Raw genomic sequence first — 56,063 nt, forward strand, 5'->3', positions numbered from 1 at the left:
GACGCCGTGGAGACTCGCGCACAGCAGGTCGCAGCAGAACTCGCCGCCGGCCCGGCCGCCGCATTGGCCGCGACCACCGAGTTACTCCACAGCGGCTCAACCCGATCTCTGCCCGAACAGTTGATCGCCGAAGGCGCGAGCATCTCGGCACTCTCGTCACGCCCGGAGGGGATCGAGGGCGTCGACGCATTCGTGGAGAAGAGGCCGGCACGTTTCTAGCGGTGCTCGACGACTGAAAGCTGTCCCGGGGCGCCGAGCGAGGGATGTTCCCCCTCGCTAACCGCGAGTAAGCAGGCTCTAGTTACTCCCTCAGGTCAGCTAGGCAACTTCCAGTCAACCGGCTCAGCTCCCAGATCCTCCAGCGCCTCATTCGCGCGACTGAATGGTTTGGAGCCGAAGAATCCCCGCGATGCCGACAACGGCGACGGGTGTGCGGATTCGATGACTGGCACGTCGGGCAGCCAGGCTTTGAGATTCCGCGCGTCGTTACCCCAGAGGATCGCGACGAGCGGTGCAGCCTCACGCGCGACCAATGCCTTGATGGCACATTCGGTAACCGCTTCCCAACCCTTGCCACGATGCGATGCCGGGGCACCTGGCCCCACGGTGAGCACCCGGTTGAGTAGTAGGACACCGGCGTCGGCCCACGGTGTCAGGTCGCCATTGGCCGGCGTGGGATAACCGAGGTCGTCGCAGTACTCGGCGTAGATATTCACCAGCGAACGCGGAATCGGCGATACCTCGGCGGCCACTGAAAAGCTCAGTCCCACAGCATGTCCCGGCGTGGGATAAGGATCCTGCCCGACGATCAACACGCGCACGTCGTCGAATGGCTGACTGAAGGCACGCAATACATTCGCACCGGCGGGCAGATAACCGCGGCCGTCGGCGATCTCGGCTCGCAGAAACTGACCCATCTCCGCGATGACCGGCGCGACCGGTTCGAGCGCGTGCGCCCAGCCCGGATCCAGTAGTTCGGAGAGTGACTTGCCGGTCACGCGTCGGCTCCCGGTCCGTCGAGCCGACGAAGCTCGGTGCGGTAGTACTGCGCGTTCTGGTAGTACATCTCGACGTTCAGTTCAACGTGTCCGTCGGGGACTTCAAATCCGGCGCGAATCTTCGCCGGGACGCCCAAAGCCATTGCACGCGAGGGCACTTCAAATTTGAACGGAACCACCGCCCCAGCCCCGACAACCGCACCGGACCCGATCACCGAGCCGTTGAGAACCACCGATCCCGACGCGATCAGGCAATTGTCACCAATCGTCGAACCCTCGATATGCGCATTGTGACCGACCACGCAGCCAGCACCGATCGTCGTAGGATCGATTGGCGTGCAATGGATTACCGTCCCATCTTGAATATTGGTACGGGGGCCGACGGAGATCGTCCCGTAGTCGCCACGCAAGACCGCACCCGGCCACACCGAGGCGCCGTCGCCGAGCGTGACGTTGCCGATGACGGTGGCGTCGGGATGTACATATACGTCCTTACCCAAGGTCGGCTCGCGATCGCCGAGTGCATATATCGCCATGTGGGCAAGATAGCGCGCCGTCGCAACGACCGACTCGGCAACCCCGCCGATCAGCGACTCAGTTCCATTCCATCCAGAAGTCGAGTTCCAGATCGGTTTCCGTCGCAGACACCTGATATCGAGTGAAGTCGGTAATGCCGTCAGCCGCGAGCACTTCGTCGTCGATATAGCACTGGCCGGTCGCCGTCGACGCTGGCCTGGTGAGGATGGTCATAGCGGCGTCGGCGACGATGTCGACGGTGCGGCTGCGTGATACGAGGTCGGCGGATAGAACATTTCGCACCGCTGCGGTGTCGATCGTCGTGCGCGGCCACAAGGAGTTCGCGGCGATGCCGTCCTTCGCCAGTTCCGCTGCCAGGCCGATCGTCACCAGCGTCATCGAGAATTTGGAAATTGTGTATGCGGTACCGATCCCGGCGAACCACTTCGGGTCCAGAGTCAGCGGTGGCGAGAGAGTGAGGATATGCGCATTCGACGACTCCCGCAGATGCGGAATAGCCGCCTTCGACAGCATGAACGCTCCCCGCGCATTGATATCCTGCATGAGGTCGTACTTCTTCATCGAGATGTACTCGGTCGACGCCAAATCCAGGGCGCTTGCATTGTTGACGACCATGTCAATCCCACCGAAACACTCAACCGTCTGCGCGACAGCGGAATTCACCGATTCTTCGTCGCGAACGTCACCGACGATCGGCAGCGCCCGACCACCGGCCCCTTCGATTGCCTTCGCAGCGGTATAGATCGTGCCCGACAGTTTGGGATGCGGCTCGGCGGTTTTAGCGAGCAGCGCGATATTGGCACCGGCGCGTGCGGCGCGAACCGCGATGGCTTCGCCGATACCGCGACTACCGCCCGACATGATCAAGGTGCGGCCTTCCAATGAGCGATCTGGTGACGTCATCGTCACTTCCTTTCTGTCGAGGCCCGGATGGATTCCCGCGGACAAGCGAACGATCGGTCGTTGACGACTGTGCATCTAATCGCGAATACTTGTCAATACCTGCAGAAAGAATGCCAACACACGGCGCGCAGATGTTCCGTTATTCTAAACAGATGACCATTTCGGACGGCTCTGAGTCGCCGCCGGGCACTCGGGTTCGCGAGGCCCGACTCGTGCAGGGATATTCGCTGCGCGCCTTCGCGGCGATGATCGGCGTCAGCCCAGCAACACTCAGCCAGATCGAAAATGGGTACACGAAATTGAGTGTTCCGCGCCTTCAGATCATCGCGAGTCAGTTAGGGATGACCGCGGGCGAGGTCATCGACGGACGTGGCGGAAACGAAGTGCGGGCTCAACTCGGATCGAACAATGGACCCGCCACAGACTGGCGGGTCTACGATCCGCTCGAGTTTGACCCGATCCTGCTCGGCGCTCTCGACGAATTTCTCGACGTCGGCTACCACGGCACCAGCATGCGTAGGATCTCGGCGCGCTGCGGGATCTCCGTTCCCGGAATTTACGGTCACTACGCCAGCAAGCAAGACATCCTGATGACAATCCTCTCGGAGACTATGAGCGAATTGGAATGGCGTGCGGTCGCCGCAGTGGCCAACGAAGTCGATGCAAGAGGAAAGTTCTGCCGCATCGTCGAGAACCTGACGCTCTTTCACACCCACCGCCGGCAACTCGGATTCATCGGCACCAGCGAAGTGCGTTCACTGGAGCCCAATAACCGCGATTCCATTGCGGCACGCCGCAATCAGCAGCAGCTAGCCCTCGACGCCGTCGTCCTCGACGCGGTGCGGGCCGGCGTATTCCACGTCGACAATCCGGGCGACGCAGCGCGAGTGGTAGTCACGATGTGTACCTCGCTCCCGAGCTGGTGGCTCCCCGGCGGCCGACTGAATCCAGAAGATGTCGCGACCGAGTACGTTGGCTTCGCGCTGCGCCTCATGGGAGCCGCGGAGATATGCCCCGTCGAGAACTGAGATGTCATATCGCCATCTGATGTCGCCTCGGGTCATACCTGCGCGGTTCGGGTCAGAAAGACTGCCATCCCCGAAGATTCGGCTCGACGCCGTCGACGTATACCGAACCATCCCCCGGGGCCGCACGCCCGATTACCGTCCAACCCGATGGGGCGGCACCGCCGAACGCCGCCAAGAGCTGATGATCTTCACCGCCGACCAGTGCCCAGCGTCGGGCGAGATCCGGGTCCCCCAGCATCGCCGCCACCGTCGGGAGATAGTCAGGCGTCGGTACCGAATTTGACGAGACATCTAGTCGCACAGCCGAAGCCGCGGCCATCGTGATGAGTTCTTCAACCAACCCGTCGGATACGTCGGTCATCGCATGCGCACCCGCGATTGCTGCAACGGTCCCCTGACTGAGGTCCGGACTCGGCAATACGAACGCACGGACCGCGGCATCGAGTGAACGACGCTCGGTTTCTGTTGCGCGAGTGCGCAATCCATCCACACCGTGTGTTATCGCGGCGAAACCCGACGCCGCCCCGCCGAGAGGTCCGCTGAGCGCCAGTACATCACCCGGCCGCACGTTCGCCAACGTGACCGGCGCGATGTCGAGCACACCCACGCTGGTCACCGACAGCGATATCTCCGATGCCGAGACCAGGTCGCCGCCCAGTACCCGGCCACCTAGTCGGTGCGTCTGCTCGATGATCCCGTCGTTGATGCCCAACAGCAGCTCGACTGGGGTTGTCAACGGCATCGCAATGGACACCAAGACCCCGGACAATCGTGCGCCCATAGCCGCGACGTCGGCTGCGCTGGCAATCACCGACCGCGCCCCGATTTGATTCGGCGTCGACCAATCGAGCCGAAAGTGTCTGTCCTGCACCGCGGTATCGACGGTCAGTACCGTCGAACGGTTGCCCGCGAGGACGGCGGCATCGTCGCCGGTGCCGATTACGATGTCGTCGGCTACCGCGCCGGGAACAGCCGCTCCCGCGCCACGCATCGCCGCGAGCAACGCCCGTTCCCCAACGTCGGCGATCGTAGGTCTGGACTTTGGCCCGCTCGCTCCGCTCACCACGCGGCTCAGTCTAGAGGCGTCGGTCCAGCCAGCGACGACGGTCATTAAACTGGTATGCCGTGAGTGCTGATCCCGATAAACCGTCCTCCGGCGGTGCCGAACCGAGCGAACCCGCGGCGACCGGCGGATCGACGGCGCCGAGTCGGCTGCATCCGGCGTTGATTGCCACCCTGGTCGCGATCCCGATCATGGTCCTGGTGGGTTTCATCACCTTTGCCGCACTCAAGCCCGATGCCGGCTCGCCAATCGATTCCTATGCCGCGGCATCCAATACCGGCACTGATTGCGCAAAACTGATCACAGCATTGCCCTCGAGGTTCAACGGCTACGGGGATAAGTCCATCGAAGGCTCAGTGGTGCGCTGGGCGTCGTCGTCCGACGGTGAAGCTATCAGCCTGCGTTGTGGCGTCGGGCGACCCGACGGACTTGCTCCATCGTCCAAATTGCAGGTCGTACATCCGGTGCAGTGGTACATCACCGACACTATCGATGGTCGTGGTCAGGCCTACGTCGCTGTCGATCATCGCCCCTATGTCGCACTGTGGATTCCGCTCAACGCCGGCAACGCACCGATCACCGAGGTATCCGGGGTCATCGACCGTATATTGCCGCGGGCGCCGCTAGAACTCGGCTGACGCACAGCCACACTGGCAGCCGTCGCACCCGGCCGCGCACGAATGTGATGCGCGCCATACACTAGGTTGACACGGCGCATTTGGTACGTTTCGGCCGCGGGGAACCGGACGCGTGAGAACTGCGTATTGCTCTACCCGACCAAAGGCACCCGTTGACTCGTGAAATGACCGACCTACAGATCCTGACCGAGCTGGAACCAGTGGTCGAAGACAATTTGAACCGTCACCTGTCCATCGCCAAAGACTGGTACCCACACGACTACATTCCGTGGAGCGAGGGGCGCGACTACGCGGCCATGGGCGGTGAGGACTGGGATATCGAACAATCGCAGCTTTCCGAAGTCGCGCGCGTCGCGATGATCACCAACCTGCTGACCGAGGACAATCTGCCGTCCTACCACCGAACGATCGCGGAGAACTTCACCCTCGACGGTGCCTGGGGAACCTGGATCGGCCGGTGGACTGCCGAAGAGAATCGCCACGGTGTCGCTATGCGCGATTACCTGGTGGTGACCCGCGGCGTCGACCCGGTGCAGTTGGAGAACGACCGGATGGTTCACATGACCCGCGGCGTCCAGGCGCCCGACGAATTCAACGGGCCACTGGACCAGGTCGTCTACGTAACATTCCAGGAACTCGCGACTCGGGTGAGCCATCGACAAACTGGTCTCGTGTGCAACGACGATGTCGCCAATTCGATGCTCAAGCGCATCGCACAGGACGAAAACCTGCACATGATCTTCTACCGAAATCTGGCAGCCGCGTCCTTCGATCTCACGCCTGATCAGTCAATCGTGGCAGTCACCAAGATCCTCAAGAATTTCGGGATGCCGGGAACCGGTATGCCGAACTGGCGACGCAACGGCGTACTGATGGTCAAACACGGAATCTACGATCTGCGTCAACACCTCGACGAGGTCGTCCGGCCGATTTTGAAGACCTGGAAGGTTTTCGACCGTGACGACTATGGCCCTCAGGGCCGCCAGTCACTCGACGAACTCGGTGAGTACATCGAGAAACTCGAACGCGACGTCGTCAAATTCGAGGAGAGTCGGGCCCGGATCGCCGCCCGCACGCGAGCCCGTGCCGAGCGAGAAGAGGATGTCGCGACGCTCGTCGGCGGATAGTTGCGCAGTCCCCCTTAAAGCGCCGGAGAATCTGGGCCAGCGGCGCAGACTAACCCCGACCCTCGTATGTCTCGGGCTTCGTGCTGCGCCCGAGTAGCGAGCTGATCGCGTCCGACACCGAGAGTCCGTCATGGCACACGCTGTTCACCGCGGCCGTCAATGGCATATCGACGCCGTGCTTCTCTGCTAGTGCCTGTACCGACGAGCAGGATTTGACGCCCTCGGCCACTTGACCGTTGGTTGCCTCTTGCGCTTCGGCGAGAGTCGCCCCCTCACCCAGGCGGGCACCGAATGTCCTGTTGCGTGACAACGGTGACGAACACGTAGCGACCAGATCGCCGATGCCGGCCAGCCCGGCGAGCGTTTCGATCCTCGCTCCGACGGCGCCACCCAGCCGGATGGTCTCAGCCAGCCCCCGCGTGATGATGGTTGCCAGGGTGTTCTGTCCCAAACCGATACCCGACGCCATTCCGCAAGCCAGGGCAATCACGTTCTTAACCGCACCGCCAATCTCGCAGCCGATCACATCGGTATTCGTGTAGGGGCGAAAGTAGTTGGTGGAGAATGCATTCTGCAGTGTTTGCGCGCGAGCCTCGTCGATGCAGGCGATCACTGTCGCGGCCGGCTGTTGTTCGGCGACCTCACGGGCCAGGTTGGGACCGGACAGCACCGCGATCTGATCCTCGGGAAAGGCAGTCACCTCACCGATCACCTGGGTCATCCGCAATAGCGTCGACGTCTCAATACCTTTGGCGAGCGAAATCAGCGAGGCGTCGGGGTCGATGAGCGGTTTCCATTCGGCGAGATTCGGTCGCAACGACTGCGACGGGACACCGCACACCACGATGTCAGCGCCTTCGAGGGCCTCTGCCACCGACGACACCGCACGCAACCCGTCAGGTAAAGCGATTCCGGGGAGATAGCCGCTGCGATGTTCGCTGTTGATGCGCTCGGCGACCTCGGGGCGGCGGGCCCAGATACGGGTGTCGGTGCCCGCGTCGACTAGAACTTTCGCTGTCGCAGTCCCCCACGAACCCGCACCCATCACAACCGCTCGCACCTGCGACTCCTTCACACCCAGATCTCGGTTGGGCCGAGAACCGCTCCATTTGACTGGTTCAACACTATCGGTTCAGTAGTCGTCGTGGTGCCGACTCCGAGCGCATCGTGGCACCCGCGCGTAGCGTGCCCGGCGCGTAGCCGTCATGATGGACTACATGGAGACCGGGTCGCCCCATGGGCTGATGCCTGCGATCGCCGTCGTGCTGGCGGTCAAAGAGCTGACCAACGCCAAGACACGGCTCACCGAAGCCGTACCCGACCGCGAGGATCTGGTCCTCGCGATGTTCGCCGACACCGTCGACGCCGTCCGCGCCGCCGGTGTCGAACATGTCGTCGTCGTCAGTCTGGACGCCGACGTCGCCGCATGGGCTCGACGTCATCAGGTGACCCACGTCGGCGATGCTGAGCGGGACTCCTCACTCAATGCCGCATTCGCCCTCGGCGCCGAAGTCGCACGGGCGGGTGATCACGAACTATCCGCGATCGCTCTGCTGCAAGCCGACATCCCGGCACTGCGCCCCGCCGAGTTCGCTTCGGCCATCATCGCGGCGGGTCCTCATCCGCGCGCCGTGGTCGCCGATCGCGATGGCACGGGTACCACGATGCTGGTGCGGCACCCCCATGTCACCGAGATGAGTTCATTTGGTCCGGGTTCGGCAGCGGCGCACCGTACCGCTGGCGCGGTCGACCTTGACCCGCTCGGCCACAACTGGCCCGGACTACGCACCGACGTCGACACTCTCGCGGATCTGGCCGCGGCGGCCGAGCTCGGTGTCGGCGAGCACACCGCCTCGTGGATCCAAGGCCGACGCTCTGCTGTCGCACGGGCACGCGATGCGTCATGATTAACCGGTGAGTCCCGACGATGCCGCTATCCGCCCGACCGATTCGATCCCGGGGGCTCCGCCCGCGGCCACCCCGCTGCCCGATGCGTCCGCCGATCTTCCCGACGATCGCTACCTCAACCGTGAGTTGAGTTGGCTTGACTTCAATTCTCGCGTACTTGCTCTCGCCGAAGACACCTCGATGCCGCTGCTCGAACGCGCGAAGTTCCTCGCCATCTTCTCGTCCAACCTTGACGAGTTCTTCATGGTTCGCGTTGCCGGTCTCAAACGTCGCGACGAAACTGGACTCTCGGTGCGATCAGCCGACGGTTTGTCCCCGCGTGAGCAATTGCTCCGGATAGCTGGTCGCGCGCAGACCGTGGCCAACCGGCACGCCCGCGTTTTCCTGGATGCCGTCAAACCGGCGTTGGCCGACAACAATATTCACGTTGTGACGTGGGGAGATCTCAACTCGACCCAGCAGAACCGGCTCGTCCAGCACTTCACCGAACAGGTCTTTCCGGTCCTGACGCCGCTGGCCGTCGACCCGGCCCACCCCTTTCCGTATATCAGTGGTCTGTCGCTGAATATGGCTGTGACAGTTCGTGATTCGGGCGAACCTGGTGAGCATTTCGCCAGGATCAAGGTGCCCGACAATATGCCTCGCTTCGTCCGGGTGGACAAGTTGGTGCCTGGCGAGACCCACAGTCCGCTCGGGGAGGACATGCCGCCGTCGATGCGTCCGGCACTGTTCCTGCCACTCGAAGAGCTGATCGCGGCAAATCTGTCCCACCTGTTCCCAGGCATGGAAGTCGTTGAGCATCATGCGTTCCGGATCACCCGCAATGCGGACTTCGAGGTCGAAGAAGATCGGGACGAAGACCTGCTGCAGGCCCTCGAACGCGAACTGGCACGTCGCCGTTTCGGGTCTCCGGTGCGTCTGGAAGTCGCCGACGACATGAGCGAGCATATGCTCGAACTCCTGTTGCGCGAACTCGACGTCGACCCGGGCGATGTGATCGAAGTACCGGGGCTGCTTGATCTTTCATCGTTGTTCGAGATTTATGGCGTCGACCGTCCCCAGCTCAAAGAGCGTCCATTCGTTCCGGTGACTCATCCCGCGTTTGGCGAGCGGGAGACCCCCAAGAGCGTGTTTTCCACCCTGCGCGAGGGCGATGTCCTGGTGCATCACCCCTATGACTCCTTCTCTACCAGCGTTCAGCGATTCATCGAACAGGCCGCGGCAGATCCTCAGGTCCTCGCGATCAAGCAGACGCTGTACCGCACGTCCGGCGATTCACCGATCGTCGACGCTCTCGTCGACGCCGCGGGAGCGGGCAAGCAGGTTGTCGCGTTGGTGGAGATCAAGGCGAGGTTCGACGAACAGGCCAATATCAAGTGGGCCCGTCAACTCGAACAGGCAGGGGTGCACGTGGTCTACGGCCTCGTCGGACTCAAAACACACTGCAAGACATGCCTTGTCGTCCGCCGCGAAGGTTCGACGATCCGCCGCTACTGCCACATCGGTACCGGCAACTACAACCCCAAGACCGCACGTCTCTACGAAGACGTCGGCCTGTTCACCGCGGCGCCCGAAATCGGTGCCGACCTCACCGACCTGTTCAATACGTTGACCGGCTATTCGCGGAAGCAGGAGTATCGAAACCTCCTAGTAGCACCGGCTGGTATCCGGGCTGGCATCGTCGAGCGGATCAACAACGAGATCGAGCGACTCCGGGCCGGCGATACTCGCGCCCGAATTCAGTTGAAGGCAAACGCACTTGTCGATGAGGGCGTCATTGACGCGCTGTATCGAGCCTCTCAGAACGGAGTGCCGGTCGAGGTCGTGGTCCGCGGCATCTGCGCGCTGCGGCCCGGGATGCCGGGAGTCAGCGAGAACATCACCGTGCGTTCGATTCTGGGACAATTCCTGGAACATTCGCGGGTGATGCACTTTGGCGCGCAGAACGAGTACTGGATCGGTTCGGCCGACATGATGCATCGCAACCTCGATCGGCGCGTCGAAGTCATGGTGCAGGTACGCGACGAACGCCTCACCGCCGAACTGGCGGATGTCTTTGCCTCAGCGCTGGATCCGCGTACCAGATGCTGGGTTCTCAACGCAGACGGCAACTGGGCCGCATCACCGGCGGTCGGCGAGGAGGTGCGCGACCATCAGCGGGAACTAATGGCACGCCATCGCCGCCACGCCGTTGGAAACTCGTAACCTTGCGGCACTAGACTCGCGCAGCGATGACGACGAAAACATCCTCCGACGGACGGCGAATCGTATGGGCCGCCGGTGGTGTGCTGTGGCGCATCACCGGCGCTAGCCTCCAAATCGGTTTGGTGCACCGCCCACGCTACGACGACTGGACGTTACCCAAGGGGAAAGCCGAGTCAGGCGAGTCGATCTTCGCGACCGCCACTCGCGAGATCTCCGAAGAGACCGGCTTTTCCAGTGTTTTGGGCCGTCATCTGTCGACGGTGTCCTACGCGCTCAACGATCACACGACCAAGCGGGTGCACTATTGGTCGGCGCGCGCGACCGGTGGCGATTTCGTCGCCAACCGCGAGGTCGACGAATTCGATTGGTTCGACGTTGCCAAGGCGCAACGTCGCCTTACCTATCGACTGGACCGAAAGATCTTGGCACAGTTCACCAGCCTTCCTCCCGATCTGCATACATTCCTGTTGATTCGGCACGCGAAGGCCGGGCGACGCTCGCAGTATCGCGGCGATGATCGGTTGCGTCCGTTGGACAAGAACGGACGCGAGCAGGCGCAGGCACTCGTTGGCGTTCTGGAAGCCTTTGGCGCGCAGCGAGTTCATGCCGCTGACCGGGTGCGTTGCATCCAGACCGTAGCGCCATTCGCGGAGCGGGCCGGCACTGAGATCGCCGTCGAAAGGCTACTCACCGAAGAGGCGTACCGGTCCGATTCCGCTGCGGCACATGATCGATTCACCGAACTAGCCTGTGACACTTCACATGTGCGCGCTGTCTGCAGTCAGGGCAAGGTAATTCCGCCCACGATGAACTGGTGGGCTAAGCGTGACGGAGTGCGGCTGGCTGCCAATCGCAACCGTAAGGGCAGCGTCTGGGTTGTCTCCCTGGCTGAGGGTGCGATGGTAGCCGCAGATCACATCGCCTCTCCCCTGCCGTCCGCCACCGACTGACTTCAGGATCCAGCGAGGGTTCTCTGACAACACAATTCAGCCCCGACGGGGGAAGACCGTCGGGGCTGAGTTGGGCTGGTGAAACTACCGTGAGCGCTTTGCCGGCGCCTTCTTGGCAGCAGTCTTCTTGGCCGGTGCCTTCTTAGCCGGTGCGGCTTTCTTGGCAGCCGTCTTCTTAGCCGGAGCGACCTTCTTGGCTGCGGTCACCTTCTTGGCCGGTGTGGCCTTCTTGACAGCTGCCTTCTTAGCGGGCGCCGCCTTCTTAGCCGGTGCCGCCTTCTTAGCCGCGGTCACCTTCTTGGCCGGTGCCGCCTTCTTAGCCGGTGCCGCCTTCTTAGCGGGCGCCGCCTTCTTAGCCGGTGCCGCCTTCTTGGCAGCAGTCTTCTTGGCCGCAGCCTTCTTAGCCGGTGCGGCAGCAGCGGTTCCACCGCGACGTACCGCAGGCCCCGAGGCGGTCAGCTTCTGCTTCCCGGCCACGACTGCCTTGAACTGAGCACCCGGTCGGAACGCGGGTACTGACGTGGCACGCACCTTGACGGTTTCGCCGGTCCGCGGGTTGCGGGCGACACGCGGTGCGCGCTTACGTTTTTCAAATACACCAAAGCCGGTCAACGTCACCGTGTCGCCGCGGTTCACAGCCCGGACGATGGTGTCGATGACATGCTCGACGGCGTCGGTCGCAGTTTTGCGATCCGCGTCGAGCTTTTTGGTCAGCTCATCAATGAGCTCTGCCTTGTTCATGAGACCTCCGCAAGCTTCCAGCAACCCAGCGGTTGGGTTAGCTACCACAACACGGTAAACGTCAAATTTGAAAACGTCCATCTTCCACGCCAATTAGAGCGCGGCGCGTCGAAATCCCCGACGCGCCACGCGGTTACGGCATAGCGTGCCGGAAGCCTTTGAGGGAGCCTAAATTCGGGGCCCGGCTACGGTCGTCGGCTTGTATTCTGGGCGTGCGGATTCGAACTCTGAGATCGCTTCCACTTCACGCAAAGTGAGTCCGATATCGTCAAGTCCCTCAAGCAGGCGCCACCGCGTGTAATCATCAATCATGAAGGGCACCAACAAATCTCCGGCTGAGACCGTCTTATCGATGAGGCTGACTGATACCTCCAGGCCGGGCTCGGCATCCAACCGCTTCCACAGCAATTCGACGTCGGATTGCTCCACCTGGGCGGCCAGCAATCCGGCCTTGCCCGCGTTGCCCCGAAAGATGTCCGCGAACCGAGAAGAGATCACCACACGAAATCCGAAGTCCATCAACGCCCATACGGCGTGTTCGCGCGACGATCCAGTGCCAAAGTCGGGCCCGGCGACCAAAACCGAACCGGAATTCCACGGCTGGTTGTTGAGAATGAAGTCCGGATCTGAACGCCAACCGGCGAATAGTCCGTCCTCAAATCCAGTCCGTGCAACACGTTTGAGGTACACGGCGGGAATGATCTGATCGGTATCGACATTGCTGCGACGCAGCGGAACGCCGATGCCCTGATGAGTCTGGAAGGGTTCCATTGTTGAGTCCTTGAAGTGAGTGGAAAACCGTGTCAATAAGTCGTTAGGCGAGATCAGCAGGGGCGGAAAGCTTTCCGCGTACCGCAGTCGCAGCGGCCACTGCCGGCGACACCAGGTGTGTTCGACCGCCCTTGCCCTGCCTGCCCTCGAAATTGCGATTGGAGGTCGATGCGCACCGGTCGCCGGGGGCCAGCTGATCAGGGTTCATCCCAAGACACATTGAGCATCCGGCCTGTCGCCACTGTGCGCCCGCCGCGGTGAAAATCTCGCCGAGTCCCTCGGCTTCCGCCTGTGCGCGTACCCGCATCGACCCGGGCACGATAAGCATCCGCACCTCATCAGACACCTTGCGGCCCTTGAGTACATCGGCCACGACGCGAAGATCTTCGATACGACCATTGGTGCAGGAGCCGACGAATACCGTGTTCACCTCGACGTCGCGGAGCGGGGTCCCCGGCGTCAAATCCATATATTCCAACGCTTTCCGGGCCGCTAACGCATCACTGGCGTCGACTATCTGCTCGGGGTCGGGGACCGACGTGCCCAGCGGCGCGCCCTGTCCAGGGTTGGTTCCCCACGTGACAAAGGGCGTCAGCGATGACCCATCGATATGCACTTCCGCGTCGAACGCGGCACCGTCGTCGGTCCGCAGACTGTCCCAATAGGCCACCGCGGCATCCCAATCGGCCCCCTGCGGCGCGTGCGGGCGCTCACGCAGGAACTCATAGGTTACCTGGTCGGGGGCAATCATCCCGGCCCGCGCACCGGCCTCGATCGACATATTGCACATGGTCATTCGAGCTTCCATTGACAGATTCTCAATCGCGCTGCCCCGGTATTCGAGCACGTACCCCTGCCCACCACCGGTACCGATCTTCGCGATCACGGCAAGGATCAAGTCCTTACTCGACACGTCGGGCGGCAGTTCGCCGTCGACGTTGATCGCCATTGTCTTGAAGGGACGCAACGAAAGTGTCTGCGTGGCGAGCACATGCTCGACCTCCGACGTACCGATTCCCATCGCGAGGGCGCCGAACGCGCCATGGGTTGAGGTGTGACTATCACCGCATACCACGGTCATCCCTGGCTGGGTAAGGCCGAGTTGCGGACCGACAACGTGCACGATGCCCTGCTCAGCGTCACCCATCGGATGCAGTCGCACCCCGAACTCTGCACAGTTACGACGCAGGGTCTCGACCTGAGTACGCGAGGTGAGATCGGCAATCGGCTTGTCGATATCGACCGTCGGGACGTTGTGATCTTCGGTCGCGATCGTCAGGTCGGTGCGGCGTACCGGCCGACCGGCCAGTCGCAGTCCTTCGAATGCCTGCGGGCTAGTGACCTCATGAACGAGATGGAGGTCGATGTAGATCAGGTCAGGATTATGTGAACCGTTTGTGTCGGCCTCGCCGCGCACGACGACATGGTCGTCCCACACTTTCTCGGCGAGGGTGCGCGGGTGGCTGGAGCTGTTACTCATATAGATCGCACCTTGGTTATTCGTCAACGGGGCACCGGCACCAGCGGGCTGTATCCAACGAAACGCCGCGACTATCGTTTGGCATCTCACTATATGGACAGCTAGTATCGGTCTATGGGACAGACTACCGCATCGGCACCTGTGAGCGGAATCGGGGTTTTGGATAAATCCATGGCCGTCGTGCGTGCGGTCGCCGACGCCCCGCGCAATCTGACCGAATTGTGCGAGGCGACGAAATTGCCTCGAGCCACCGCACATCGGCTCGCCATCGGCCTCGAGATGCACCGCATGCTCGCCCGCGATTCTGCCGGTCGATGGATTCCCGGCCCGGCACTTGCCGAGCTCTCGGCAACCGCCACCGACCCCATCAACGAGGCCGCCCTGATGGTGCTGCCGCGGCTACGGGATATCACCGGCGAATCGGTGCAGGTCTACCGACGAGAGGGCTCCGAGCGAGTGTGCGTCGCCGCGATGGAGCCCGCGACCGGACTGCGCGATACCGTCCCGGTCGGCAGCCGCCTGCCGATGAATGCGGGCTCGGCCGCCAAGGTCTTACTGGCCTGGGCGGAGACCGCAACCCAACGAGCATTGCTGCCCGACAGCACATTTGGTGAGCGCGCCCTGGTGGAGATCCGACGTCGAGGCTGGGCGCAGAGCGCCGGCGAACGCGCGTCGGGCGTGGCCAGCGTGTCAGCCCCCGTGCGCGATGCGGACGGCGAAGTGGTGGCCGCTATTTCCGTCTCAGGTCCCATCGATCGCATCGGTCGCCGACCCGGTGCACGATGGGCGGCCGATCTCGTCGCCGCTGCTGACGCGATCCACAAGCGATTGGCAGCGCCGCACTAGGGCAGTTGAACCAAGCATTTGCTTGCCCGCCGTGTTGCCGTGGTCCACCGCTAGGTAATGTGCGGATATGGGTGCCAACCAACGCAATCAGATCGTCATGACCGACGATGAGATCATCGAATTCCTCGACCGCAGCCGAACCGCGACGCTCGCGACCACCGGTCGCGAAGGGCGGATCCACCTCGTCGCCATGTGGTACGGCGTCATCGACGGCGAACTCTGGTTCGAGACCAAAGCCAAATCTCAGAAGGCGGTGAATCTGCGCCGCAATCCGCACGTATCGGTGAGCATCGAAGACGGGCTCACCTACGACAAACTGCGTGGCGTCGCGATCGAAGGCACCGCCGAGATATTCGACGATCCCGAGCACTGCTTACTAGCCGGCATCAGCGTGTGGGAACGCTACAACGGGCCGTACTCGGAAGAATTGCGGCCGGCAGTCGAGCAGATGATGCACAAGCGAGTCGCGGTTCGCGTTGTGCCACAACGTATTCGATCGTGGGATCATCGCAAGCTCGGCCTCCCCGAACTGCCATTGGCCGGGTCGACCGCGCCCTACGTGTGAATCGTCGCGCAACCAGACAATGAAAAGGTCCCTCCCGACAAATCGGGAGGGACCTTTGCTTGTAGCCCCGACGGGATTCGAACCCGCGCTACCGCCTTGAGAGGACGAACCGAAGTAGCCGATCATAGCCTTTTCCCCTGTCTCGCAACGCACTTGACTGAGCCGCTATGAGTCAACTTGAGGGTGTTTCCGCGTACGACCACCCAAAAATCGCCCAACACTCACACGGCCTCCGAGCGCATCCGATCCGTGCTGACCGCCACTGCGTCAAGATCATCGTCGAACAGATCCGCGTACACATCGAGGGTCATCGACGCCTTGGCGTGGCCCAACATCTTCTGCACGCCAAGGACACTCACACCCGCTGAAATCGCCAGTGCCGCCGCAGTGTGCCGCAACTCGTGCGGGGTGAAGACCATGGGGAGGTTCGCCTCCTTCACCGCCTCATCGAACCATGACTCTCGCGCGTCTTCCCGCGCAGCGGATTCCCGCGACGCTCGGGCTGTTGTCGTACGCGCGGGTGCCAACTAACCTTCCGGCGTCGGGCGCTGGAACTCTGGCACCCGCTACCGCCTTCCCGACAACGGCCGAAGCAACAACGACCTACAGCACAGTCGGATCAGTTAGGCACACCGTCCGTAGTGTCACCCACCAGGTCTTCTTCTACTCGCCTGTCGACCCGCTCCCGACCGCGGGAAGTATCCCGCTGCCACACCCGCCCCGATTCCCAGAGTCGGCGTGGTCGACGTCACCCCACCACCATTTAGTCACTGACCTTGGTAGCCAACTGCTGGTCTGAACTCGGCGTAGGGTGGGGGTAGCTGGAGTGATATCTGACGGGCTTCTGTTGGCGTCTTCGGTGGTTTTCGTTCACCGTGTCAGGTGCGCGAGTCAGGCGGTCGGTGATGCTCACCACTTCTCATATTTCGTGGACTCAGTCTCAAAGTCGTCTCTATGTCGGTATGCACGAGTATCGAAAGGCGCGTCCGGGGCACTCGCCCCTACCGACGGTAATCGTGTCAGGCATTCAGGAAGAGGACTCCCGTTCGGTGCCGGGAGATCTGCTTGCCGAGTGGGATGTGTTGTTCCACAGTCGAATTGGTGGCGAACATCCTGCGGTTGGCGACTTGCTCGCGCGCCGCCGACTGCGGCGGGCGCGGCATTCACGCACGTCGATACTCGCCGAGGATTCGCATCCGGTAGTCCTGCTCGATACCGATATCGCCGAAGCAGACGCAATCATGGTGTGGCGGCAGGTTACACATGCCGCCGAAGGAGGCGGCACACTGTCTGATGTGTTGCTAGCCAGTAACCAACGACCATGACTGCCGCCAGCGATACGACACCAGTCATATTCGATCCCCCGCGCCAACTTCGTTTACGTCTAAAACCTGCTGGTTCGAGCCAAGGGGTTGTCGATGGGGCGTGGTGGCCGCACAGCCGCAACCTCGTCGATGAACTGCCGCAGTTGCTGCAGACCCTCAGTGTGCGCCTGCCTCATCTCGAACGTGTCGGCTACCGCATCCTGGAGTGGGAACGACCCACCCAACCCAAAGGAGTCTTCGGCGACTGTGTCGTGCGATTGGAAGGTTTTAATGTGTGGCCACCGGACACGCTACGTTTCGTCGCCGCTAGTGGGGTGCTGGTCCTCGCCGTCATCGCACCTCATACCAACCCTGCTGATGCGCATACCGCGATGATGGGTGCCGCTGGCCGAACCAACGTACAGTCCGCTCACGTCTTGGCCCATCGTCGGATCGATGGCGAGGGTTTGCTGCATGCCGCAGAACACGACTGGGACTCTGAAGGTGGACACGTGCCCGCCCTCCTGGCTCAAAGTGACCGGGTGGCGCGCTCCGGCCAACTGTTTTCGAACGGAACGGCCTGATGACCGAGTTGATCCCCCAACGTAGCTACCGCAACGATGATGGAACCACCGAAACATGGTGGGAACAAAGCAGTTCAGAAGTTCGCGGGGTGCAGATCGAGACGACAATCAAAACGCTTCAACGTCACGACGGAGAAGTGATCGCCGAAGATGTCACCCTACTGTTGACCGATCACAGCACACCACGCCGAATCGGCATACCTGTGGCGATCCTCGACGAGGTGATAAACGCACTACGCGAAGCACACAACGCAGTCGGCAACCTCAATACGCAACTGTAGGTGGCTGTAAGGCTACAACCTCCAGAGTGCTATCAAGAGCTCGATTTTCGAGCAGACAGGAGCGTCTTGATGACGCTGACTCCCCCGAGCAACATAACCTACGAGCCCCGCGTGGCCCTCAAGGCGCACGCAACGACTAACGACCACATCGACGGCGCGTGGTGGCCGCACAGTTCACAATTGGAATCGGAAATCCGAGACCTGATCGAGACGGTGTCAGAACGAATCAATCCTGTTGTGCGCGTTGTATTTCACGAGAACGACTGGGTTCATTCGTTGTCACGCATTCAGGTCGATAATCATCTAATTCGGCTCGATGGCTATCGCTACTGGCCATCGGGTGTCGTCAAACTCCGCGGCACCAACGACAAGCAAGCATTGACCATCATGGTCATTCCGCCCAATACGAGCACGCCCGCCGCGGCGACGATTCTCGCGGCAGCATCGAACAGGCGCGACAACTCGACCGTCGGCGAGCTCATGGAACTGACAAGCGTTCGATAAACCTTCTCGCGATGACGACGACGAAGTCTGATACGGCTTCCGCTGTTACGATGGTCGGCCCTGCTCGCGCAGGGCGGAAGGGCACGATGAGGCGCAGCGAACACCACCCGACCGTCGACGGCGCCTGGTGGCCATACAGCACAAATATGGAATCCGAGCTCCTCGCACTCCTAGAGACCGTGGCAGAGCGGATCAACCCCATTGTGCGCGTCTTGTTTACCGACAAGGACTGGCCAAATCGTTTATCGCGCATTCAGATCGACAACCGCCTGGCCCGGTTAGACAGTTGCTACTACTGGCCATCAAGTGTGATCAAACTACGCGGCATCCACGACAAAGACGCGCTCGCCATCATGCTCATTCCGCCACAGACGAGCGCGAGCGACGCTACGACAATCCTCGCCACAGCATCACATGCCCGCGACACCTCCACGGTTAACGAGCTCAGGGCACTCGCGGATGCCCGCAATTGATCCGACGTCGCGGCGGCAAGCACAGCAGTTAGTTGACGAACTTGAACGCCACGCGGAGGTGCTGGTTGTAAGGATTGAGAATCAGCGGCGCGGGCCTCGGATAGCGAAGGCGGAACGTTCCAACCTGTACGAAGTTCGATCGCATATCAAGAATCTTCAGGCGACGTACGGACTGTAGCCCGACATTCGCGATTGTCGTGACCGGCCAAGAACCGCCCACGACGACAAATGTCACCTGAACAAGCAAAGACCCCCTCCCCTGCTATATGCAGGGGAGGGGGTCTTTTTTTGCTTGTAGCCCCGACGGGATTCGAACCCGCGCTACCGCCTTGAGAGGGCGGCGTCCTAGGCCGCTAGACGACGGGGCCATAGAACTTCCACATGCTCGCGATACCTTACGGCATTGTGAACATTGAGTGTTCGCTGGGGTACCAGGACTCGAACCTAGAATGGCGGTACCAGAAACCGCTGTGTTGCCAATTACACCATACCCCAAGGGATAACCCCTTCTCGGCCGTCAGCATGTCGGCCGACGCCCTCGATTGGGCCGAGAAAGAGGTTATCACCACCGTCGGGAAAACGCACAAACGTCGAGGTCATCGACTATTTCGTGGGCATGCGCTACGCCCGACCGGCAACGTCCGCCGCAGCACTCAAGCGGGCCACACTGCGGTCGCGGCCCAACAGTTCCATCGACTCGAATAGCGGCGGGGACACCTGCGATCCGGTGACCGCCACGCGTACCGGACCGAATGCCTTGCGCGGCTTGAGTTCCAGTCCGTCGATCAAGGCCGCCTTGAGCGCCTCTTCAATCGATGCCGTCGTCCAGTTGGTGAGGCCGCCGAGTGCGGCGATCGTGGCATCGAGCACCGGTTTGGCGTCAGCGCCCAGGTTCTTCGCTGCCGCCTTCTCGTCGATGGCGAAGTCGACGTCGTCGACATAGATGAACGAGACCAGGCCCCAAGCGTCGTCGAGCACCTGAATCCTCGTCTGGACCAGTTCAGCCAATGTCGCCAACGTGGCGTCGTCGACGGGCTCGCTCAGATAGCCGCGGTCGACAAAGAATTTCTTGAGTCGAGCGGTAAAGTCAGCGAGATCGAGTCGTCGGATGTGCTCGGCGTTGATCGCGTCAGCCTTCTTCTGATCGAACCGTGCCGGATTCGACTTCACTTGTCGCACATCGAAAGCCGCGATCATTTCATCGAGCGAGAAAATGTCGTTGTCACCGTCGAGTCCCCAGCCGAGCAAGGCCAGATAGTTGAGTAGGCCCTCGGGGAGGAAACCGCGCTCGCGATGGTGGAACAGGCTCGACTGCGGGTCCCGTTTGGAGAGCTTCTTGTTCCCCTCCCCCATCACGAACGGCAGGTGTGCGAACTCGGGTACGGCGTCGGCGACGCCGATCCGGATCAGCGCCTGGTACAGCGCGATCTGGCGCGGGGTGGATGACAGCAGGTCCTCACCGCGTAGAACGTGAGTGATTTTCATCATCGCGTCGTCGACCGGATTGACGAGGGTGTAGAGCGGATCACCGGACGCCCGAGTCAGTGCGAAGTCCGGCACGGTGCCGGCTTTCGCGGTGATGGTATCCCGGACTAGATCCGTCCAGACGATATCCTCGTCCGGCATACGAAGTCGCACAACGGGTTTGCGCCCCTCGGCAAGAAATGCCGCGCGCTGCTCATCGGACAGTTCGCGGTCGAAATTGTCATAGCCCAGTTTGGGATCACGTCCGGCGGCGCGATGGCGCGCCTCGACTTCCTCGGGTGTGGAGTACGCCTCGTAGGCCTCCCCAGCCGCCAGAAGCTTGGCCACCACGTCGAGATGGATATCTCGACGCTGCGACTGCCGGTACGGCGCGTATGGACCGCCGACCTCAGGGCCTTCGTCCCAATCCAGGCCGAGCCAGCGCAAGGCGTCGAGAATGGCCGCATAGGATTCTTCGCTGTCTCGCGCGGCGTCGGTGTCCTCAATCCGGAACACAAACGTGCCTTCGGTGTGCCGCGCCTGCGCGAAGTTGAACAATGCGGTGCGCACCAAACCCACATGCGGGGTCCCCGTTGGCGATGGACAAAAACGAACACGAACTGCGGAAGTCATGCCCTAACGGTAGTCGCACCGGCGATGGCTGCTGAAAGTGTCCCCGTGGCCACAGCAGGCACTATATTGCCGACTGCTCCCGCCACGCGGACATTCAGCGATCTAGGCCGTCGACGAACTCGAGCAGGATTCGGTTGACCTCGGCTGGCTGTTCCAGATATCCGAAATGGCCCGCCTTGGCCACCTCGTGGAACTTCGCACCGGGGATGGCGTCGGCGACTTCACGCGCAAGATGTATTGGGAGGGTTCGGTCGTCGGCGAACCCGACAACGAGCGCGGGCCGGGTAATGCCACGGTACGCGTCGAGCCGATTGGCCTCGGCATTGTGCAGCTCATACTGGGCGCGCACTCCCGGACTCACGACCTGCGGCGAGTAGCCGATGATGTCGAGCCAGTCGCGAGCCGAACGGTCGTCGTTGAGAGTGTGCGGCGACAAGTTGAGATGCGCGGTGATCGCTGCCTCGTACTCCTTGGGGAGGGTGATCTTGTTGTCGTACAACGCCCGTTCACCCGCCGAGATCGCACTCTGCAACGGCGTACTGCGGCCGTAGGTGGCGATCATCACCGCCGCCTTCACGACGTCGGGCCGCGCGAGTGCCAATTCCTGCGTGACTCGCGCACCGAGCGATGTGCCAACGACGACAGCCGGTCCGGCGTCGATATGTTCGACGAGTGCGGCAGTATCGGCGACCATGTCGGCGATGGTGAAACCGTCCGCACACTCCGACGTCGGGGCGATTCCACGATTGTCGAAGGTGACTACCCGATGACCGGCCTTCACCAGAGCCGGCTGCTGGTGGGCCTTCCACACCCGCCCCGGACTGCCGGTACCCATCACCATGACGATGAGCTGTCCGGCCCCTCCCGAGTCTTCGTAGGAAATGTCGATGCCGTTGAGTCGGGCGGTCCGCGGCGCGGTTCTCATTATTTGTCCACCACCGGATTACTCAGTGTCCCAATACCTTCCACAGTGACCGAGACGCGCTGGCCGGCAATCATCGGACCGATGCCGTCCGGAGTCCCGGTCAGGATCACATCACCGGGCAGCAGAGTCATGACACGGGAAATCCATTCGACGATGGCGCCGACATCGTGCAGCATCAGCGAGGTTCGTGAGCGTTGCGTGACCACGCCGTCGAGCTCGGTGCGCAACTCGACATCAGCCACGTCAACGTCGGTGGAGATCCACGGGCCTAACGGACAGAAGGTGTCGTAACCTTTCGCACGAGTCCACTGCCCGTCGATGGACTGTTGATCGCGCGCGGTGACATCGTTGGCGACGGTATAGCCGAGGATCACATCTTTCGCCTGCGATGCCTTGACGTCTTTACACGGGCGGCCGATGACGACGGCGAGCTCACCTTCATAGTCGACGCGCTCCGACGACGGCGGTCGCACAATGGGAACTTCGGGTCCGATGATCGAGGTGTTGGGTTTGATGAAAATCACCGGTTGCTCAGGCGGCGTCGATCCCATCTCCGCGGCATGCGCCGCGTAGTTCTTGCCGATACAGATCACTTTGCTAGCAAGGATGGGTGCAAGCACTCGCACGTCGGCCAACAGCCAGCTGCGACCGGTGAACGTCGGGGTTCCAAAGGGATGCTCTGCGATCTCCCGAACTGTCTCGGCACCGCGTTCGCCCTCCACAGAGACGAAGGCGACGCCGTCGGGACTCGCTACTCGACCTAAACGCATGTAATTCAGCCTATCCCAGATGCCGGGACACCTTTCGACAAGGTGTGTGTCAGTGTTCTAACATATGGAACATGCATCTCATTATTTGAGATGCGCGAATATTTGGGAGGCGAATGTGACGACCGCAACAGTTCCGAGCGCGATTGGGACCACCCGGCGTTGGAGCATCCTGGCGGTATCGATGCTCGCCGCCCTATCCACAGCTTGCGTCGTCAACGGTGGCGCATTCCTAATCCCGGAACTTCAGCGTTCGGCCGGAATCAGCCTGCCCGCCGCCTCACTGCTGGCAATGATGGCATCCATCGGACTGATGATCACGACGGTGCCGTGGGGTGCCGCACTCGATCGTTATGGTGAGCGCATCATCCTGCTGGTGTCACTGGCTGGCACTGTGATCGCGACGACCGGAACCGTTGTGGCAGCGGCTATGTCGGCGCCCACCTGGGCCGTCGGGACTACCCTGCTACTTGCCGGCGCCAGCGCGGCGTCGACCAACGGCGCTGGCGGCCGGATTGTGGTCGGCTGGTTCCCCGCCGATCAGCGAGGCACCGCCATGGGAATCCGGCAGATGGCTCAGCCGCTGGGCGTCGGGGTTAGTGCGATGACGATTCCCGTGCTCGCGCACCACTTCGGCCTGGCCGCCGGCGTCGCGGTCTTTCCGGTCGTCGCGGCGATCGCGTTGGCCCTGAGCGCGGCGGTGATCGTCGATCCGCCGCAGTCCGCCGGAACGTCGGGAGGCCAGACACCAAACCCGTACCGGCGCAACGATTTTCTCTGGCGCGTGCATAGCGTCAGCGTGCTACTGGTTATTCCGCAGATCGCACTGTGGACCTTTGTACCGGTATGGCTGATGGTAGATCGCGGATGGGCACCAGTGACCGCTGGCGTGCTGGTCACCGGCACCCAAGTCGTTGGGGCACTTGGGCGTATCGCCGCGGGCCGATGGTCGGATCAGTGGGGTTCGCGGATGCGGCCGATCCGTATCATCGCTGCTGCGGCAGCGATCTCGACTCTAACGCTTGCCGTGACTGACCTCTGGAATAGTCCGGCGGCAATCGCGATCATGGTCGTCGCATCGGTAATCACCGTCGCCGACAATGGTTTAGCGTTTACCTCGATCGCCGAATTTGCGGGGCCATCGTGGAGTGGACGGGCACTGGCGATTCAGAACACGATGCAATATCTGGTCGGTGCGGCGGCGGTCCCATTGATAGCAACAACAATCGACGACTTCGGATATCCGCTCGCCTTCGCCATCATCGCCATCACGCCGCTGATCGCGCTGCCACTGGTGCCACGAGACCCGAAGTAGGTTGGGTGATCGTTCGAGTGCCGGGTAAGGCGGGTGTATCGAGATCCACCTAACTCGAGAAACACCAGCCAACTTGGCAACTCACCTCACCAAGTCTCGATATACCGCCGAGTTCGCAAGCTCGCACGACGACACTCGACCACCCACAACTCAGGCCGAACACAAACCGCTGGTCGAGTGCCCGACGAGGCGGGTGTATCGAGACCCCGCGACTCCAACGACCGACGCTGACCTACAGCCGTCCGCGGATACTCGCTCCGACCTCGGTCGTCGAACGCGCGGCCTCGCCTCGCTCGGCAAGATCCGCGGTCACCGCGGCTTCGACCTTCGCGGCCTCGGCCTCATTACCCAAGTGCCGCAACAGCATTGCGACCGACAGGATGGCCGCGGTCGGATCGGCTTTGTTCTGACCCGCGATGTCGGGGGCTGAGCCGTGAACCGGCTCGAACATCGACGGATTGGTACCGGTCGCGTCGATATTGCCCGACGCTGCCAGTCCGATGCCGCCGCCGACAGCAGCCGCGATGTCGGTGATGATGTCGCCGAAGAGGTTGTCGGTGACGATCACATCGAACCGGCCCGGGTCGGTGACCAGATATATGGTCGCCGCATCCACATGGCAGTAATCGGTTGTGACATCGGGGAATTCGACGCCGATCTCGTCAACAGCACGCTGCCACAAGGATCCGGCGAAGGCCAGCACATTGGTCTTGTGCACCAGAGTCAGCTTCTTACCGCGAGCCTGGGCCCGCTCAAAAGCGTTGCGCACCACGCGTTCCACCCCGAATCGGGTATTGACGCTCACCTCGGTGGCCACTTCGTGCGGTGTGCCGACGCGCAGCGCACCACCATTGCCGGTGTACGGCCCTTCGGTCCCCTCACGAACCACAACGAAATCGATGTCCGGGTTCCCCGCGAGTGGCGACACGACTCCGTCGTACCGCTTGGACGGCCGCAGGTTCACGTGGTGGTCGAGCGCGAAACGCATCTTCAGCAGTAGCCCGCGTTCGAGGACTCCCGACGGCACCGACCGCGGATCACCGATGGCGCCCAACAGGATTGCGTCGTGCTCGCGAAGCGAATCGAGATCGGCGTCGGTCAGCAGTTCACCGTTGCGCAAGTAACGTCGAGCGCCGAGATCGTATTCGGTGGTCTCTACATTCGGCACCACCGCACGCAGCACAGCCAATGCCTCGTCGACGACCTCGGGACCGATACCGTCACCGGCGATGACCGCCAGCTTCAGCGGGGACCCGGTCACGACAGATCCACCTGAGCGATCAGGGTGGCCGACACAGCGTCACTGACCGAAGCGATGAGGGCGTCGTCGATCACCTTGTTGACGCGAAGCAGCACAGTCGCACCGTCTCCCTCAGCGTCCTGGGACAGTCCGGCCGCGAGGATGTCGACGCCGGCGTCACCGAGCAGGGTGCCGATCTTGCCGAGCGAACCGGGCTGATCGTTGTAGCTGACGATGAGGTTCTGCCCCTCGGCGCGCAGGTCGAAGTTGCGGCCGTTGATGTTGACGACCTTCTCCACCTGACGGGGCCCGCTGACCGTGCCGGATACGTTGTGCACGGTGCCGTCGGCCAGCACGGCCTTGACGTCGACAACGCTGCGGTGATTGGGGCTCTCGGTTGCCGTGGTGACCTCGCTGGTCACACCGCGCTCGGCGGCAACTGCCGGTGCGTTGACGAACGTGATCGGGTCATCGAGCACAGCCGAGAACAGACCGCGCAGCGCCGAAAGGCCAAGTACCTCAACACTGCTGGAGGCGAGTTCACCGCGGACGTCGACGACGATCGATGCGGGTACCTCAGGGCTGATCACTCCGATCAGCACACCGAGCTTGCGGGCGACTTCCAGCCACGGCGCGACCTCGTCGTCGACCGCACCGCCGGTGATATTCACGGCATCGGGGACGAAATGGCCGGCCAGGGCAAGGCGCACGCTCTTGGCGACGTCGGTGCCTGCGCGGTCCTGTGCCTCACTCGTCGATGCACCGAGATGCGGCGTCACGACAACCTCGGGTAGTTCGAACAATGGCGAATCGGTGCACGGCTCAGTGGAGAATACGTCGAGGCCAGCGCCGCGTACCTGACCGGACTTGATGGCGTCGGCGAGCGCTTGCTCATCGATCAGGCCACCACGTGCGGCGTTGACGAGGACAACACCCTTCTTGGTGCGCGCCAACTGCTCCGCGCCGATGAGGCCAAGGGTCTCCGGCGTTTTAGGGAGGTGAACGGTGATGAAGTCAGCTCGCTCCAGCAGTTCGTCGAGCGTGACCAGTTCAATGCCCAACTGAGCGGCGCGGGCCGCCGACACGTAGGGATCGTAAGCGATGATCTTGGTCTCGAAGGCTGCCAACCGCGCGGCCACGAGCTGGCCGATGCGGCCCAGTCCGACGACGCCGACGGTCTTATCGAAGATCTCAACGCCGTTGAACGACGATCGCTTCCAGGTGTGCTCGCGGAGGGTGGCGTCGGCGGCCGGGATCTGGCGCGACGCCGACAGCAGCAGGGCGACGGCATGCTCGGCTGCGGTGTGGATATTCGACGTCGGAGCGTTGACCACCATGACGCCGCGCTCGGTGGCTGCGGGGACGTCGACATTGTCCAGGCCAACGCCCGCGCGAGCGATGATCTTCAACTTGGAGCCCGCTGCGAGCACCTCGGCGTCGACGGTGGTGGCCGAGCGCACCAAGATGGCGTCGGCGTCGACTACGGCTTCCAGAAGTTTGGGGCGGTCGGGACCGTCCACCCACCGCACCTCGACGTCGCTGCCCAGGGCATCGACGGTCGAAGGTGCCAATTTGTCGGCGATCAGGACAACTGGACGGCCAGCTGAGGTCACGATTTAACTCCCGCATTCGGTGTCGGCAAGGTACACAGCAGTGCTGGTCGCGACATAGGCGAGCGGCGCGAAATCTGCTGCCGCGAACAGTCTAGATGGCATGGTTCGGGCTGCCTGCAGGCGGCTACCTGCTGATATTCCGATGGCAATACACCCCAATTGGGCGCAGGCCACTACTCCGGGTAGATTGTGACGCGCATTACTCAGATCACAGAATGGTTGCGGCTGGGGGCCGACTGGATTCCGCAGCCCAAAACCTTCAGACTTGGCCGGTACCGTGACGGTGTTTGTGTTGGCCGCTACTTGATGATGACTTGGAGATTGAATGAATAGGAAGCTGTCTGCGCTGTTGGCCATTCTGGCTGCAACCCTGTTGGCCGGTTGGGGCGCTGGCGCTGCAACGGCCGCACCCGCGAAGGCGTTTGTCGGCGGTGGTTCGGGAATCTTGGTCCTCAAGGGCGGCAATACTGCCAGTGCGTGCACGATGACTACCGTTGGCCGCTCCAAGACCGGCAAGTTGATCGGCATCACCGCGGGCCACTGCGGTAAGCCTGGCCAGCGCGTGTTCTCCGAGACGTTCCAGAACCGCGGGCAGATCGGCACCATCACCTATTCGGCCAGCGATCTCGACATGGCCATCATCGAGCTGAATCCGGCGAAGGTCGTGCCGCTGCGTAAAGTGCGCGGCGTGACGATCCGCAAGATCGACCCCCGCGCAGCGCAGTTCCCCACCATCGCCTGCAAGGAAGGCCGCACCACCGGCAACACCTGTGGGGTCGTCTGGTTCTCCGAGGGCACCGCCCACTACAGCCAGATCTGCGTCATCGAAGGTGACTCCGGTAGTCCCGTAGTCGTCGGCGATCGCCTGATCGGCATGGTCAACGCCTACTACTTCACGTCCTGCATCGGACCCGAGACCGGCACCAACATCGCGCCAGTGTTGGCTCGCGTCCGCGGGATCCCGGCATACGGCGGTTTCACTCCGGTGTAAATCGGCAGTCGCACAGCAGTTTTCGACGCGCCCCGGACGAATTGTCCGGGGCGCGTTGCTGTTTGAGGTTGAGGCGGGGTCAGCTAGAAATTCTGGACTATAGCGGCAGACCTGGGCAGCTTGCCTCGGCCACATACTGATATCCGGATTTGGAGGACGAACGGATTACGACGCGAAGTGGATTCCCGCCGCAACACCGAGTAGAACAATTGCCACGACGTCGATATATGCGACGCGCCGCAACTGCTGATTGGCGCCCCCGACAAGTACCAATAGATAACTCAGCATCGACACTGCTCCCCCGACCATCGCGGGCACGCGCAATGACTCGACAAAGGCCCCGACAATCAACGCCACGCCCACTATGAGCAGCAGCACCGCCCGATGTCGGAGCAGCATCTCGACGTTGTGGTCAGCCACGTCGACGCCGTACGCGCGACTAACGGCGCCCGGTACTACGGCGACAAGCCCGGGGACAGCATTAATCAGGCCGACGATCACCAACAGCACCGCCATCGTGACATCCATTTGCACTCCTCACGTATACCTCGGGGCTACACCCCGCATCTGGTCCGTGTAATCATCGCCGACGACACGGCATGACGGTGGCTGAAACCTGCAGTCTCGGCGTCGGCGAGGGCGCATTCACCTCACGACGAACCACAACGCAGACTCCAGCCCCGAGCCGCTATCCCGCCGACAACAACACAAAGGCGCCGCCGGAGAACCCGGCGGCGCCTCGTGAAAACTGTTGAAACTTAAGCGGTTTCGGTGATCGGCCGATCGACCCAGCTCATCAGGTCGCGCAGCTTCTTGCCGGTGACCTCAATCGGGTGCTCGGCGTTGGCCTTACGAAGACCCTCGAGCTCCTTGTTACCGCCCTCGACGTTGGCAACCAAACGCTTGACGAAAGTGCCGTCCTGAATGTCGGTCAGGATCGCCTTCATGCGCTCCTTGGTGTCGGCATCGATGACCCGCGGGCCCGAAACGTAGCCACCGTACTCGGCGGTGTCAGAGACCGAGTAGTTCATCCGGGCAATGCCGCCTTCGTACATCAGGTCGACGATGAGCTTGAGCTCGTGCAGCACCTCGAAGTAGGCCATCTCCGGTGCGTAACCGGCCTCGACCATAACCTCAAAACCAGTCTTGACCAGTTCTTCGGTGCCGCCACACAGCACGGCCTGCTCGCCGAAGAGGTCAGTCTCGGTCTCTTCCTTGAAGGTGGTCTTGATGATGCCCGCACGACCGCCGCCGATGGCGCTGGCGTAGCTCAGTGCGAGAGCCTGCCCCTCACCCTTCGGATCCTGATCGATGGCGATCAGACAGGGCACACCCTTGCCGTCGACGAACTGGCGACGAACCAAGTGGCCCGGGCCCTTCGGCGCGACCATCGCGACGGTGACATTCGCCGGCGGCTTGATCAGGTCGAAATGGATGTTGAGTCCGTGGCCGAAGAACAGCGCGTCGCCGTCCTTCAGATTCGGCTCGATGTCGTTGGTGAAGATCGACGCCTGGCTGGTGTCGGGGGCCAGGACCATGATGACGTCGGCCCAGGCGGCTGCCTCGGCGCTGGTCAGCACCTTGAGGCCCTGCTCTTCTGCCTTCTCCCGCGAGGCGCTGCCCTCACGTAGGCCGAGCACAACATCGACGCCCGAGTCGCGCAGCGAAAGCGAATGCGCGTGTCCCTGGCTGCCGTAGCCGATCACAGCGACCTTGCGGCCCTGGATGATCGACAGATCGGCGTCGTCGTCGTAGAACAGTTCGACTGCCACGTTGAAATCCCTTCAGATGTGAATATCTCGATTAAGTTGTCCGCGGACCGGCTAGTTCGCTTGGCGCACTTACCGGTTCGAAGAATTGCTACCGATTCGATGAAATGCTTCGCGGGCCGCGACCCAGCGTCACCGCGCCCGATTGCGCGATCTCCCGAATGCCGTAGGGGTCGAGCATCTTGAGCAGTGCCTCAAGCTTCTCGGTGGTTCCGGTGGCTTCGACGGTCACCGATTCCGTGCTTACGTCGATGACCTTCGCCCGGAATAGATTAACGACCTCGATAACTTCGCTGCGCACCGACGCGTCGGCACGCACTTTGATCATCATCAGTTCGCGGGAAACCGAGTTGGTCGGATCCTGCTCGACGATCTTGATGACATTGATCAGCTTGTTGAGCTGTTTGGTCACCTGTTCCAGCGGGAAGTCGTCGACCGTGACCATGATGGTCATCCGTGACAGCCCCTTGAGCTCGGTGGGTCCCACCGCGAGCGAAGAAATATTGAAGCCGCGTCGGGAGAAGAGGCTCGACACACGGGCGAGAACACCCGGCCGGTCCTCCACCAGCACGGACAGGGTGTGAGTGGTCACTGGTCTTTCTCCTCTGCAGCGGTGGCCGGGTTGACCTGGCCCATGGCCTCGTGGATGACAGCTGGCTCGTCGGCGCTCTCGTCCTCGTCGAAAAGGGGCCGGATGTCACGTGCCGCCATGATTTCGTCATTGCCGGTGCCCGCAGCGACCATTGGCCACACCTGGGCGTCGGCGCCGACGATGAAGTCGATGACGACGGGACGATCGTTGATCTCGCGGGCGGCAGCGATCGTCGATGCGACGTCCTCGGGACGCTCGACGCGGAAGGACGCACAGCCCAACGCCTCGGATAATTTCACGAAGTCCGGGATCATCCGAGAATGTGTTGCCAGATCCGTGCTGGAGTACCGCTGGTCGTAGAACAGCGTCTGCCACTGCCGGACCATGCCGAGGTTGCCGTTGTTGATCAATGCGACCTTGATCGGAATACCTTCGATCGCGCAGGTGGCCAGTTCCTGATTGGTCATCTGGAAACAGCCGTCGCCGTCGATTGCCCACACCTCGGTGTCGGGGGAAGCCATCTTGGCGCCCATCGCGGCCGGCACCGAATAGCCCATGGTGCCCAGGCCGCCCGAGTTCAGCCAAGTACGCGGCTTCTCGTATTTGACGAATTGCGCGGCCCACATCTGATGCTGGCCGACGCCTGCGCAGTACACGGCGTCGGGACCGGCTGCTTTACCCAGCTCTTCGATGACGTATTCGGGCGACAGTGAGCCGTCCGACTGGGCGTCGTAGCTCAGCGGATAAGTCTTGCGGATACCGTCGAGGTACGACCACCACTCGGTGAGATCCTGACCGGTGCTGCCGGTCGCCCGGTCGCTGCGCAGCGACTCGAGGAGGTCGGCGATCACTGCCTTGCAGTCGCCGACGATGGGCACGTCGACCACGCGGTTCTTGCCGATCTCGGCGGGGTCGATGTCGGCGTGGATGACCTTGGCGTTCGGCGCGAATGACGACAGCTGACCGGTGACGCGATCGTCGAAGCGGGCGCCGAGGGTGATGAGCAGATCCGAACGCTGAAGTGCCGCAACGGCTCCCACCGCTCCATGCATGCCCGGCATGCCCATGTGCAAGTTGTGACTGTCGGGAAACGCGCCACGTGCCATCAGCGTGGTGACCACGGGGATGCCAGTCAGTTCGGCCAGTTGCAGCAACTCGGCCGATGCCTCGGCTTTGATCACGCCGCCGCCGACGTAGAGCACCGGCGCCTTTGCCGCGTTGATCAGTCGCACCGCTTCGCGCACCTGCTTACCGTGCGGCTTGGTGACCGGCCGGTAGCCGGGCAGATCGAGCTGCGGCGGCCAAGAGAAGGTGGTCTGTGCCTGTAGGACGTCCTTGGGGATGTCGACCAGCACCGCGCCGGGCCGACCACTTTCGGCGATGTAGAAGGCCTCGGCGATCACCCGAGGGATATCGATTGGATTGGCGACCAAGAAGTTGTGCTTGGTCACCGGCATCGTGATGCCGGAGATGTCAGCCTCCTGAAACGCGTCGGTGCCGATCAGGCTGCGCCCGACCTGTCCGGTGATCGCGACCACCGGCACCGAGTCCATCTGCGCGTCGGCCAGTGGGGTCACCAGATTGGTTGCACCGGGACCCGACGTCGCCATGCACACACCCGCACGTCCTGCGACCTGTGCGTATCCGGTTGCGGCGTGGCCCGCGCCCTGCTCGTGCCGGACCAGCACATGGCGAACGCGCTGCGAATCGAGAAGCGGGTCGTAGACCGGGAGCACCGCACCGCCGGGAATACCGAACACGACGTCGACACCAAGTTCCTCGAGTGACCGCACGACCGACTTCGCGCCGCTTACACGCTCAGGCGCTACGGTCTGCTGGCCGATCGTGCCAACCGGACGAACGGTGGTGGCGGGCTGACCCGCTGCCGTGCTCGTTCCGGCAGCCGATGCTGCGGTTGTCTGTGTCGCATTGTCGTTTCCGACGGTTGGTGCGCTCACTGCGGTGTCCCATCTAGTTGCTGGACAAGAAAAAACCCCCGACAGCGAAGCTGTGCGAGGGTGGCGCGTCGATGCTGGAGGTCTACGAAGTGACCGGTCAGACGGCGACGCGCCGGCCGATTACTACGAGGAGTCCTTCATGCATCACGGGGTTTACGTTAGGTCGATCCAGGTTGCTGAGTCAAACTGCTGGCACTCGAATCCCAAATAGTGGGAAATTGCGGGCGTGACGACGATCTCCCTCACCGTTTCGGTGACAGTCGCCGCATCGACGACGCAGGTAAGAGCCGTTTCGATGTCGACGCGAGTTCCTACCACTACCGGGACAGTGCGACAATGGGAACGTGTCGAAGACAGAAACCACCGCAACCGTCGAACTGCCCGTGACGATCCGCATCTCCGGCATCGCCTACCTCGCGGTACTGATGGCTGCGTTGGTCGCGGTGATCTTCGCCGGAGTCAACCTCGCCATCTTCGGCTGGGTCCTGGTAATCCCGGTGGTGCTCGCGTTCTGGATTCATCGGCTGCGCACAGTCGTGACCGAGGACGGCCTACGCGCGGTGTCGACCTTTCGTACCACCGATGTGACCTGGGCAGAGCTCGATGGCCTGCAGTTCCCCAAATGGGGACCGGTCCGGGCGGTACGAACCGACAAGTCTTTCGTAAAACTGCCGGCAGTCGGCTTCGTCGACCTTCCAGTGCTATCGCTGGCCAGCGGCGGTCGAGTACCAGATCCATACGATGGCGTCGACGATCTGGCCTGAGTATCTAGGTGACCAGCACGAAACCCGCGGAGTAGCCTGGCACTATCCCGCTCGGGTCATCGATGCCAGCGGACAGCCCCGGTGGAATTTTCCATCCCGCCGCCGCGTTGACCCCGATCACCCGTGCGGGAACCCGGTAGACCCGCACAGCTCGCGGGTAACGAATATCTATGACGAGGAATCCAATGCCTACCTTGAGGTCACGGACCACCACCGTTGGACGTGAAGCAGCCGGTGCACGCGCGTTGTGGCGCGCCACCGGCATGACCGACGACGATTTCGGCAAGCCGATCGTCGCCATCGCGAACTCCTACACCCAGTTCGTCCCTGGTCACGTACACCTCAAGGATGTTGGCGAGATTGTCGCCGGTGCCGTGCGCGCCGCCGGCGGTGTGCCGCGCGAGTTTCACACCATCGCAGTCGATGACGGCATCGCGATGGGGCACGGTGGCATGCTCTACTCGCTGCCCAGCCGCGAGATCATCGCCGACTCCGTCGAGTACATGGTCAACGCTCACACCGCCGACGCTCTGGTGTGTATCTCCAACTGCGACAAGATCACTCCGGGCATGCTCAATGCCGCGATGCGGCTGAATGTCCCGACGGTGTTCGTCTCGGGCGGGCCGATGGAAGCCGGCAAGGCGGTTGTCGTCGACGGGGTCGCACAGGCTCCCACCGACCTGATCACCGCGATCTCGGCATCGGCGAATGACGCCATTGACGAAGCCGGTCTGAGCGAGGTCGAGCAGGCGGCTTGTCCGACCTGCGGATCGTGTTCGGGTATGTTCACCGCGAATTCGATGAACTGCCTCACCGAGGCGCTCGGCCTTGCACTGCCTGGAAACGGTTCGACGCTGGCGACGCACGAGGCGCGGCACGCATTGTTCGAGCGGGCAGGGACCGTCGTGGTCGAAGCCGCCAAGCGGTGGTACCGCGATGACGATGCCTCAGTGCTGCCGCGAAGTGTGGCTTCCCCCACCGCATTTCGAAATGCGATGGCACTTGACGTCGCGATGGGCGGGTCAACCAACACGGTGCTGCACGTCCTCGCCGCGGCACAGGAAGGCGAAGTCGCCGACTTCGACCTATCGGTGATCGACAACATCAGCCGCAACGTGCCGTGCCTCTCCAAGGTGTCCCCGAACTCCGACTACCACATGGAGGACGTGCATCGGGCGGGCGGAATCCCGGCCATTCTCGGTGAGCTGCGTCGCGCCGGATTGATCGACGACACGGCAACCACCGTCCACAGCGGGACCATGGCGCAAGCCCTCGACGACTGGGATATCCGCGGCGGCAAGGCAATTGACGCGGCGACCGAGTTGTTCCACGCCGCTCCCGGCGGCGTCCGCACGACGACGCCGTTCTCGACGGCCAATCGGTGGAGTTCCCTCGACGTCGACGCCGCGGAAGGCTGTATCCGCGACTTCGAGCATGCGTACACCGTCGAAGGCGGGTTGTGCGTGCTGCGCGGCAACCTGGCCGAAGACGGCGCGGTGCTCAAGACGGCCGGGATCAGCGAGGACCTGTGGCATTTCCAGGGGCCGGCGCGCGTCGTCGAGTCGCAGGAAGAAGCCGTTCAGGTGATCCTGTCGAAAACCATCCAGGCCGGCGAGGTTCTCGTGGTCCGCTATGAGGGCCCGTCGGGCGGACCGGGTATGCAGGAGATGCTGCACCCCACCGCCTTCATGAAAGGCACCGGCATGGGTAAGAAGTGCGGCCTGATCACCGACGGTCGGTTCTCCGGCGGATCGTCGGGCCTATCGGTCGGCCACATCTCCCCCGAGGCCGCTGCCGGCGGCGTCATCGGCCTGATCGAGGACGGCGACGAGATCCTTATCGACGTCAAGACTCGCGCGCTCAAGGTCCTTGTCGACGACGACGTGCTCGCCGAGCGCCGCGCGAAGATGGAAGCGTCCGAGCGGCCGTGGCAGCCGAGGGACCGCGACCGTAAGGTCACCACCGCGCTGCGCGCATACGCCAAGCTGGCGACATCGGCGGATAAGGGCGCGGTTCGCAGCGTCGACTAGCCCAACGCACTGCAAAACACTCATCCCCAGCAGCCTTTTGGCGCTGGGGATGAGTGTTTTCGCGGGGCCGGACTATTTCACCGGGTTGACGCCGTTGAATACGATCCACGCGGTAATCGCTCCGGCGATACCGATCACCAGGAACGCCAGTGATCCCCACATCGGCCGCTTTGACCAGCCCCAGCGGGAATCGAGGGCAATCCGACCGGGACCGGTGAGAATCAGGGCGGCGGCGCAGATGACCAGCAGAAGTTCGTATTCGACGCCGTCGGCCATCGCGAAGAATGAGAAGCTGCCGTGCAGCGTCACCCGATAGGTCGCTGCAATGATCATCGTGCCCAGCAGACCGGACGCGGCCAGCGGCGTAAGTAGCCCCAGTACGAGCAGGGCACCCGCGCCGGTTTCAACGATGGGGCCGACTATCGAAAGCGTATGTGCGGCCTGCGGCGCGAACCCGATCGCCGGGTTGTCGGCGTTGAGCAGGAAGTCTTCAAAGCCGTTCAAACCCGGGCCGCTCCACCAGCCAAGCAACTTCTGTACGCCATGTGCCATGGCGATGAGTCCTACCGCGACCCGAAGTAGGAGGAGCCCGGCGTCGAGGGTGCCCCGGCGGGTTTCGACGTGATCATTGCCAACCTCGTCATTGACCCCCTCGCTCGCCGTATTCGTCGCCGGCGCGGCAGTGAATGCAACTGTGTCGGGATCGGTGTCGACGTCGCCGACGGTGACCGGCTGGGTGAGCGCGTCGTCGAATTCTTCGTCCTCCTCCAGTGGCCTGGTCAGCGGCAACGGAGGCTCGCCGCCCAATTCGGTGATCGGGGTCGGCGTGCGTGGATGCGCTCGTTTGGTCACTCGGGTAGTGGGTTCGCGCGCGGCCACATCGTCATCCGCGGCGTCAAGGCTGTCGGCGTCGTCGATCGTCTTCTCGGCACCCGCCGGGCGCCGGTCCAGTTTGCTCTTACTCGGAACAACTAACGGTGTTGTCGCCAACTCAGTTGGATCGATATCGTCGAGATCCTCGACGCGGCGCATACCCGGCGGAACGCTGAACTCCGACGTCGGCTCGTCATATGGACTCGATGCCACATCCGGGTCCGAGTCCGTGCGTTCGTTTCGCTTGCTCACGTAGATCAACTCTATGAGGTAGTTGACGAAAAAGCCGGTAGCCACTCACCCGCACCGGATCACAATTCGATGCCACTTGCACCGAGATCGTCGAGTAACCGATCGGCGAGGATCTACCGCATGGGCTCCTTGAACAGTGTCTCGACGCCGATCCCCTACTGTGGTGTCCATGAAACGCAGTCGTTCGCGCGGTTATCGGATCGCGCTGTTCTCAGTGGTGGTGGCCGCATTGTTGGTTGCCACCGGCTGCACAGACTTTTCCGAGCAGGACAAACAGTCGCGGGCCGGGACTTTCAGCTCCGAGCCGAAACTCGTGCCTGCGCCCGCGAGCACCCCGCCGCCTCAGGTCGAAACCGAATCGCCGCCGCCGCCCGGCCCATGCGTCGACCCTGATCCCAACGTCATCACCACCTGTTTGGCGTCCACCGGCGATCTCGCTCCAGGCGATATTCAGGGCAATTCCACCGTCGTAGCCGAGCGGACCACCGGAAAAATCATCACGGCCAAGCGATACAGCGAACACAAAGTGGTGGCGAGTTTCGACGTCGACGGTTCCGGTGACGGCGGTTTGATCGCCTTCGCAAAATCTCCGACCTACGGACAGGACCAACTGATCTACGCGTTGATCACGACGCCGTCTGACAATCGTGTCGTTCGAGTGGCGCCGGGCGATGTCGCCAAACCGATTCTCGTCGGTATCCCTAAGGGGCCAACCGGAAATATGGGCGCGATGTTCTTCAACTCGCCGAACGAATTGATCGTCGCGACGGGTAACACGGGCAACGCCGCCGCCGCACGCGACCCGGGGTCGCTCGCGGGCAAACTCTTGTCGATCACCTCGTTGACGTCGGGCTCGAACGCTCGGCCCAAAGTTCTCGCATCGGGGCTGGGATCGAATGTCTCACTCTGTCCCAGTGCCACCACGTCGAATCTGTACCTCGCCGATCAAACCGCAACCGAAGATCGGCTGTCGGCGGTTAGCAAGTCAGGTCTCAAGCCGTTGTGGACGTGGCCGGACAAGCCGCAGATCGCCGGTTGCGCCACCGCCAACAACGCGATCTTCGTCACCACCACCCGCACGAAACACATCGAAGCACTCAAGGAGCCGTCGGCGGCGAACCCGTCGGTGCAGAAGCCAACGGTGATATTGAGGAATCAGTACGGCGCGCTGGGACGAATCACCAGCCTGCCCAACGGACTCCTGCAATTCGCGACGGTCAACAAGCAGTACGGCAAAGCGGTCAGCACCGACGATCGCGTCGTGAAGTTCATGGCACCGGCAACACCGCCCGACAGCCGCGACTAGCTAGCCGCGCACGTACTCCTGCCGCGAGCTAGGAGCCGACGCTGGCCAGCACGAGTTCTTTCACTCGCGCCGGATCAGCTTGTCCCCGAGTCGCTTTCATGACGTCGCCGACGATCTTGCCGGCCGCGGCGACCTTGCCGGACCGGATCTTGTCGGCGATGTCGGGGTTGGCGGCCAGCGCCTCATCGACAGCCTTCTGTAGTGCCGAATCGTCGCGTACCACTTCGAGTCCACGCTCGGCTACGACCTGCTCGGGCTCACCCTCACCGTCGAGCACCCCGACGACGACTTGCTGGGCCAGCTTGTTGGTGAGCTTGCCATCTGCGACCAGCTCGATCACCTTGGCGACCTGCGCCGGGGTGATGGGCAAGTCGGCCAACTCGGTTTCCCGCGTATTCGCCTGCTGCGCAAGGAAAGACACCCACCAACTGCGGGCGGCCTCGGCGGGTGCCCCCGCCTCGGTGGTTTCGATGATGAGATCGATGGCGCCGACGTTGACGAGGTCGCGCATCACTTCATCGGAGACACCCCAGTCCGCCTGGATGCGGGCGCGGCGCACCCACGGCAACTCCGGCAGGGTTTTCGACAATTCGTCAACCCATGCTGAATCCGGTTGCACCGGAGGCAGATCCGGCTCAGGGAAATATCGATAGTCTTCGGCGGTCTCTTTGCGCCGGCCGGCCGATGTCGTGCCGTCAGCCTCGGCGAAATGCCGAGTCTCCTGAATCACTTCGCCGCCGTCGCGCAGCACAACGGCCTGACGGCGCATCTCGTACCGCACCGCAACCTCGACACTCTTGAGGGAGTTGACGTTCTTGGTCTCGGTGCGGGTGCCGAATTCCGTTGCGCCCTTTGGCATCAGCGACACGTTGGCATCGCAGCGCAACGATCCCTGATCCATCCGGACGTCGGAGACGTCGAGTGCTTTGAGCAGATCGCGCAGCGCGGTCACATACGCGCGGGCCACCTCGGGTGCACGTTCGCCGGTTCCTTCGATCGGGCGGGTGACGATCTCGACGAGCGGTACTCCAGCGCGGTTGTAGTCCAGGAGCGAATGGCTCGCGCCGTGAATGCGACCGGTGCCACCGATGTGCAGCGACTTTCCGGTGTCTTCCTCCATATGCGCGCGCTCGATTTCGACCCGCCACGGCGTGCCGTCGGGCAACACGACATCGAGGTAACCGTCATAGGCGATGGGGTCGTCGTATTGACTGATCTGGTAGTTCTTCGGTTGATCAGGGTAGAAGTAGTTCTTCCGCGCGAACAGCGACGACGGCCGGATCGAGCAGTTCAGTGCCAATCCGATGCGGATGGCGGACTCGATCGCCTTGGCGTTGACGACCGGCAGCGAACCGGGCAAGCCGATACAGACGGGGCACACCTGGGTATTGGGTTCGGCGCCGAATGTCGTGGGGCAGCCGCAGAACATCTTCGTCGTCGTACCCAGTTCGACGTGTACCTCCATACCGAGCACCGGGTCGTAAGACGCGATGACGTCGTCGTAGTCGAGCAGTGAATCGGTGGTCGCCGCAGTCATGCTGATCAGTTTATGCGGCGCTGGCGCGGGGACGGGCATCACCCTTACCGTCAGCCCGGCGCGAGCTGGCCGAATCTCAGGCACGGTTGGGTGACTTCACCGATGCGTCAAGCCGCGTATTGGCAATACCGTGGGATTCAAACAGCGAACAATCGAACGAGGAGCACACCATGACCGCTGACGCCTTCCCCACCGGCTCGCAGGGCCCGGCATCGACCTCTCCGTCGATCGTCGATGCCCCGCGCAAGCTGTACCGCTCGCGCAATGACAACTGGCTCGGCGGCGTATGCGCCGGACTTGCGAAGTACTTCGGTTGGGACGCAACGCTTGTCCGCATCGCCTTCGTGGTCTCGATCCTGCTGCCCGGACCTCAGCTCCTCGTCTACCTGGCGTTGTGGATCATCATTCCGCAGGAACCGGTGACACCGATCGCGACGATTGGGGCCGGTGACACCTCTTCCGTCGACTTCGGCAAGGAAACTCCGACTACATTCCCGCCGGCCTGACGTCGGCCACCCCAGATCCGCCGACGAAGCCGGGCGTGGACGTCGCCCGCGTTTCGTCGGCGGATCGTTTTGGTGACCCGGATGTCGAGAACCCGGCAGAACAACTAGCCGAACAACTGTCGATAGTCGGCATAACTCTCGGCCGGCACCGTTTTCAGATCCGCGAGGGCTTCGGCGAAGTCGACCCGTGCGATATTCGTTCCGTGTAAGGCGACCATCTGGCCCCAGCCACCGTCGGCAACGAGATCAGTAACAGCCATCCCGAGTCGAGTGGCCAGCACCCGATCGAAAGCCGACGGCGCACCACCGCGCTGAATGTGCCCCAAAACCGTTGAGCGCGTTTCGATTCCGGTATGTTCCTCGATCAGCGGAGCCAGCACCTCGCCGATACCGCCGAGCCGCGGTCGGTTGAACCCGTCGAGCCCCTTGGTGGAGTGGGCCTCGTCCATATCCGGGAATTTGAAGCCTTCGGCCACCACGACCATCGGCGCGCGGCCACGATGGACCACGCTGCGGACCCATTCGGAGATCTGGTCGATGGTCTCGGGCTGCTCGGGGATCAAGATCGCGTGCGCACCGCCGGCGATGCCGGAGAACAGGGCGATCCAGCCGGCATGCCGGCCCATTACCTCAAGCACCATGCAACGCCTATGCGAATTACCGGTAGTGCGCAGACGGTCGATAGCCTCGGTAGCAATTTCGACGGCGGTGGAGAATCCGAAGGTGTAGTCGGTGGCGGCAAGATCATTGTCGATCGTCTTGGGCACGCCGACGATATTCACGCCGTCTTCGAACAGTCGTTTCGAAGCACTCGCGGTACCTTCGCCGCCGATGGCGATGATGCCGTCGATACCCAACTGCTTCATCCGCTTCTTGATATTCTCTGCCCCGCCGTCGGGCTCGCGGTATGGCCCGACGCGACTGGTCCTGATGATGGTGCCGCCCTGACTCGATAGGCCGCGCACCGAGCGACGGTCGAGCGCAATGGCGTTGCCTTCGATGAGCCCCTTCCACCCGTCCAGAAATCCGACGAACTCCTGCCCGTACACGGTCTCACCTTTGAGTACCGCACCGCGGATAACCGCGTTTAGCCCCGGGCAGTCGCCGCCGGAGGTAAGGATGCCGAGCCGCTTGGCCATGTGTCACCTTTCGAGTCGCGAGGATTCAACAGACACCGCCTCAAATGTAGTGTGCGCACGACGACGCCGCGCGCTGTCTGGTGCGGTGCCCAGTGATCGGACAAGCGAGCGGCGCCCCGGAATTTGGCGCTCTGCCAGCACCCCGATCGCCTACTTGAGCCCATTCTCATAGGCGAAGACCACGGCTTGTGCGCGGTCACGCAGACTCAGCTTCCCCAACACGCTCGACACATGAGTCTTCACCGTCTGCTCCGATACGAATAGTTCGCCCGCGATCTCTCCGTTCGACTTTCCGTCTGCCACCAGATCGAGCACCTCTCGCTCGCGAGGCGTCAGAGTGTCGGCGGCGCGACTGCGTGCCGGCCGACGTCGAGTGGCGGTCAGTTCCGCTATCAGACGCTTAGTGATCGACGGCGCCAACAACGCATCCCCGCCTGCGACGACCCGCACGGCGCGGGTCAATTCCTCGGCGGGGGCGTCTTTGAGCATGAAGCCCGACGCTCCGATCCGCAGGGCCTCGTATACGTAGTCATCGATATCGAAGGTAGTCAGCATCAACACCTTCGTCGGCGACCCACTCGCGATGATCTGTTCGGCGGCCCACAGACCGTCCTTGCGGGGCATGCGTACGTCCATCAGCACGACATCCGGTTTCAGCCGCCCTACCACTTCCACTGCCGCGACGCCGTCGTCGGCATCACCGAGTACCGAGATATCCGGGCTAGCGGCGAGCAGTGCGGAGAAGCCGGCGCGCACCATCGCCTGGTCGTCTGCGACGACTACCGTTATCGACACCGCAGCAGTCTATCCCGCAGCAGTACCGTCGGCGTGGACAGTATCGTCCTCCGGGATCGCTAGTTCTGGTGAAACTTGTTCACTGTCAACAGGTTTGGATAGATCTACCCGTTCACCGGCCTCTGCTGCCGAGTGTTCGGACGCTGCTTTTTCCTCTTGTGCGGCAACCGACTCCCGCACTGCCGACGGGCGATTCGGAATCACCGCGTGTACGGCGAACCCGCCGTCGGCCGTCGGTCCGGTATTCAACTGTCCGCCAACGCTCTTCGCACGCTCTTCCATTCCGAGCAGCCCAACTCCGCTACCACCGGCATCGAGTGATTCGGCGATACGGACCGAGTTCACCACGGTCAATACCGTCGAATCCGTCGCCCCGACCAATGCGACGATCACATGCGCTCCCGGCGCGTGCCGAGTCGCATTCGCCAGCGACTCCTGCACGATCCGGTAGATCACCAACGCGGACGACTCACCGATTTGTGCGTGATCGGTTGTGTCAGTGAAAGTGACCGCGACACCAGCACCACGGGTTGCCGAGATGAGCGAATCAATCTCTGCCATACCGGGATTCGGCGCGGCGAGCGCGCCGTTGTCCAACCGCAGCACGCCGAGCAACTGACGGACTTCGTCCAGCGACTCACGCGCCGCGACGGCGATCGCCTCGAATTCGGCGATCGTCAACGGCCCCAATGTCTCCGCGAGTCGGTATTGCGCGGTTTGCGCCATCACCACAACGGTCGACATCCGGTGTGCCACAACATCGTGCAGATCCCGGGCAATTCGGGCCCGCTCACGAAGTACTGCCTGCTGTGATTGCGCCAACTCAGTTTCTTCAGTACGTTCGGCGAGCAGCCGCCGGGACTGGAACAGGTACCGCAGCAATGCGGAAACGACCGCGATGAACCCGATCGCAAAGATCCAACCGCCACGTTGATCAGCGGGCGCGGCAAACCACAGCAAGACCATCGTGCATGCTGCCACCAGCGGAATCTGCCTGATCGGACCGCGCAGACAAGTCATCGCGGTAAGCACCAGCAAGGCGATGATATGCGTGACCTGGATCGACCACGGCCAGCCGTTGGCTGTCGGTACGAACAGTGTCATCACCACGGCCGTGACAACCGAGACCCCCCACCCGATTGTGGGACTCGCCCAGGCGAGGGCCACCGGAAGAACCGCACAACCTGAGAGCACCGGAAGTAGGTAGGCGAACACATCGTGGGTCACCGGCAGCGTCGGCCAGGCGACGGACCACATGATAAGCGCCACAGCCAGGAAGAACACGTTGGTCGATCGCGACAGATACGCATGAATAGCCGGATCCTGCAACGCGGGAATATCCGACACACTGTGCGCCGCCGCGCGACTGAGCCGAACGATTCGTCGTCGGCCGTGCCGGAGCAACCCAGATTTTTCACCCATGTCTGCAACCGTAGGCGTCGAGGTATCCCGTGTCGTCATACTTGCGAGCGAGATTCTTCTCCCCCGCAGGGCCGACTCGCCGCCACCGCATCGCACCATCAAGGCAAGCCCAGTCAGCACTGTAGTCCAATGCCGCCCAGTGCCCAGCGCTCATAGCGTCTGTGTCATGACGTCAACACGACTCCGAAAGTTATTGCAGCAAGCCATTTTTACGATGGCATTGCTCTCAGTCGCGGCACTCGCGCTGGTCTCCCCGGGCACTGCTCATTCCTCGGTGCCGCCGCATGTCGAGGACGCCGCGGCGGCGGCCACGGTCGCCGCACTGACCGGTTCCGACCCATCGAGCGCTCTGGGTCATCTGCCACCTTCCTTCGCGACGACGATGGGGTATCAACCGGTCATCGAGCAGGTGGCCGACGGACGGTTTCCGGCCAACCCCTCTGGCTCATGCTCATCCCCGGTGCCATTGCCCGGCCGATTCGAGCCGCTGTGCCGCACCCACGACCTGGGCTACGACCTGTTGCGCTATGCGGATCGATCCGGAAAGCCGCTCGGCGCCTGGGCCCGAACCGCACTCGATTCCATGCTGATCGATCGGATGTCTGCGAGTTGTACCGATCCGACGTGCACGGCGTCGGCGCATTTCGCGCAGGTCGCGCTGGGTCTGAATACGTGGCGTCAACACGACGGTGCGCCCGCAACCGGCGAGACGACGATAGACATCGTCGTCGGTCTTGGTCAGCGCGGCGTCGAATCTCTTCTGGGGCAACGGTGAAAACCCCGGCAGTCAGCACGTCGCTCGGCGCGCTGATCGGTGCGGCCATCGGCTTCTATCCGGGCCAATTGCCGCGCGGCGGCCTGCTTGCCGGTGTCGTCGTCGCGGCGTGCGTCGGACTGGGCACCTTTGTCGGGCTGCTGATCGCGCGCACCATCGACGGGGGTTCGGCCAGGGCTCGACGGTGGACGCTTGTCATCGCCGCTGGAGTGTTCGGTGTGATTGTCGGCGGCGCCGCGTGGTGGCAGGCGTCGCTGCGAGATGCGTTGGGGGTCGCGAGCACCGGTCCAGTGTGGGCCGTTCTGGCCGGACTGCCCGCAGTCGTGACTTTCGGGGTGATCGCGCTGTGGCCGAGACTCGTCGCATGGACACTCGCGCTGGTCGGCACAATCGTCGTCGGCTACCTGTCACCCGGCCTCGCGGGCGCGACGCCGCAGGCCGCGAGCGGAACCACGGGCGCCGAAGTAGCATTCTTCGGCGCACTGGACTCCGGTCGACCAATTGAGCAGCGCGCGCACGATGTCGTCTCGCGGTGGGTTGTCGAGGGCGGCCTGACCCGACGTGCCGTGGTCGTCGCGGTACCCACCGGGTCCGGCTGGATCGACACTGCCGCAGTGGACGGGTTCCGCATTCGCCTCGGCAACGATGTACCCGTACTCGGATTGCAGTATGCCGACGTGCCGTCCTGGCGGGCGTTCATATCCGATCGCGACGCCGCGGGCCGGGCGGCGATCGCCCTCGTCGCCGAAGTGGACTCAGCGATGCGCGACGTCGAGCCTGACAACCGCCCGAAGTTGGTGCTGTACGGCCAGAGCCTGGGCGCACTCGGCGCCGACGTCGCGCGGGTGTGGGCGGCCGAACACGGCATCGACGTCGCCCAGACCATCGAGATCGGGGTGCCCGGTGATTCGATTCCCCGTCGCGCAGCCGGTCGCACAGTACTCGCGAATGCCTCCGACCCGGTCGCCCAGTGGTCGCCAAACCTGCTGTGGCGACCGGCGCGGATGACCGACGACACCGCTATCATCGGACGGCACAGCCATCGGACACCCTGGCTACCGATCGTCAGCTTTCTCCAGACATCGGTAGACCTGCTTGGCGCACTTGATGTTCCCGCCGGCACCGGACATCGCTACGGACTGGAACAAGGGACCACCAGCTGAGCTCAACCGACGTGACGACGTTTAACCGATCGGTCCGCGCGCCGCCTCATACGCCGCGCCCACTCGATACAGCCGATCGTCGGCCAGAGCGGGCGCCATGATCTGCAGCCCGACCGGCAGCCCGTCGTCGGACAGCCCAGACGGCACCGACATCGCCGCGACACCCGCCAGGTTCACCGGTAGGGTGCACAGGTCAAAGAGGTACATGGCCAGTGGATCGTCGACCTTCTCGCCCAGTTTGAAGGCGGTGGTCGGCGTCGTCGGCGACACCAGTACATCGACCTGCTCGTAGGCTGTGGCGAAGTCGCGAGCGATGAGCGTGCGGACCTTTTGCGCCTGACCATAGTAGGCGTCGTAATATCCAGACGACAGCGCGTACGTTCCGATCATGATGCGCCGCTTGACTTCTGGACCGAATCCCGCCTCGCGAGTCAACGCCATGACTTCGTCGGCACTATGTGAACCATCGTCGCCCACCCGCAGCCCGTAGCGCATCGCGTCGAAACGTGCGAGATTGCTCGACACCTCGGACGGCAGAATCAGATAGTAGGCACCCAATGCGTATGAGAAGTGCGGACACGAGACCTCGACCACTTCGGCGCCGCGCTCGGTCAACGTCGCGACGGCAGCGTTGAATGAGTCAAGTACACCGGACTGGTAACCCTCGCCCTGGAGTTCTTTGACGACGCCGACCTTCACACCGGAAAGGTCCTGGGAGGCACCGGCTTTCGCCGCAGCGACGACGTCCGGCACGGCGACATTGACCGACGTCGAGTCGCGCGGGTCGTGCCCGGCGATGACCTCGTGCAGCAATGCGGTGTCGAGCACCGTGCGCCCGCACGGCCCGCCCTGGTCCAGCGAGGACGCGCATGCGACCAGTCCATATCGAGAGACCGTGCCGTAGGTCGGCTTCACGCCGACAGTCGCGGTGACCGCGGCGGGCTGACGGATGGAACCGCCGGTGTCGGTCCCGATAGCGAGAGGCGCCTGATACGACGCCAATGCGGCGGCGCTACCACCGCCAGAACCACCCGGGATCCGGTCGGTATCCCAGGGGTTGCGGGTTACCTGATAGGCCGAGTTCTCCGTCGATGAGCCCATCGCGAATTCGTCCATATTGGTCTTGCCGAGGATCGGCAGTCCGGCCGCACGCAACCGCTCGGTTACCGCGGCGTCGTATGGGGGCACCCAGCCTTCGAGGATCTTCGATCCACATGTGGTCGGCGCATCGGTGGTGGTGAACACATCTTTGAGTGCGATTGGCACACCGGCCAACGCGGATGTCGGCTCACCGGCCGCGATGGCGTCGTCGGCGGCCTTCGCGGCGACGAGCGCCTGCGCCCCGGTGACGTGCAGGAAGGCCCCGAGGGAATCATCGATCTCGGTGATCCGGTCCAAATGTGCCTGCGTGACCTCGACCGACGAGAGCTCGCGGGCGGCGATCTTGCCGGCCAGCTCGGCCGCGGTCAGACCGGTGATCTCAGTTGTGCTGCGTGGGTCTGCCACTATTCCTCCCCGAGGATCTGCGGAACGGCGAATCGATCTTGTTCGACGGCGGGCGCACCGGACAGTGCCTGCTCCGGAGTCAGCGACGGCGCGACGACATCGGGGCGCAACACATTGGCCAGCGGCACTGGATGGGCGGTCGGCGGAACGTCGTCGGCGGCCACCTCCGCTACCTGGGCCACATGCGCGAGGATCGAATCGAGCTGTGTCGCATAATGATCGAGTTCGTCGTCGCTCAGCGCCAAACGCGACAACTTGGCTAGGTGGGCCACCTCGTCACGCGAAATGGTCGGCTTCGCGCCTTGAGAATCTGCGGACATCGTAGAGATCGTCCCCTTCACGTTGATGCAAGTCCTTGCCCATCAGCCTATCGGCGTCGCGGGCCAGCATCGTCACAGCCCTGCCGAACGCACCACACCGCGCCTGCCAGCCACCGGGCAATGACCGCACTTCACCCGCTGTCGCTGCCCTCGGATGAGCGCCGGGCCGCGTGCGGTGAGAGAATGCCCCACGTGGCTTTTCTCCTGCGCGTGTACCTCGAAGACCGTCCCGGTAGCCTCGGCATGCTCGCGGTCGCACTCGGTTCGGTCGGCGCGGATATCGCATCGCTGGAGGTCGTCGAACGCGGTGAGGGGTACGCCGTCGATGACATCGTGGTTGATCTGTCGCCCGGCTCATTGCCCGACGCGTTGATCACCGCGGCGGAGAAGGTCACCGGTGTGCGCGTCGATTCCATCCGCCCCTACGACGGCATCCTCGATACCCACCGCGAGTTGGAGTTGGTCGATCACGTGGCAACCGCGGCGTCGACCAGGCGGCTGCAGGTCCTCGTCGATGAAGCACCACGCGTGCTGCGCGTGTCGTGGGCCACTGTGCTCACCACGGGCCCGACCGGCGCGGTCCAGCTCTTCGGGAGTTCCGGCGCTCCCGAAACGCAGCTCTCCCAGGCAGATTGGCTCCCACTGCGACGACCTGTGCAGCTAGACTCCGACGCCGAATGGGTCCCCGGGCCGTGGCAAGACATGGATACCCGAATGGCCGCCGCCCCACTGGGCGACGGCCGTAAGGCCTTGCTGCTCGGCCGTATGGGCGGACCTGACTTCCGGCCGTCGGAGATCGCGCGTCTTGGCTATCTCACCGGAATCGTGTCAACCGTCCTGTCGAGCAAAAGCTAGGTCCTACTCCCGGATCTCCATCCGCGACACCTTGTCGCCGTCAACGGTGAAGGTGAATGTCGACGGCCCGTTGAAGCCGTCGCCACCGACCGTGGCGATCACGGTGACGCCTCCTGAGATCGGCTCGGCTGACGTGACCGCGAGAGTCATATTCTTGCCGATGTACTCATTGTCGCTCCAGCCCTTGATCGCGTCGCGACCGGCGAACACCCGGCCCCAGTCATCCACTGCGCCGTCGGGAGTGAAGGAGTCAAGAAAGCGGTCGAGGTCGCCCGCGTTGGTGGCGTCGAGCAATGCTGCGACTGGAGCCGGAATCGGTGTGGTCACGATAGAACCTTTCGTTGGCGGTTCGAAGAGTTGACGGTTCGGCTAATCAGCGAGTCGTGTAACCACCGTTGGCAAACAGGGTTTGCCCGGTGATCCACTGCCCCTCGGTGACCAGGAAGGTCACGATTGGCGCGATGTCGGTAATCAGCGTCAGTCTGCCACCCATCGCCTGCGACTTGTGGAACTCGACGCGTTCGGGTGTCTCCTGGCCGTAGAAGAATGGTGTATCCATCGGTCCCGGCGCGACGTTGTTTACCGAGATGCCCCGCGCCGCAAACTCTTTCGATGCCGCGCGGGTGAAGTGTTCCACCGGGCTCTTCGCACCGGCATAAGTGGAGTAGCCGTCGGTGAACGCGGCCAGCAGCGACGTCACGATGGTGACCACGGCGCCATTGTCATTGAGTCGACGTCCTGATTCGGCCAGGAAGAAGTAGGCAGCCTTGGCGTTGATGTCGAACATCGAGTCGTATTCGTCCTCGGTGGTCTCGACGATCGGCTTACGCAGCACCTTGCCAACGGTGTTTATCGCGATATCGACCGCACCGAAGGCATCAATCGCCGCGTCGAATAGCGCGGCGACATTGGCTGGCTTCGTCAGATCAGCTTGGAAGACAATCGCTTTGGCACCTGCCGCTTCGACGGCGGCGGCGGTTTCGCGCGCGCCATCTGCTGAGCCATCACTGTTGTAGTGGATGACGACGTCGGCTCCGAGGTCGGCAAGTTGCGTACTGATCAGACCGCCGAGGTTCTTCGCGCCTGCGGCAACGAGTGCGGTCTTTCCGGCAAGTGGTTTCACTGTGTTAGTCACAACATCGACGATAGATTCAGTTTAATCAAACAACCATCGATATGATTTGGACATTTATCAACTACTGTTTGTATATGTCGTCACCGAGACTCGATCTCCGCAAACTTGAGCAGTTCGTCGCCGCCGCGTCGGCGCCGTCACTCGCGGTCGCCGCGGAGCAGAACTTCATCACGCAGCAGGCCCTCTCGGTGGGCATCCGCAGCCTCGAGCGCGAGTTCGGCGTCGAGCTATTCGACCGCTCGCGGCGCAAGTTGGAACTGACCTCTGCCGGACGGGAACTCTACGAGCGCGCCTTGCCTCTCCTGTCCGGAGCCGACCAGATGGTCACCGCTGTCCGACGAGTCGCCGACGCTCGGACTGAGGAATTCACCATCGGTCACTCACCGGCTCTGTCCAGTAACGAGGTGTACCGGCTCGTCGAGCCAGTGATTCGACGACTGCCCGACCTGTCGGTCACCCTCCGCCAGCTATATCCCTCGCGGTTGGAGCCGATGCTCCTCGACGGTGATGTGGATCTGGTCCTGCGCCGCGGGGTTGCAACGCCGGACAGCCTGGCGTCGGCGATCATCACCTATCAACCGCTGCGGCTGGCGGTGAACGCCGCCCATGAGTGGGCAGGCCGGGAAGTAGTGGATATTGCCGAACTCGCCGACCGTCCGATCGTCGTATGGGCACCGGAACGCCATTCTTTCTACACCGACTATCTGGTATCCCATTGCCGCCGTGCAGGTTTCGATCCCACACTGACGGTCAGCCGGGTCCAGGGCGCACCACCGACGAGCGCGGTCATCTATCACCCGGACGCGTGTGCGTTTGTGACCGACGAGGCCGGCTGGGCGATGTCGGGCGAGGTCGCGGTGATTGACTTCGTCGCACCGCCGCTCGTACCAGTACAGGGATTGTGGTTGCCGCACACTGTTTCCAGCGCACGCAACATCCTGTTGAGCACGCAGCCCGTTACGGAGCTCCAGTCTCCAGCAGACGCTTGAACGCATCCTCGTCGATCACGGGAACGCCCAACGACTCAGCCTTTTCCGCCTTACTTCCCGGCGAGTCGCCGACCACCACATAGTCGGTCTTCTTCGACACCGACCCCGACGCCTTACCGCCGCGCACCAGAATCGCCTCCTTGGCGCCATCACGCGAGAAGTCGACAAGCGACCCGGTGACGACGATTGACTTACCCTCCAGTGTTCGCTCGATTGACTGGTCGCGTTCGTCGACCATGGAAACACCTGCCGCACGCCACTTCTCGACTATCTCGCGATGCCAGTCGACGGCGAACCAATCGATCACACTCTTGGCCAATGTCGGACCGACGCCATCGGTCGAAGCCAACCGCTCCTCATCGGCCGACTCGATAGCCTCCAACGAGCCGAATTCAGTTGCCAGGGCCCGGGCTGCGGTTGGCCCGACATGCCTGATCGAAAGACCGACGAGGACTCGCCAGAGGGGAACCTTCTTCGCGCCATCGAGATTTGCCAGGAGTCGATTACCGTTTGCCGAGAGCGCGCCGGCCTTCGTCGTGAATAGTTCAGTCTTGGCAAGGTCGTCGGCGGTCAGCGAGAATAGGTCGCCTTCGTTGGTGATGACACCGCCCGAGAGCAGTGCGGTCGCGGCCTCGTAGCCCAGGGCCTCGATATCGAACGAGCCTCGCCCGGCGAGGTGGAATAGTCGTTCCCGCAGCTGAGCGGGACAGGCCTCCTGGTTGGGGCAGCGGATATCGGCGTCGCTATCCTTCTCGGGCCGCAGTTCGGCCCCGCATTCCGGGCAGTGGGTCGGCATCACGAAGGGGTATGCCGAATCATCGCGCAGTTCGACAACGGGCCCCAATACCTCGGGAATCACGTCGCCCGCCTTGCGGATGGTAACCGTATCGCCGATCCACACGCCCTTGCGCTCAACTTCGGAAGCGTTATGCAGCGTCGCGCGGGAAACCGTCGAACCGGCAACCAGCACCGGCTCCATGAAAGCGAACGGCGTGACGCGACCGGTCCGTCCGACGCCGACCTTGATGTCGAGCAATTTGGTGGTCGCTTCCTCGGGCGGGTATTTGTAGGCGATCGCCCATCGGGGTGCGCGCGACGTAGAACCGAGACGACGTTGAACGGTGACGTCGTCGACTTTGACGACGAGCCCGTCAATCTCATGTTCGACGTCGTGACGATGCTCGCCCCAGTAGGCGACTTTCGCCAAGATCTCTTCGGCGCCAACTGCTTTGGACGTGTGAGTGGATACCGGAAGGCCCCACTGTCCCAATGCCAGATAGGCGTCGTGCAGCGACGCGGGTCGCCATCCTTCGGTATGCCCGATACCGTGACAGATCATGCCGAGACGGCGTTTGGCGGTGATCTGCGGATTCTTCTGGCGCAGGGATCCGGCGGCCGAATTGCGCGGATTGGCGAATGGAGCTTTTCCATCTGCGACCAATGAGGCATTGAGCGCCTCGAAATCCTCCAACCGGAAGAACACCTCGCCGCGCACTTCGAGAACTGCCGGGACCGGGTAGGTCTTGCTGGGAGTGAGTCGATGCGGAATGTCGTCGATGGTCCGCGCATTGAGCGTCACATCTTCGCCGGTTCGACCGTCGCCGCGGGTGGCGCCGCGAACCAGGACGCCGTCCTCATAGACGAGATTAAGTGCGACGCCGTCGATCTTCAGTTCACAGAGGAATTCGATCGACGATCCCGCTGACTCCTGCGTTCTGGTGACCCACGCCCGCATCTCGTCCTCGTCGAATACGTTGTCGAGTGACATCATCCGTTCGAGGTGGTCGACCGAGGTGAACGCGGTCGAGAATCCGCCGCCAACGAGTTTGGTGGGCGAATCAGCGCTCGCCAGACCGGGATTGGCGTCTTCGAGCGCCTGGAGCTGACGCAGCAGCTTGTCGAACTCGCCGTCGGTGATGACCGGCGCGTCCTTGACGTAATAACGAAACTGATGGTCGCGGACCTCATCGGCCAGCTTGGACCACTCTTCACGCGCCTGCGCACTCACCTCTGCCACGCCGCAAAGCCTAACGCAGTCCTAGGACATCCAAGGTCGGGTCACCGTAGTCGACGTCTCGACATCCAGCGTGAACGGCGAGCGGACGCATTAGGCTCATCCCATGCCGCACCCGATCATGTTTGACGACGACGATCCCGTTCTGGCAGCGGTTCGGACCGTCGCGCTTGCCTTTCCCGACGCCACCGAAGTGGTCGCGCACGGTCGCCCGACTTTCCGCTGCGGCAAGATGTTCGGCAACTACGGCGGCGGCGAGAAAGGTACCAAAGTCCGGCACGATCAATCGATCCTGTTCATCGCCGACCCCGCCGAACGTGAAGCGCTACTGGCCGATTCGCGATTCTATCTACCGGCGTATGTCGGCGCGTACGGTTGGATCGGATTAATCCTGGACGACGACACCGACTGGACCGAGGTCGGCGAATTACTCGACGCCAGCTACCGGCAGATCGCACCGAAGCGGGCGATCGCACAGTTGGATGCGCAAGGACAGTGACGCTGGCGCGGCTGAACTCTGCGTGCACACCACCACCGAGGTGACATGTCCCTCACCAGGCCTGACCGCGCAGCCTCCAACCGGAGCCCGCCTCAGAGCGCCTGCGGATCCTCGCCGCACAACTGCCCGACCTTTGCCGCGACACTCAGCGCCCGCGCTGCCCACTGCTCGTCCGCGCCGGCCAGACCACACGTCGGCGACACCGCGATCCGCTCCGCCAACACGGTGCGCGGCAACCCGATGCGGTCGATGAAATCCGCCAGACGCGCACTGACCTGATCCGCGCTGATCCCCCGCTCCGAACGGGTCGTCGGGATAATCCCCGCAACGACGCGGCCGCCGCGATCGACGAAACTTCCGAATCGATCGAACTGCGTATCGTCGAGCAGGGAAATATCCAGCGAGACAGCAAAATTCGAGAGCAGATCGATGAGATCCCACCGGGGTGCGGCGCAACTGTGCATCACGATCGGTCGCCCGATTCGAGTTGCCATTGCTTCGAGCAACTGGGCCGCCCCGTCGGCGCTCACCTCGGGCATGACGTCAAGTCGGGTCAGCGGCCTGATCCGACCGTCCAGCACGGCTCCGACCATCGGCTCATCAAGTTGCACAACAGCATCGCAGCCGAGGCGGCGCTCGACGTCGGCGACCAGGCCGGCCAGCCCTTCTGCCATCGACTCGGCGACATCACGCACGGCGCCGCGGTCGTGAAGCACCTTATGCCCGGACGCAAGTTCGACATTCGCTGCGAAAGTATATGGACCACAAAGAGTTACCGTGAAAGTCCGGCCGTCACCGCGCAGACCGGAGCGTTCGAAGACCTCTTCGGCGGCATCGAGATCGGCGTCGAGATATCCGCGGGCACGACTCACGAGTCGTCCCGGACGTCCGGCGATTCGATAGGTGGTCCGTTCCCCCGGTGACACCCGCGCGGTATCGAGCGCAATATCCACCAGAACCGCCGCGGTTCGTCCGATCAAGTCGGCTCCGACGCCGCGTGCGGGCAGCTCGGCGAGGAATCCCCAATCAAGTTCACCGGCAACGAGTTTCGCAACTGCACGGGGGTCCGTACCGGGCATCGAGCCCAGTCCCGTGCCAATACCGGACGGGATGGTGCTCACTGGGCGAGGGCTACCTGCGGTGTACTGACGGTTGATGCGATCCGCCCGGAGCCGAGAACCAGGTCACCGGCCTCACGGTCGAGCGAATACAGCACCGCCGCTTGGCCTTTGGCAACGCCAGTCAGCGGCTCATGCAGCGTGATCTCGATACCGGGCTCGTCACCTACGGAAATCGGAGCGGCGGACGCCGAGGCGAGCCCACCGTGTGCGCGCACCTGCACAACACATTCGAAGGGTCCCGTCGGAATCTGCCCCGACGTCCAAATCGCATGCGTGGCAACGATTGACGATACCTGGAGGTGTTCCGCCGAGCCGACGGTCACAACGCCCGATTCGGCATCGATTCCGGTGACATACCGGGGCTTACCATCGCCGGCCGGCACTTCGATGCCAAGTCCCTTGCGCTGCCCGATCGTGAAACCGTGCACGCCTTCGTGATCGGCGAGCTTGGCACCGCTATCGGCGTCGACGACGGCGCCCGGCCGGATACCGATCTTGGCGCCCAAAAATGCGCGGGTATCACCAGTCGGAATGAAGCAGATGTCATGCGAATCGGGCTTATTTGCCACCGACAAACCACGTTCGGCTGCCTCCGCGCGAATGTCGCCTTTGGGGGAATCACCGACCGGGAACATCGCACGCGACAACTGCTCGGCAGTCAGCACCGCGAGCACATAGGACTGATCCTTGTCGTCGTCTACGGCGCGACGCAGCTCACCGTCGGCCAGTCGTGCGTAGTGACCGGTCGCCAACGCGTCGAATCCCAGCGCCATCGCCTTCTCGGCTAATGCCGAGAACTTGATCTTCTCGTTGCAGGACAGGCACGGGTTAGGCGTCTCTCCGGCGGCATAGGCCGCGACGAAATCGTCGATCACGTCTTCTTTGAAGCGGTCGGCGAAATCCCAGACGTAGAACGGGATACCCAACACGTCAGCCGCGCGTCGCGCGTCATCGGCGTCCTCCCGCGAACAACATCCGCGTGAACCGGTGCGCAAGGCCCCCGGCGCGGTCGACAACGCGAGGTGAACACCGACAACCTCGTGTCCGGCGTCGACGGCCCGCGCGGCGGCGACCGCGGAGTCAACACCGCCGCTCATCGCTGCGAGAACTCTCATGTGCGGCTACCTCCCTGGGCTACGAGCGCCGACGCGGGGGCTACCGCGGCGCGTTTTCCTGAACTGACCAGCCCCGCAGCGCGAGCGCGGTCGATGATTGGACCGAGAACGTCAGCGACCACGGCGATGTCATCGGCTGTCGTCGTCGGCGCGAGGCTAAACCGCAGCGATCCGCGTGCGATATCCATCGACAATCCCATCGCCAGCAGCACGTGACTGGCCTGTGCAACCCCGGCGGTACACGCCGAGCCGGTCGAACACTCGACACCGCGGGCGTCGAGCAGCATGAGCAGCGAGTCGCCTTCGCACCGGTCGAAGGACACGTGCACGATTCCGGGAAGCCGCCGAGCGTCGGACGGCCCATTGCGGCGCGTGCCGGGATAGGCCAGCACGATTTCGGTGAGTCGATCGGCCAGTGCCGACGTCGACGCCGCGGCTTCGGTCAGATGCTCGATGCTATGCCGCAGCGCCGCTGCCATCCCGACTGCTCCCGCGACGTTCTGAGTACCCGAGCGCAGATCGCGCTCGTGCCCACCACCGTGGGTGAGCGGTACACACGCGACATCACGGCCGATCAGCAGCACCCCGACGCCCTGCGGCCCGCCGAACTTGTGCGCGGCGACACTCATCGCCGAGAGACCGCTCGCGGCGAAGTCGACGGGTAGGTGGCCGACGGCCTGCACGGCGTCGGAATGCACCGGTACGCCAAACTCCGCTCCGATGGTCGCCAATTCGGCGATCGGTTCGACGGTGCCGACCTCATTGTTGGCCCACATAACTGAAACCAGCGCGGTGTGCTCGGCGTGCTCGGCCAACTCTCGGCGCAGATCCTCCGGGTTGACGAACCCTTCGCTGTCTACTGGCAGCAGAACCAACTCGGCGTCGTGTGCGGCCACCAGCCACTCGGCGGCGTCGAGTATCGCGTGATGTTCGATCGCCGAAATGACGATACGGCGACGTCGCGGATCAGCTCGGTGGCGGGCCCAGAAAATGCCCTTGACCGCGAGATTGTCGGCCTCGGTTCCGCCCGAGGTGAACAACACCTCCGACGGGCGGGCGCCGAGCGCCGCAGCGATCGTCTCGCGCGATTCTTCGAGAAGGCGGCGGGCCCGTCTACCCGCCCCGTGTAGCGACGAGGCGTTACCCGCCTGACTCAGGACAGGCAGCATCGCCTCGATGGCGGCGGGCAACATGGCCTGCGACGCAGCATTGTCGAGGTAGACGGTGGCGCGGCTGGATGGAGACATGGTCGTGTCAAGGATAAACGCGCATGGGTGCCTAACAAATTCCTGTGGTCGATAGCCGACTGCCGTTCACCCGAATGACGGTGGTCGACGCTGCGGCTACAGTACGTCCGTGCCAGTTCCGACCTTCGACGATCCTGCGCCTTATCGGTCGCATATCCCCCGGCCGTCGGTGCTCAATTGGCTGACTCTGGTCACCTTCGTGGTTCTCGTGGTGGTGCAGGTCCTTTACTGGCCGCTGCTGGGCTTCTTGCTGCCAAGTATCACCGTCGCGGTCGCTACCCCGTTCCTCGCCTTCGTGCCGGCCGGGGTGATAGTTCGCCTTCTGCGCAAGAAGGAATTGTCGAGGTGGTCGAGCGCTCACGGATTCGCTGTCCGCGATAAGCCGGGGTGGGCAATCCCCGCACTGCCGATCGCGCCATTCACGATCGCCAGGGCACGACGCAAGAAGGTCCGCACCGGAATGATCGGGCAGGTCGGCGCATTTCCCGCGTGGTACATCTTTTACACCTGGGTGAACAACAATTGGC

General features: G+C 62.8%; 59 protein-coding genes and 2 tRNA genes (2 of these 61 running past the window's edge). 27 read left to right on the forward strand and 34 right to left on the reverse strand.

Features of this window, described 5'->3' with window-relative positions; translation table 11 throughout:
• Positions 1–219 carry the end of an enoyl-CoA hydratase/isomerase family protein gene (locus AAFP29_RS19720; protein WP_419219099.1) on the forward strand. The gene continues 561 nt to the left of window position 1, outside the view, so the window shows 219 of its 780 coding nt (coding positions 562–780); the start codon falls outside the window, past its left edge; the stop codon is at positions 217–219.
• 95 nt (positions 220–314) lie between these two features.
• On the opposite strand, the gene AAFP29_RS19725 is transcribed toward AAFP29_RS19720, so the two are convergent.
• Genes AAFP29_RS19725 through AAFP29_RS19735 form a run of 3 tightly spaced genes read right to left on the reverse strand, consistent with a single transcriptional unit; the run spans position 315 to position 2,438 of the window.
• Entirely contained in the window at positions 315–998 is a 684-nt protein-coding gene (locus AAFP29_RS19725) for a uracil-DNA glycosylase (protein ID WP_419219100.1), read from the reverse strand.
• A complete protein-coding gene (locus tag AAFP29_RS19730; protein ID WP_419219101.1) occupies positions 995–1,534 on the reverse strand; it encodes a gamma carbonic anhydrase family protein in 540 nt (179 codons plus the stop codon). Before AAFP29_RS19730 ends, AAFP29_RS19725 begins: the two co-directional genes overlap by 4 nt.
• Before the next feature lie 58 nt (positions 1,535–1,592).
• A complete protein-coding gene (locus tag AAFP29_RS19735; RefSeq protein WP_419219102.1) occupies positions 1,593–2,438 on the reverse strand; it encodes an SDR family oxidoreductase in 846 nt (281 codons plus the stop codon).
• Positions 2,439–2,590: 152 nt separating this feature from the next.
• Between AAFP29_RS19735 and AAFP29_RS19740 the strand changes: the two genes are divergently transcribed.
• Positions 2,591–3,466, forward strand: a complete 876-nt coding sequence (locus AAFP29_RS19740; RefSeq protein ID WP_419219103.1) for a helix-turn-helix domain-containing protein — start codon at positions 2,591–2,593, stop codon at positions 3,464–3,466.
• Positions 3,467–3,518: 52 nt separating this feature from the next.
• Here AAFP29_RS19740 and thiL read toward each other — a convergent pair whose 3' ends face one another.
• Positions 3,519–4,532, reverse strand: coding sequence for a thiamine-phosphate kinase (gene thiL / locus AAFP29_RS19745; RefSeq protein ID WP_419219104.1), 1,014 nt, complete (start codon positions 4,530–4,532; stop codon positions 3,519–3,521).
• Between the two features lie 59 nt (positions 4,533–4,591).
• Here thiL and AAFP29_RS19750 point away from each other — a divergent pair, with 59 nt between their 5' ends.
• Together AAFP29_RS19750 and AAFP29_RS19755 are read left to right on the forward strand one after the other, a co-directional pair.
• Entirely contained in the window at positions 4,592–5,167 is a 576-nt protein-coding gene (locus tag AAFP29_RS19750; RefSeq protein WP_419219105.1) for a DUF3515 domain-containing protein, read from the forward strand.
• Positions 5,168–5,319: 152 nt separating this feature from the next.
• Positions 5,320–6,294, forward strand: coding sequence for an acyl-ACP desaturase (locus tag AAFP29_RS19755; RefSeq protein WP_419219106.1), 975 nt, complete (start codon positions 5,320–5,322; stop codon positions 6,292–6,294).
• Positions 6,295–6,343: 49 nt separating this feature from the next.
• Here AAFP29_RS19755 and AAFP29_RS19760 read toward each other — a convergent pair whose 3' ends face one another.
• Positions 6,344–7,354, reverse strand: a complete 1,011-nt coding sequence (locus AAFP29_RS19760; protein WP_419219107.1) for an NAD(P)H-dependent glycerol-3-phosphate dehydrogenase — start codon at positions 7,352–7,354, stop codon at positions 6,344–6,346.
• Positions 7,355–7,538: 184 nt separating this feature from the next.
• Here AAFP29_RS19760 and cofC point away from each other — a divergent pair, with 184 nt between their 5' ends.
• From cofC to AAFP29_RS19775, 3 genes are read left to right on the forward strand one after another with little or no spacing between them, the layout of a single operon-like run.
• A complete protein-coding gene (gene cofC / locus AAFP29_RS19765) occupies positions 7,539–8,201 on the forward strand; it encodes a 2-phospho-L-lactate guanylyltransferase (RefSeq protein ID WP_419219108.1) in 663 nt (220 codons plus the stop codon).
• Positions 8,202–8,208: 7 nt separating this feature from the next.
• A complete protein-coding gene (locus AAFP29_RS19770; RefSeq protein ID WP_419219109.1) occupies positions 8,209–10,407 on the forward strand; it encodes an RNA degradosome polyphosphate kinase in 2,199 nt (732 codons plus the stop codon).
• 26 nt (positions 10,408–10,433) lie between these two features.
• Positions 10,434–11,357, forward strand: a complete 924-nt coding sequence (locus AAFP29_RS19775) for an NUDIX hydrolase (protein ID WP_419219110.1) — start codon at positions 10,434–10,436, stop codon at positions 11,355–11,357.
• Between the two features lie 84 nt (positions 11,358–11,441).
• On the opposite strand, the gene AAFP29_RS19780 is transcribed toward AAFP29_RS19775, so the two are convergent.
• The 3 genes from AAFP29_RS19780 to leuC all read right to left on the reverse strand — a co-directional run bounded on the left by AAFP29_RS19780 (position 11,442) and on the right by leuC (position 14,349).
• Positions 11,442–12,098, reverse strand: coding sequence for an HU family DNA-binding protein (locus tag AAFP29_RS19780; RefSeq protein ID WP_419219111.1), 657 nt, complete (start codon positions 12,096–12,098; stop codon positions 11,442–11,444).
• Positions 12,099–12,266: 168 nt separating this feature from the next.
• Positions 12,267–12,869, reverse strand: a complete 603-nt coding sequence (gene leuD / locus AAFP29_RS19785; protein ID WP_419219112.1) for a 3-isopropylmalate dehydratase small subunit — start codon at positions 12,867–12,869, stop codon at positions 12,267–12,269.
• 43 nt (positions 12,870–12,912) lie between these two features.
• Positions 12,913–14,349 carry a 3-isopropylmalate dehydratase large subunit gene (gene leuC, locus AAFP29_RS19790; RefSeq protein ID WP_419219113.1) on the reverse strand — a complete coding sequence of 479 codons (1,437 nt, stop codon included), beginning with the start codon at positions 14,347–14,349 and terminating at the stop codon, positions 12,913–12,915.
• Positions 14,350–14,463: 114 nt separating this feature from the next.
• On the opposite strand from leuC, the gene AAFP29_RS19795 reads away from it, so the two are divergent.
• Both AAFP29_RS19795 and AAFP29_RS19800 read left to right on the forward strand, forming a co-directional pair.
• The gene (locus AAFP29_RS19795) at positions 14,464–15,195 is read left to right on the forward strand and encodes an IclR family transcriptional regulator (protein ID WP_419219114.1); all 732 of its coding nucleotides are present in this window, start codon (positions 14,464–14,466) and stop codon (positions 15,193–15,195) included.
• A gap of 67 nt (positions 15,196–15,262) precedes the next feature.
• Positions 15,263–15,760 carry a pyridoxamine 5'-phosphate oxidase family protein gene (locus AAFP29_RS19800; protein ID WP_419219115.1) on the forward strand — a complete coding sequence of 166 codons (498 nt, stop codon included), beginning with the start codon at positions 15,263–15,265 and terminating at the stop codon, positions 15,758–15,760.
• Positions 15,761–15,981: 221 nt separating this feature from the next.
• Here the strand turns inward: AAFP29_RS19800 and AAFP29_RS19805 are convergent, their stop codons facing one another.
• On the reverse strand, positions 15,982–16,179 hold the full coding sequence (locus AAFP29_RS19805; RefSeq protein ID WP_419219116.1) for a tyrosine-type recombinase/integrase: 198 nt from the start codon (positions 16,177–16,179) through the stop codon (positions 15,982–15,984).
• Between the two features lie 35 nt (positions 16,180–16,214).
• Between AAFP29_RS19805 and AAFP29_RS19810 the strand changes: the two genes are divergently transcribed.
• The 6 genes from AAFP29_RS19810 to AAFP29_RS19835 all read left to right on the forward strand — a co-directional run bounded on the left by AAFP29_RS19810 (position 16,215) and on the right by AAFP29_RS19835 (position 18,906).
• Positions 16,215–16,559, forward strand: a complete 345-nt coding sequence (locus AAFP29_RS19810) for a hypothetical protein (RefSeq protein ID WP_419219117.1) — start codon at positions 16,215–16,217, stop codon at positions 16,557–16,559.
• A gap of 217 nt (positions 16,560–16,776) precedes the next feature.
• A complete protein-coding gene (locus tag AAFP29_RS19815) occupies positions 16,777–17,085 on the forward strand; it encodes a hypothetical protein (RefSeq protein ID WP_419219118.1) in 309 nt (102 codons plus the stop codon).
• Positions 17,082–17,648 carry a DUF5994 family protein gene (locus AAFP29_RS19820; RefSeq protein WP_419219119.1) on the forward strand — a complete coding sequence of 189 codons (567 nt, stop codon included), beginning with the start codon at positions 17,082–17,084 and terminating at the stop codon, positions 17,646–17,648. Before AAFP29_RS19815 ends, AAFP29_RS19820 begins: the two co-directional genes overlap by 4 nt.
• On the forward strand, positions 17,648–17,929 hold the full coding sequence (locus AAFP29_RS19825) for a hypothetical protein (RefSeq protein ID WP_419219120.1): 282 nt from the start codon (positions 17,648–17,650) through the stop codon (positions 17,927–17,929). The genes AAFP29_RS19820 and AAFP29_RS19825 overlap by 1 nt, the downstream gene beginning before the upstream one ends.
• A 69-nt stretch (positions 17,930–17,998) precedes the next feature.
• On the forward strand, positions 17,999–18,433 hold the full coding sequence (locus tag AAFP29_RS19830; protein WP_419219121.1) for a DUF5994 family protein: 435 nt from the start codon (positions 17,999–18,001) through the stop codon (positions 18,431–18,433).
• Positions 18,434–18,519: 86 nt separating this feature from the next.
• Positions 18,520–18,906 carry a DUF5994 family protein gene (locus AAFP29_RS19835; RefSeq protein WP_419219122.1) on the forward strand — a complete coding sequence of 129 codons (387 nt, stop codon included), beginning with the start codon at positions 18,520–18,522 and terminating at the stop codon, positions 18,904–18,906.
• A 295-nt stretch (positions 18,907–19,201) separates the two neighbouring features.
• On the opposite strand, the gene AAFP29_RS19840 is transcribed toward AAFP29_RS19835, so the two are convergent.
• The 5 genes from AAFP29_RS19840 to AAFP29_RS19860 form a co-directional block, all read right to left on the reverse strand.
• Positions 19,202–19,274 (reverse strand) — tRNA-Glu (locus tag AAFP29_RS19840).
• 55 nt (positions 19,275–19,329) lie between these two features.
• Positions 19,330–19,401: transfer RNA gene (locus AAFP29_RS19845), tRNA-Gln, on the reverse strand.
• 126 nt (positions 19,402–19,527) lie between these two features.
• The gene (gltX, locus tag AAFP29_RS19850) at positions 19,528–21,003 is read right to left on the reverse strand and encodes a glutamate--tRNA ligase (RefSeq protein ID WP_419219123.1); all 1,476 of its coding nucleotides are present in this window, start codon (positions 21,001–21,003) and stop codon (positions 19,528–19,530) included.
• Positions 21,004–21,097: 94 nt separating this feature from the next.
• A complete protein-coding gene (locus AAFP29_RS19855; RefSeq protein WP_419219124.1) occupies positions 21,098–21,928 on the reverse strand; it encodes an alpha/beta fold hydrolase in 831 nt (276 codons plus the stop codon).
• Positions 21,928–22,698: a fumarylacetoacetate hydrolase family protein gene (locus AAFP29_RS19860; protein WP_419219125.1), complete on the reverse strand. Its 771-nt coding sequence runs from the start codon at positions 22,696–22,698 to the stop codon at positions 21,928–21,930. The genes AAFP29_RS19855 and AAFP29_RS19860 overlap by 1 nt, the downstream gene beginning before the upstream one ends.
• A gap of 115 nt (positions 22,699–22,813) precedes the next feature.
• Here AAFP29_RS19860 and AAFP29_RS19865 point away from each other — a divergent pair, with 115 nt between their 5' ends.
• Complete coding sequence (locus tag AAFP29_RS19865; RefSeq protein ID WP_419219126.1) at positions 22,814–24,010, forward strand: MFS transporter; 1,197 nt, start codon at positions 22,814–22,816, stop codon at positions 24,008–24,010.
• Between the two features lie 232 nt (positions 24,011–24,242).
• On the opposite strand, the gene AAFP29_RS19870 is transcribed toward AAFP29_RS19865, so the two are convergent.
• Together AAFP29_RS19870 and serA are read right to left on the reverse strand one after the other, a co-directional pair.
• Positions 24,243–25,256 (reverse strand): 3-isopropylmalate dehydrogenase, encoded by a 1,014-nt coding sequence (locus AAFP29_RS19870; RefSeq protein ID WP_419219417.1) that lies wholly within the window; start codon positions 25,254–25,256, stop codon positions 24,243–24,245.
• A gap of 11 nt (positions 25,257–25,267) precedes the next feature.
• Complete coding sequence (gene serA, locus AAFP29_RS19875; protein ID WP_419219127.1) at positions 25,268–26,863, reverse strand: phosphoglycerate dehydrogenase; 1,596 nt, start codon at positions 26,861–26,863, stop codon at positions 25,268–25,270.
• 325 nt (positions 26,864–27,188) lie between these two features.
• Between serA and AAFP29_RS19880 the strand changes: the two genes are divergently transcribed.
• A complete protein-coding gene (locus tag AAFP29_RS19880) occupies positions 27,189–27,854 on the forward strand; it encodes a serine protease (protein ID WP_419219128.1) in 666 nt (221 codons plus the stop codon).
• A 165-nt stretch (positions 27,855–28,019) separates the two neighbouring features.
• Here the strand turns inward: AAFP29_RS19880 and AAFP29_RS19885 are convergent, their stop codons facing one another.
• From AAFP29_RS19885 to AAFP29_RS19900, 4 genes are all read right to left on the reverse strand, one after another.
• Entirely contained in the window at positions 28,020–28,382 is a 363-nt protein-coding gene (locus AAFP29_RS19885) for a hypothetical protein (RefSeq protein WP_419219129.1), read from the reverse strand.
• A 230-nt stretch (positions 28,383–28,612) separates the two neighbouring features.
• Complete coding sequence (ilvC, locus tag AAFP29_RS19890; RefSeq protein WP_419219130.1) at positions 28,613–29,626, reverse strand: ketol-acid reductoisomerase; 1,014 nt, start codon at positions 29,624–29,626, stop codon at positions 28,613–28,615.
• A gap of 88 nt (positions 29,627–29,714) precedes the next feature.
• On the reverse strand, positions 29,715–30,215 hold the full coding sequence (gene ilvN, locus AAFP29_RS19895; RefSeq protein ID WP_419219131.1) for an acetolactate synthase small subunit: 501 nt from the start codon (positions 30,213–30,215) through the stop codon (positions 29,715–29,717).
• The gene (locus AAFP29_RS19900; RefSeq protein ID WP_419219418.1) at positions 30,212–32,059 is read right to left on the reverse strand and encodes an acetolactate synthase large subunit; all 1,848 of its coding nucleotides are present in this window, start codon (positions 32,057–32,059) and stop codon (positions 30,212–30,214) included. The genes ilvN and AAFP29_RS19900 overlap by 4 nt, the downstream gene beginning before the upstream one ends.
• A 458-nt stretch (positions 32,060–32,517) precedes the next feature.
• Between AAFP29_RS19900 and AAFP29_RS19905 the strand changes: the two genes are divergently transcribed.
• On the forward strand, positions 32,518–32,937 hold the full coding sequence (locus AAFP29_RS19905; RefSeq protein ID WP_419219132.1) for a PH domain-containing protein: 420 nt from the start codon (positions 32,518–32,520) through the stop codon (positions 32,935–32,937).
• A 4-nt stretch (positions 32,938–32,941) separates the two neighbouring features.
• Here AAFP29_RS19905 and AAFP29_RS19910 read toward each other — a convergent pair whose 3' ends face one another.
• The gene (locus AAFP29_RS19910; RefSeq protein ID WP_419219426.1) at positions 32,942–33,238 is read right to left on the reverse strand and encodes a hypothetical protein; all 297 of its coding nucleotides are present in this window, start codon (positions 33,236–33,238) and stop codon (positions 32,942–32,944) included.
• Between AAFP29_RS19910 and ilvD the strand changes: the two genes are divergently transcribed.
• Positions 33,123–34,967: a dihydroxy-acid dehydratase gene (gene ilvD, locus AAFP29_RS19915; RefSeq protein WP_419219133.1), complete on the forward strand. Its 1,845-nt coding sequence runs from the start codon at positions 33,123–33,125 to the stop codon at positions 34,965–34,967. The two genes, AAFP29_RS19910 and ilvD, sit on opposite strands and share 116 nt — an antisense overlap.
• 72 nt (positions 34,968–35,039) lie before the next feature.
• Here the strand turns inward: ilvD and AAFP29_RS19920 are convergent, their stop codons facing one another.
• Positions 35,040–36,092 carry a DoxX family protein gene (locus tag AAFP29_RS19920; RefSeq protein WP_419219134.1) on the reverse strand — a complete coding sequence of 351 codons (1,053 nt, stop codon included), beginning with the start codon at positions 36,090–36,092 and terminating at the stop codon, positions 35,040–35,042.
• 169 nt (positions 36,093–36,261) lie between these two features.
• Between AAFP29_RS19920 and AAFP29_RS19925 the strand changes: the two genes are divergently transcribed.
• Positions 36,262–37,398: a PQQ-dependent sugar dehydrogenase gene (locus tag AAFP29_RS19925; RefSeq protein WP_419219135.1), complete on the forward strand. Its 1,137-nt coding sequence runs from the start codon at positions 36,262–36,264 to the stop codon at positions 37,396–37,398.
• 28 nt (positions 37,399–37,426) lie between these two features.
• On the opposite strand, the gene gatB is transcribed toward AAFP29_RS19925, so the two are convergent.
• Positions 37,427–38,935, reverse strand: coding sequence for an Asp-tRNA(Asn)/Glu-tRNA(Gln) amidotransferase subunit GatB (gene gatB, locus AAFP29_RS19930; RefSeq protein WP_419219136.1), 1,509 nt, complete (start codon positions 38,933–38,935; stop codon positions 37,427–37,429).
• A gap of 170 nt (positions 38,936–39,105) precedes the next feature.
• Here gatB and AAFP29_RS19935 point away from each other — a divergent pair, with 170 nt between their 5' ends.
• Positions 39,106–39,441 carry a PspC domain-containing protein gene (locus AAFP29_RS19935; RefSeq protein WP_419219137.1) on the forward strand — a complete coding sequence of 112 codons (336 nt, stop codon included), beginning with the start codon at positions 39,106–39,108 and terminating at the stop codon, positions 39,439–39,441.
• Between the two features lie 104 nt (positions 39,442–39,545).
• On the opposite strand, the gene AAFP29_RS19940 is transcribed toward AAFP29_RS19935, so the two are convergent.
• The 3 genes from AAFP29_RS19940 to AAFP29_RS19950 all read right to left on the reverse strand — a co-directional run bounded on the left by AAFP29_RS19940 (position 39,546) and on the right by AAFP29_RS19950 (position 42,797).
• A complete protein-coding gene (locus tag AAFP29_RS19940) occupies positions 39,546–40,580 on the reverse strand; it encodes an ATP-dependent 6-phosphofructokinase (RefSeq protein WP_419219138.1) in 1,035 nt (344 codons plus the stop codon).
• A gap of 150 nt (positions 40,581–40,730) precedes the next feature.
• Positions 40,731–41,375 carry a response regulator gene (locus AAFP29_RS19945; protein ID WP_419219139.1) on the reverse strand — a complete coding sequence of 215 codons (645 nt, stop codon included), beginning with the start codon at positions 41,373–41,375 and terminating at the stop codon, positions 40,731–40,733.
• Between the two features lie 9 nt (positions 41,376–41,384).
• Positions 41,385–42,797, reverse strand: coding sequence for a sensor histidine kinase (locus AAFP29_RS19950; protein WP_419219140.1), 1,413 nt, complete (start codon positions 42,795–42,797; stop codon positions 41,385–41,387).
• A gap of 166 nt (positions 42,798–42,963) precedes the next feature.
• Here AAFP29_RS19950 and AAFP29_RS19955 point away from each other — a divergent pair, with 166 nt between their 5' ends.
• Both AAFP29_RS19955 and AAFP29_RS19960 read left to right on the forward strand, forming a co-directional pair.
• Positions 42,964–43,572: a hypothetical protein gene (locus tag AAFP29_RS19955; RefSeq protein ID WP_419219141.1), complete on the forward strand. Its 609-nt coding sequence runs from the start codon at positions 42,964–42,966 to the stop codon at positions 43,570–43,572.
• Positions 43,569–44,735, forward strand: a complete 1,167-nt coding sequence (locus tag AAFP29_RS19960; RefSeq protein ID WP_419219142.1) for an alpha/beta-hydrolase family protein — start codon at positions 43,569–43,571, stop codon at positions 44,733–44,735. Before AAFP29_RS19955 ends, AAFP29_RS19960 begins: the two co-directional genes overlap by 4 nt.
• 21 nt (positions 44,736–44,756) lie before the next feature.
• On the opposite strand, the gene gatA is transcribed toward AAFP29_RS19960, so the two are convergent.
• Positions 44,757–46,241, reverse strand: coding sequence for an Asp-tRNA(Asn)/Glu-tRNA(Gln) amidotransferase subunit GatA (gene gatA / locus AAFP29_RS19965; protein WP_419219143.1), 1,485 nt, complete (start codon positions 46,239–46,241; stop codon positions 44,757–44,759).
• Positions 46,241–46,561, reverse strand: coding sequence for an Asp-tRNA(Asn)/Glu-tRNA(Gln) amidotransferase subunit GatC (gene gatC, locus AAFP29_RS19970; RefSeq protein WP_007320115.1), 321 nt, complete (start codon positions 46,559–46,561; stop codon positions 46,241–46,243). Before gatC ends, gatA begins: the two co-directional genes overlap by 1 nt.
• A gap of 183 nt (positions 46,562–46,744) precedes the next feature.
• Between gatC and AAFP29_RS19975 the strand changes: the two genes are divergently transcribed.
• Entirely contained in the window at positions 46,745–47,416 is a 672-nt protein-coding gene (locus tag AAFP29_RS19975; protein ID WP_419219419.1) for an amino acid-binding protein, read from the forward strand.
• Between the two features lie 3 nt (positions 47,417–47,419).
• On the opposite strand, the gene AAFP29_RS19980 is transcribed toward AAFP29_RS19975, so the two are convergent.
• The gene (locus AAFP29_RS19980; RefSeq protein WP_419219144.1) at positions 47,420–47,743 is read right to left on the reverse strand and encodes a nuclear transport factor 2 family protein; all 324 of its coding nucleotides are present in this window, start codon (positions 47,741–47,743) and stop codon (positions 47,420–47,422) included.
• A gap of 46 nt (positions 47,744–47,789) precedes the next feature.
• Positions 47,790–48,539: an SDR family oxidoreductase gene (locus AAFP29_RS19985; RefSeq protein ID WP_419219420.1), complete on the reverse strand. Its 750-nt coding sequence runs from the start codon at positions 48,537–48,539 to the stop codon at positions 47,790–47,792.
• Between the two features lie 86 nt (positions 48,540–48,625).
• Between AAFP29_RS19985 and AAFP29_RS19990 the strand changes: the two genes are divergently transcribed.
• On the forward strand, positions 48,626–49,540 hold the full coding sequence (locus tag AAFP29_RS19990; RefSeq protein ID WP_419219145.1) for a LysR family transcriptional regulator: 915 nt from the start codon (positions 48,626–48,628) through the stop codon (positions 49,538–49,540).
• Here AAFP29_RS19990 and ligA read toward each other — a convergent pair.
• On the reverse strand, positions 49,509–51,557 hold the full coding sequence (gene ligA, locus AAFP29_RS19995) for an NAD-dependent DNA ligase LigA (protein WP_419219146.1): 2,049 nt from the start codon (positions 51,555–51,557) through the stop codon (positions 49,509–49,511). The two genes, AAFP29_RS19990 and ligA, sit on opposite strands and share 32 nt — an antisense overlap.
• A gap of 103 nt (positions 51,558–51,660) precedes the next feature.
• Here ligA and AAFP29_RS20000 point away from each other — a divergent pair, with 103 nt between their 5' ends.
• A complete protein-coding gene (locus AAFP29_RS20000; RefSeq protein WP_419219147.1) occupies positions 51,661–52,053 on the forward strand; it encodes an MmcQ/YjbR family DNA-binding protein in 393 nt (130 codons plus the stop codon).
• 92 nt (positions 52,054–52,145) lie between these two features.
• Here AAFP29_RS20000 and AAFP29_RS20005 read toward each other — a convergent pair whose 3' ends face one another.
• From AAFP29_RS20005 to AAFP29_RS20015, 3 genes are read right to left on the reverse strand one after another with little or no spacing between them, the layout of a single operon-like run.
• Positions 52,146–53,174, reverse strand: a complete 1,029-nt coding sequence (locus tag AAFP29_RS20005; protein WP_419219148.1) for a vitamin-B12 independent methionine synthase — start codon at positions 53,172–53,174, stop codon at positions 52,146–52,148.
• On the reverse strand, positions 53,171–54,289 hold the full coding sequence (gene mnmA / locus AAFP29_RS20010; RefSeq protein ID WP_419219149.1) for a tRNA 2-thiouridine(34) synthase MnmA: 1,119 nt from the start codon (positions 54,287–54,289) through the stop codon (positions 53,171–53,173). The genes AAFP29_RS20005 and mnmA overlap by 4 nt, the downstream gene beginning before the upstream one ends.
• Complete coding sequence (locus tag AAFP29_RS20015) at positions 54,286–55,536, reverse strand: cysteine desulfurase family protein (RefSeq protein ID WP_419219150.1); 1,251 nt, start codon at positions 55,534–55,536, stop codon at positions 54,286–54,288. The genes mnmA and AAFP29_RS20015 overlap by 4 nt, the downstream gene beginning before the upstream one ends.
• 109 nt (positions 55,537–55,645) lie before the next feature.
• Between AAFP29_RS20015 and AAFP29_RS20020 the strand changes: the two genes are divergently transcribed.
• On the forward strand, positions 55,646–56,063 hold the 5' portion of the coding sequence (locus AAFP29_RS20020; protein WP_419219151.1) for a DUF3137 domain-containing protein. 380 nt of this gene lie beyond the right edge of the window; the window shows 418 of its 798 coding nt (coding positions 1–418); the start codon lies at positions 55,646–55,648; its stop codon lies off the right edge, out of view.

It is taken from the genome of Gordonia sp. CPCC 205333, from assembly GCF_048537885.1.
GTDB lineage: Bacteria > Actinomycetota > Actinomycetes > Mycobacteriales > Mycobacteriaceae > Gordonia.

Coding starts and splice junctions, on each gene's coding strand:
- AAFP29_RS19730 (WP_419219101.1), bottom strand. CDS start 1,534: ATGGCGATATATGCACTCGGCGATCGCGAGCCGACCTTGGGTAAGGAC.
- AAFP29_RS19735 (WP_419219102.1), bottom strand. CDS start 2,438: ATGACGTCACCAGATCGCTCATTGGAAGGCCGCACCTTGATCATGTCG.
- AAFP29_RS19740 (WP_419219103.1), top strand. CDS start 2,591: ATGACCATTTCGGACGGCTCTGAGTCGCCGCCGGGCACTCGGGTTCGC.
- cofC (WP_419219108.1), top strand. CDS start 7,539: ATGCCTGCGATCGCCGTCGTGCTGGCGGTCAAAGAGCTGACCAACGCC.
- AAFP29_RS19775 (WP_419219110.1), top strand. CDS start 10,434: ATGACGACGAAAACATCCTCCGACGGACGGCGAATCGTATGGGCCGCC.
- AAFP29_RS19780 (WP_419219111.1), bottom strand. CDS start 12,098: ATGAACAAGGCAGAGCTCATTGATGAGCTGACCAAAAAGCTCGACGCG.
- leuD (WP_419219112.1), bottom strand. CDS start 12,869: ATGGAACCCTTCCAGACTCATCAGGGCATCGGCGTTCCGCTGCGTCGC.
- leuC (WP_419219113.1), bottom strand. CDS start 14,349: ATGAGTAACAGCTCCAGCCACCCGCGCACCCTCGCCGAGAAAGTGTGG.
- AAFP29_RS19795 (WP_419219114.1), top strand. CDS start 14,464: ATGGGACAGACTACCGCATCGGCACCTGTGAGCGGAATCGGGGTTTTG.
- AAFP29_RS19800 (WP_419219115.1), top strand. CDS start 15,263: ATGGGTGCCAACCAACGCAATCAGATCGTCATGACCGACGATGAGATC.
- AAFP29_RS19805 (WP_419219116.1), bottom strand. CDS start 16,179: ATGGTCTTCACCCCGCACGAGTTGCGGCACACTGCGGCGGCACTGGCG.
- AAFP29_RS19810 (WP_419219117.1), top strand. CDS start 16,215: ATGACTCTCGCGCGTCTTCCCGCGCAGCGGATTCCCGCGACGCTCGGG.
- AAFP29_RS19820 (WP_419219119.1), top strand. CDS start 17,082: ATGACTGCCGCCAGCGATACGACACCAGTCATATTCGATCCCCCGCGC.
- AAFP29_RS19825 (WP_419219120.1), top strand. CDS start 17,648: ATGACCGAGTTGATCCCCCAACGTAGCTACCGCAACGATGATGGAACC.
- AAFP29_RS19830 (WP_419219121.1), top strand. CDS start 17,999: ATGACGCTGACTCCCCCGAGCAACATAACCTACGAGCCCCGCGTGGCC.
- AAFP29_RS19835 (WP_419219122.1), top strand. CDS start 18,520: ATGAGGCGCAGCGAACACCACCCGACCGTCGACGGCGCCTGGTGGCCA.
- gltX (WP_419219123.1), bottom strand. CDS start 21,003: ATGACTTCCGCAGTTCGTGTTCGTTTTTGTCCATCGCCAACGGGGACC.
- AAFP29_RS19855 (WP_419219124.1), bottom strand. CDS start 21,928: ATGAGAACCGCGCCGCGGACCGCCCGACTCAACGGCATCGACATTTCC.
- AAFP29_RS19860 (WP_419219125.1), bottom strand. CDS start 22,698: ATGCGTTTAGGTCGAGTAGCGAGTCCCGACGGCGTCGCCTTCGTCTCT.
- AAFP29_RS19880 (WP_419219128.1), top strand. CDS start 27,189: ATGAATAGGAAGCTGTCTGCGCTGTTGGCCATTCTGGCTGCAACCCTG.
- AAFP29_RS19885 (WP_419219129.1), bottom strand. CDS start 28,382: ATGGATGTCACGATGGCGGTGCTGTTGGTGATCGTCGGCCTGATTAAT.
- ilvD (WP_419219133.1), top strand. CDS start 33,123: ATGCCTACCTTGAGGTCACGGACCACCACCGTTGGACGTGAAGCAGCC.
- AAFP29_RS19910 (WP_419219426.1), bottom strand. CDS start 33,238: ATGGCGACGATCGGCTTGCCGAAATCGTCGTCGGTCATGCCGGTGGCG.
- AAFP29_RS19925 (WP_419219135.1), top strand. CDS start 36,262: ATGAAACGCAGTCGTTCGCGCGGTTATCGGATCGCGCTGTTCTCAGTG.
- gatB (WP_419219136.1), bottom strand. CDS start 38,935: ATGACTGCGGCGACCACCGATTCACTGCTCGACTACGACGACGTCATC.
- AAFP29_RS19935 (WP_419219137.1), top strand. CDS start 39,106: ATGACCGCTGACGCCTTCCCCACCGGCTCGCAGGGCCCGGCATCGACC.
- AAFP29_RS19940 (WP_419219138.1), bottom strand. CDS start 40,580: ATGGCCAAGCGGCTCGGCATCCTTACCTCCGGCGGCGACTGCCCGGGG.
- AAFP29_RS19950 (WP_419219140.1), bottom strand. CDS start 42,797: ATGGGTGAAAAATCTGGGTTGCTCCGGCACGGCCGACGACGAATCGTT.
- AAFP29_RS19955 (WP_419219141.1), top strand. CDS start 42,964: ATGACGTCAACACGACTCCGAAAGTTATTGCAGCAAGCCATTTTTACG.
- gatC (WP_007320115.1), bottom strand. CDS start 46,561: ATGTCCGCAGATTCTCAAGGCGCGAAGCCGACCATTTCGCGTGACGAG.
- AAFP29_RS19975 (WP_419219419.1), top strand. CDS start 46,745: ATGCCCCACGTGGCTTTTCTCCTGCGCGTGTACCTCGAAGACCGTCCC.
- AAFP29_RS19990 (WP_419219145.1), top strand. CDS start 48,626: ATGTCGTCACCGAGACTCGATCTCCGCAAACTTGAGCAGTTCGTCGCC.
- AAFP29_RS20000 (WP_419219147.1), top strand. CDS start 51,661: ATGCCGCACCCGATCATGTTTGACGACGACGATCCCGTTCTGGCAGCG.
- mnmA (WP_419219149.1), bottom strand. CDS start 54,289: ATGAGAGTTCTCGCAGCGATGAGCGGCGGTGTTGACTCCGCGGTCGCC.
- AAFP29_RS20015 (WP_419219150.1), bottom strand. CDS start 55,536: ATGTCTCCATCCAGCCGCGCCACCGTCTACCTCGACAATGCTGCGTCG.